Source organism: Rhizobium sp. CC-YZS058, assembly GCF_034720595.1.
In the GTDB taxonomy this organism is placed as follows: Bacteria; Pseudomonadota; Alphaproteobacteria; order Rhizobiales; family Rhizobiaceae; genus Ferranicluibacter.
This window is the reverse complement of sequence record NZ_JAYESJ010000001.1, coordinates 1108342-1164525: the sequence shown is the minus strand read 5'-3', so window position 1 is coordinate 1164525 and position 56184 is coordinate 1108342. Positions and strand designations below refer to the sequence as shown.

General features: G+C 65.9%; 50 protein-coding genes (2 of these 50 cut by a window edge). 25 read left to right on the top strand and 25 right to left on the bottom strand.

Annotated features, from left to right (window positions below; translation table 11 throughout):
• Together U8330_RS05620 and U8330_RS05615 are read left to right on the top strand one after the other, a co-directional pair.
• A protein-coding gene (locus tag U8330_RS05620) for a pyridoxal phosphate-dependent aminotransferase (protein WP_323104155.1) crosses the window boundary here: on the top strand, nt 1–1096 show its 3' portion. 107 nt of this gene lie to the left of the window's left edge; the window shows 1096 of its 1203 coding nt (coding positions 108–1203); its start codon lies beyond the left edge, outside the window; it ends in the stop codon at nt 1094–1096.
• 109 nt (nt 1097–1205) lie between these two features.
• Nucleotides 1206–2363, top strand: a complete 1158-nt coding sequence (locus U8330_RS05615) for an MFS transporter (protein WP_323104153.1) — start codon at nt 1206–1208, stop codon at nt 2361–2363.
• Here the strand turns inward: U8330_RS05615 and U8330_RS05610 are convergent.
• Nucleotides 2348–3241: a LysR family transcriptional regulator gene (locus tag U8330_RS05610; protein WP_323104152.1), complete on the bottom strand. Its 894-nt coding sequence runs from the start codon at nt 3239–3241 to the stop codon at nt 2348–2350. The two genes, U8330_RS05615 and U8330_RS05610, sit on opposite strands and share 16 nt — an antisense overlap.
• A gap of 95 nt (nt 3242–3336) precedes the next feature.
• On the opposite strand from U8330_RS05610, the gene U8330_RS05605 reads away from it, so the two are divergent.
• Nucleotides 3337–4353 carry an NAD(P)H-binding protein gene (locus U8330_RS05605; RefSeq protein ID WP_323104151.1) on the top strand — a complete coding sequence of 339 codons (1017 nt, stop codon included), beginning with the start codon at nt 3337–3339 and terminating at the stop codon, nt 4351–4353.
• A 76-nt stretch (nt 4354–4429) separates the two neighbouring features.
• Here the strand turns inward: U8330_RS05605 and U8330_RS05600 are convergent, their stop codons facing one another.
• The 4 genes from U8330_RS05600 to trxB all read right to left on the bottom strand — a co-directional run bounded on the left by U8330_RS05600 (nt 4430) and on the right by trxB (nt 8573).
• Nucleotides 4430–5557 carry an alkene reductase gene (locus U8330_RS05600; RefSeq protein WP_323104150.1) on the bottom strand — a complete coding sequence of 376 codons (1128 nt, stop codon included), beginning with the start codon at nt 5555–5557 and terminating at the stop codon, nt 4430–4432.
• Nucleotides 5558–5595: 38 nt separating this feature from the next.
• Nucleotides 5596–5904: an ArsR/SmtB family transcription factor gene (locus U8330_RS05595; RefSeq protein WP_416236821.1), complete on the bottom strand. Its 309-nt coding sequence runs from the start codon at nt 5902–5904 to the stop codon at nt 5596–5598.
• Nucleotides 5905–6562: 658 nt separating this feature from the next.
• On the bottom strand, nt 6563–7459 hold the full coding sequence (locus U8330_RS05590; protein WP_323104148.1) for a LysR family transcriptional regulator VtlR: 897 nt from the start codon (nt 7457–7459) through the stop codon (nt 6563–6565).
• Nucleotides 7460–7598: 139 nt separating this feature from the next.
• Complete coding sequence (gene trxB, locus U8330_RS05585) at nt 7599–8573, bottom strand: thioredoxin-disulfide reductase (protein ID WP_323104147.1); 975 nt, start codon at nt 8571–8573, stop codon at nt 7599–7601.
• Nucleotides 8574–8834: 261 nt separating this feature from the next.
• Between trxB and U8330_RS05580 the strand changes: the two genes are divergently transcribed.
• Together U8330_RS05580 and U8330_RS05575 are read left to right on the top strand one after the other, a co-directional pair.
• Complete coding sequence (locus tag U8330_RS05580) at nt 8835–9764, top strand: glycosyl transferase (RefSeq protein WP_323104146.1); 930 nt, start codon at nt 8835–8837, stop codon at nt 9762–9764.
• A gap of 88 nt (nt 9765–9852) precedes the next feature.
• Nucleotides 9853–10320 carry an Lrp/AsnC family transcriptional regulator gene (locus U8330_RS05575; protein WP_323104145.1) on the top strand — a complete coding sequence of 156 codons (468 nt, stop codon included), beginning with the start codon at nt 9853–9855 and terminating at the stop codon, nt 10318–10320.
• A 68-nt stretch (nt 10321–10388) separates the two neighbouring features.
• On the opposite strand, the gene U8330_RS05570 is transcribed toward U8330_RS05575, so the two are convergent.
• On the bottom strand, nt 10389–10667 hold the full coding sequence (locus tag U8330_RS05570) for an accessory factor UbiK family protein (protein WP_323104143.1): 279 nt from the start codon (nt 10665–10667) through the stop codon (nt 10389–10391).
• Between the two features lie 254 nt (nt 10668–10921).
• Between U8330_RS05570 and lgt the strand changes: the two genes are divergently transcribed.
• The 7 genes from lgt (at nt 10922) to U8330_RS05535 (ending at nt 17864) form a co-directional block, all read left to right on the top strand.
• Nucleotides 10922–11776: a prolipoprotein diacylglyceryl transferase gene (lgt, locus tag U8330_RS05565; protein ID WP_323104142.1), complete on the top strand. Its 855-nt coding sequence runs from the start codon at nt 10922–10924 to the stop codon at nt 11774–11776.
• Complete coding sequence (locus U8330_RS05560; RefSeq protein ID WP_323104141.1) at nt 11773–12867, top strand: class I SAM-dependent methyltransferase; 1095 nt, start codon at nt 11773–11775, stop codon at nt 12865–12867. The genes lgt and U8330_RS05560 overlap by 4 nt, the downstream gene beginning before the upstream one ends.
• A gap of 150 nt (nt 12868–13017) precedes the next feature.
• Nucleotides 13018–13812 carry a peptidoglycan editing factor PgeF gene (gene pgeF / locus U8330_RS05555; RefSeq protein WP_323104140.1) on the top strand — a complete coding sequence of 265 codons (795 nt, stop codon included), beginning with the start codon at nt 13018–13020 and terminating at the stop codon, nt 13810–13812.
• A 1-nt stretch (nt 13813) separates the two neighbouring features.
• A complete protein-coding gene (locus U8330_RS05550) occupies nt 13814–14965 on the top strand; it encodes a Xaa-Pro peptidase family protein (protein ID WP_323104139.1) in 1152 nt (383 codons plus the stop codon).
• A gap of 86 nt (nt 14966–15051) precedes the next feature.
• Nucleotides 15052–15618 carry a hypothetical protein gene (locus U8330_RS05545; RefSeq protein ID WP_323104138.1) on the top strand — a complete coding sequence of 189 codons (567 nt, stop codon included), beginning with the start codon at nt 15052–15054 and terminating at the stop codon, nt 15616–15618.
• 110 nt (nt 15619–15728) lie between these two features.
• Complete coding sequence (locus U8330_RS05540; protein ID WP_323104137.1) at nt 15729–16706, top strand: hypothetical protein; 978 nt, start codon at nt 15729–15731, stop codon at nt 16704–16706.
• 225 nt (nt 16707–16931) lie between these two features.
• Nucleotides 16932–17864 (top strand): ribose-phosphate pyrophosphokinase, encoded by a 933-nt coding sequence (locus tag U8330_RS05535; RefSeq protein ID WP_323104136.1) that lies wholly within the window; start codon nt 16932–16934, stop codon nt 17862–17864.
• Between the two features lie 69 nt (nt 17865–17933).
• Here the strand turns inward: U8330_RS05535 and U8330_RS05530 are convergent, their stop codons facing one another.
• Both U8330_RS05530 and U8330_RS05525 read right to left on the bottom strand, forming a co-directional pair.
• Complete coding sequence (locus U8330_RS05530) at nt 17934–18305, bottom strand: GtrA family protein (protein ID WP_323104134.1); 372 nt, start codon at nt 18303–18305, stop codon at nt 17934–17936.
• Complete coding sequence (locus U8330_RS05525; RefSeq protein ID WP_323104132.1) at nt 18302–19312, bottom strand: glycosyltransferase; 1011 nt, start codon at nt 19310–19312, stop codon at nt 18302–18304. The genes U8330_RS05530 and U8330_RS05525 overlap by 4 nt, the downstream gene beginning before the upstream one ends.
• Before the next feature lie 188 nt (nt 19313–19500).
• Between U8330_RS05525 and U8330_RS05520 the strand changes: the two genes are divergently transcribed.
• Nucleotides 19501–21315 carry a hypothetical protein gene (locus U8330_RS05520; RefSeq protein ID WP_323104131.1) on the top strand — a complete coding sequence of 605 codons (1815 nt, stop codon included), beginning with the start codon at nt 19501–19503 and terminating at the stop codon, nt 21313–21315.
• Here the strand turns inward: U8330_RS05520 and U8330_RS05515 are convergent.
• The 3 genes from U8330_RS05515 to U8330_RS05505 form a co-directional block, all read right to left on the bottom strand.
• Nucleotides 21312–21704, bottom strand: a complete 393-nt coding sequence (locus U8330_RS05515; protein ID WP_323104130.1) for a DUF779 domain-containing protein — start codon at nt 21702–21704, stop codon at nt 21312–21314. The genes U8330_RS05520 and U8330_RS05515 overlap by 4 nt on opposite strands.
• Nucleotides 21705–22028: 324 nt before the next feature.
• Entirely contained in the window at nt 22029–23537 is a 1509-nt protein-coding gene (gene adh, locus U8330_RS05510) for an aldehyde dehydrogenase (RefSeq protein ID WP_323104129.1), read from the bottom strand.
• A gap of 184 nt (nt 23538–23721) precedes the next feature.
• On the bottom strand, nt 23722–24669 hold the full coding sequence (locus U8330_RS05505; RefSeq protein WP_323104127.1) for a helix-turn-helix domain-containing protein: 948 nt from the start codon (nt 24667–24669) through the stop codon (nt 23722–23724).
• A 230-nt stretch (nt 24670–24899) separates the two neighbouring features.
• Here U8330_RS05505 and U8330_RS05500 point away from each other — a divergent pair, with 230 nt between their 5' ends.
• Nucleotides 24900–26075 carry a benzoate/H(+) symporter BenE family transporter gene (locus U8330_RS05500; protein ID WP_323104126.1) on the top strand — a complete coding sequence of 392 codons (1176 nt, stop codon included), beginning with the start codon at nt 24900–24902 and terminating at the stop codon, nt 26073–26075.
• 3 nt (nt 26076–26078) lie between these two features.
• Here U8330_RS05500 and U8330_RS05495 read toward each other — a convergent pair whose 3' ends face one another.
• Complete coding sequence (locus U8330_RS05495; protein WP_323104124.1) at nt 26079–28154, bottom strand: putative bifunctional diguanylate cyclase/phosphodiesterase; 2076 nt, start codon at nt 28152–28154, stop codon at nt 26079–26081.
• 279 nt (nt 28155–28433) lie between these two features.
• Here U8330_RS05495 and U8330_RS05490 point away from each other — a divergent pair, with 279 nt between their 5' ends.
• The 3 genes from U8330_RS05490 to pth all read left to right on the top strand — a co-directional run bounded on the left by U8330_RS05490 (nt 28434) and on the right by pth (nt 32529).
• A complete protein-coding gene (locus U8330_RS05490) occupies nt 28434–29057 on the top strand; it encodes a 50S ribosomal protein L25/general stress protein Ctc (protein WP_323104123.1) in 624 nt (207 codons plus the stop codon).
• Between the two features lie 194 nt (nt 29058–29251).
• The gene (locus U8330_RS05485; RefSeq protein ID WP_323104121.1) at nt 29252–31645 is read left to right on the top strand and encodes a putative bifunctional diguanylate cyclase/phosphodiesterase; all 2394 of its coding nucleotides are present in this window, start codon (nt 29252–29254) and stop codon (nt 31643–31645) included.
• Nucleotides 31646–31797: 152 nt separating this feature from the next.
• Nucleotides 31798–32529 carry an aminoacyl-tRNA hydrolase gene (gene pth, locus U8330_RS05480; protein WP_323104119.1) on the top strand — a complete coding sequence of 244 codons (732 nt, stop codon included), beginning with the start codon at nt 31798–31800 and terminating at the stop codon, nt 32527–32529.
• Nucleotides 32530–32540: 11 nt separating this feature from the next.
• On the opposite strand, the gene clpS is transcribed toward pth, so the two are convergent.
• On the bottom strand, nt 32541–32846 hold the full coding sequence (gene clpS, locus U8330_RS05475) for an ATP-dependent Clp protease adapter ClpS (RefSeq protein ID WP_323104118.1): 306 nt from the start codon (nt 32844–32846) through the stop codon (nt 32541–32543).
• Between the two features lie 200 nt (nt 32847–33046).
• On the opposite strand from clpS, the gene ychF reads away from it, so the two are divergent.
• Nucleotides 33047–34150 (top strand): redox-regulated ATPase YchF, encoded by a 1104-nt coding sequence (gene ychF / locus U8330_RS05470; protein ID WP_323104117.1) that lies wholly within the window; start codon nt 33047–33049, stop codon nt 34148–34150.
• Between the two features lie 20 nt (nt 34151–34170).
• On the opposite strand, the gene U8330_RS05465 is transcribed toward ychF, so the two are convergent.
• The 3 genes from U8330_RS05465 to U8330_RS05455 all read right to left on the bottom strand — a co-directional run bounded on the left by U8330_RS05465 (nt 34171) and on the right by U8330_RS05455 (nt 36474).
• The gene (locus U8330_RS05465) at nt 34171–35229 is read right to left on the bottom strand and encodes a hypothetical protein (RefSeq protein WP_323104116.1); all 1059 of its coding nucleotides are present in this window, start codon (nt 35227–35229) and stop codon (nt 34171–34173) included.
• Nucleotides 35230–35374: 145 nt separating this feature from the next.
• Entirely contained in the window at nt 35375–35920 is a 546-nt protein-coding gene (locus tag U8330_RS05460) for an adenine phosphoribosyltransferase (protein ID WP_323104115.1), read from the bottom strand.
• Nucleotides 35921–36057: 137 nt separating this feature from the next.
• A complete protein-coding gene (locus tag U8330_RS05455; RefSeq protein WP_323104113.1) occupies nt 36058–36474 on the bottom strand; it encodes a DUF4168 domain-containing protein in 417 nt (138 codons plus the stop codon).
• Between the two features lie 198 nt (nt 36475–36672).
• Between U8330_RS05455 and U8330_RS05450 the strand changes: the two genes are divergently transcribed.
• Nucleotides 36673–36864 carry a DUF1059 domain-containing protein gene (locus tag U8330_RS05450; protein WP_323104111.1) on the top strand — a complete coding sequence of 64 codons (192 nt, stop codon included), beginning with the start codon at nt 36673–36675 and terminating at the stop codon, nt 36862–36864.
• Between the two features lie 61 nt (nt 36865–36925).
• Here the strand turns inward: U8330_RS05450 and U8330_RS05445 are convergent, their stop codons facing one another.
• The 3 genes from U8330_RS05445 to U8330_RS05435 are packed head-to-tail and all read right to left on the bottom strand — an operon-like array spanning nt 36926 to nt 39467.
• Entirely contained in the window at nt 36926–38182 is a 1257-nt protein-coding gene (locus U8330_RS05445; protein ID WP_323104109.1) for a CCA tRNA nucleotidyltransferase, read from the bottom strand.
• A complete protein-coding gene (locus U8330_RS05440; RefSeq protein ID WP_323104108.1) occupies nt 38179–38835 on the bottom strand; it encodes a CoA pyrophosphatase in 657 nt (218 codons plus the stop codon). Before U8330_RS05440 ends, U8330_RS05445 begins: the two co-directional genes overlap by 4 nt.
• On the bottom strand, nt 38832–39467 hold the full coding sequence (locus tag U8330_RS05435; RefSeq protein ID WP_416236901.1) for a DUF1285 domain-containing protein: 636 nt from the start codon (nt 39465–39467) through the stop codon (nt 38832–38834). The genes U8330_RS05440 and U8330_RS05435 overlap by 4 nt, the downstream gene beginning before the upstream one ends.
• Nucleotides 39468–39678: 211 nt before the next feature.
• On the opposite strand from U8330_RS05435, the gene U8330_RS05430 reads away from it, so the two are divergent.
• The 6 genes from U8330_RS05430 to leuA all read left to right on the top strand — a co-directional run bounded on the left by U8330_RS05430 (nt 39679) and on the right by leuA (nt 48938).
• A complete protein-coding gene (locus U8330_RS05430; protein ID WP_323104106.1) occupies nt 39679–40692 on the top strand; it encodes a MoxR family ATPase in 1014 nt (337 codons plus the stop codon).
• A gap of 5 nt (nt 40693–40697) precedes the next feature.
• Nucleotides 40698–41618 (top strand): DUF58 domain-containing protein, encoded by a 921-nt coding sequence (locus U8330_RS05425; RefSeq protein ID WP_323104105.1) that lies wholly within the window; start codon nt 40698–40700, stop codon nt 41616–41618.
• A 2-nt stretch (nt 41619–41620) separates the two neighbouring features.
• On the top strand, nt 41621–44425 hold the full coding sequence (locus U8330_RS05420; protein WP_323107186.1) for a DUF4159 domain-containing protein: 2805 nt from the start codon (nt 41621–41623) through the stop codon (nt 44423–44425).
• Between the two features lie 43 nt (nt 44426–44468).
• On the top strand, nt 44469–46535 hold the full coding sequence (locus tag U8330_RS05415) for a hypothetical protein (protein ID WP_323104104.1): 2067 nt from the start codon (nt 44469–44471) through the stop codon (nt 46533–46535).
• A 59-nt stretch (nt 46536–46594) separates the two neighbouring features.
• Nucleotides 46595–46843, top strand: a complete 249-nt coding sequence (locus U8330_RS05410; RefSeq protein WP_323104103.1) for a hypothetical protein — start codon at nt 46595–46597, stop codon at nt 46841–46843.
• A gap of 385 nt (nt 46844–47228) precedes the next feature.
• The gene (gene leuA, locus U8330_RS05405; RefSeq protein WP_323104102.1) at nt 47229–48938 is read left to right on the top strand and encodes a 2-isopropylmalate synthase; all 1710 of its coding nucleotides are present in this window, start codon (nt 47229–47231) and stop codon (nt 48936–48938) included.
• Between the two features lie 166 nt (nt 48939–49104).
• Here the strand turns inward: leuA and U8330_RS05400 are convergent, their stop codons facing one another.
• The 6 genes from U8330_RS05400 to U8330_RS05375 all read right to left on the bottom strand — a co-directional run.
• Nucleotides 49105–49596 (bottom strand): hypothetical protein, encoded by a 492-nt coding sequence (locus U8330_RS05400; protein ID WP_323107185.1) that lies wholly within the window; start codon nt 49594–49596, stop codon nt 49105–49107.
• 233 nt (nt 49597–49829) lie between these two features.
• Nucleotides 49830–50330: a bacterioferritin gene (gene bfr, locus U8330_RS05395; RefSeq protein ID WP_323104101.1), complete on the bottom strand. Its 501-nt coding sequence runs from the start codon at nt 50328–50330 to the stop codon at nt 49830–49832.
• Entirely contained in the window at nt 50296–50607 is a 312-nt protein-coding gene (locus U8330_RS05390; protein ID WP_323107183.1) for a (2Fe-2S)-binding protein, read from the bottom strand. The genes bfr and U8330_RS05390 overlap by 35 nt, the downstream gene beginning before the upstream one ends.
• A gap of 171 nt (nt 50608–50778) precedes the next feature.
• Nucleotides 50779–54282 (bottom strand): error-prone DNA polymerase, encoded by a 3504-nt coding sequence (locus tag U8330_RS05385; protein WP_416236820.1) that lies wholly within the window; start codon nt 54280–54282, stop codon nt 50779–50781.
• A complete protein-coding gene (locus U8330_RS05380; protein WP_323107182.1) occupies nt 54279–55877 on the bottom strand; it encodes a DNA polymerase Y family protein in 1599 nt (532 codons plus the stop codon). Before U8330_RS05380 ends, U8330_RS05385 begins: the two co-directional genes overlap by 4 nt.
• On the bottom strand, nt 55828–56184 hold the 3' end of the coding sequence (locus U8330_RS05375; protein ID WP_323104100.1) for a hypothetical protein. Its footprint extends 642 nt past the window's final position; 357 of the gene's 999 nt are visible here — the last part of the coding sequence; its start codon lies beyond the right edge, outside the window — the gene reads right to left on this strand; its stop codon occupies nt 55828–55830. Before U8330_RS05375 ends, U8330_RS05380 begins: the two co-directional genes overlap by 50 nt.

Here is a 56184-nt window from a genome sequence, read left to right as displayed (position 1 = left end):
CGGCGCCGGCGAGCCGGATTTCGATACGCCGGACAATATCAAGCAGGCCGCCATCGACGCCATCAACCGCGGCGAAACGAAATACACGCCGGTGGCCGGCATTCCGGAGCTGCGCGAGGCGATCGTGCGCAAGTACAAGCGCGAGAACAATCTCGACTACACCGCTGCGCAGACCATTGTCGGCACCGGCGGCAAGCAGATCCTGTTCAACGCCTTCATGGCAACGATGAACCCCGGCGACGAGGTCGTCATTCCGGCGCCCTACTGGGTCTCCTACCCGGAAATGGTGGCGCTGTGCGGCGGCACGCCGGTTTTCGTCGAAACCACCCAGGCCAACAATTTCAAGCTGACGGCCGAGGATCTCGACAAGGCGATCACGCCGAAGACCAAGTGGTTCATCTTCAACTCGCCGTCGAACCCCTCCGGCGCGGCCTACAGCCATACTGAGCTGAAGGCGCTGACGGATGTGCTGATGAAGCACAGCCATGTCTGGGTGCTGACCGACGACATGTACGAGCACCTGACCTATGGCGACTTCAAATTCGCGACCCCCGCCGAGGTCGAGCCGGCGCTCTACGATCGCACGCTGACCATGAACGGCGTCTCCAAGGCCTATGCGATGACCGGCTGGCGCATCGGCTATGCCGCCGGCCCGCTGGCGCTCATCAAGGCCATGGACATGATCCAGGGCCAGCAGACCTCCGGCGCCTGCTCGATCGCCCAGTGGGCAGCCGTCGAGGCTCTGAACGGCACGCAGGACTTCATTCCGGAAAACAAGAAGATCTTCGAAGGTCGGCGCGACCTCGTCGTCTCCATGCTGAACCAGGCGACCGGTATCGAATGCCCCTCCCCCGAGGGAGCCTTCTACGTCTATCCGTCCTGCAAGGGGCTGATCGGCAAGACCGCGCCGTCCGGCAAGGTCATCGAGACGGATGAGGACTTCGTTTCCGAGCTGCTCGAAGCCGAAGGCGTTGCCGTGGTCCATGGCTCGGCCTTCGGTCTCGGCCCCAATTTCCGCATCTCCTACGCAACCTCGGAAGAGCTGCTCGAAGAAGCGTGCAAGCGCATCCAGCGCTTCTGCGCCGCCTGCAAGTAAGACCGCGGCGCGCCGGACCCGGCCAGGGTCGGCCTTCGCGCGGAGAGCATCGGCTCCCCGCGTGTCGGACCGGACCGGACCGGGCGGCACCCGCATGAAATGAGAGCGCATGAGACTGGCCCAGCATCAGAGAACCTATCTCTGCTTCTTCCTGTTCGCAGTCAGCCTCGGCGCCCTTTTGGCCCGCATGCCGGATCTGCAGACGGCGCTCGGCGTCACCAAGTCCGAGCTGGGGCTGACCCTGATCGGCATGGCGATCGGCGCCCTCGTCGCGCTCACCTTCTCCTCGCCGCTGATCGAGCGGCTGGGGCTGAGGCTCACGGCCTTCATCACCATCCTCGGCACCGCCGCCTGCTATGCGCTGGTTCCCTGGATGCCGAATGCGCTTCTGGTCTTCGCGGTGCTCTTCGTCGCCGGCCTCCTCGCCGGTGCGCTGGAGATCAACCTCAACGTCGAACTCGGACGGATCGAGACCCAGACCGGGCGGGCCGTGATGAACCGCGCGCATGGGTTCTGGAGCATGGGCTTCTTCGTCACCGCCCTGCTCGCCTCCTTCGTCCGCCAAGCGGGCGTCTCCATCGAGGCCCATACCGGTGGCGCCCTCGCCATCGTTCTGCTTGTCGGACTGATCGTCATCTCCGGCATGCGGCCGACCCCAATGCCGGCAGAGGCGTCGGCGGCGAAGAGCGGCGCCTTCGCCTTTCCGACCCTCGGCCTGCTGCCACTCTGCCTGATCGGCATCGCCGCATTCCTGATCGAGGGCGCGGGCATCGACTGGTCGGCGATCTACATGCGCGATGTCTATCAGTCGGAGCCCTTCATCGGCGGCCTCGGGCTGACCCTATTCACCTTCTTCATGGCGCTGGTCCGGCTCGTCGCCGATCCGATCGTCGATCGCTATGGCAGCCGGGCGGTGGCGTTCAGCCTGCTCCTGCTCTCGGCCGCCGGCATCGCCGCGGTCTGGCTGTCGCTCCACCCGGCCATGGCGCTTTTGGGCTTCGCCATGATGGGAGCCGGCTGCAGCGCCGTCTATCCGCTCGCCGTCTCGGCCGCCGCGCAGCGCAGCGACAGGGCGGCCCACGTCAATGTCGCGGCTCTCGGCCAGGTCACCTTCATCATCTTCTTCCTGGCGCCGCCCCTGCTCGGTTTCGTGGCGGAGCACGCGGGCATCCGCATGGCCTATTTCACCTGCCTGCCGCTGGTCATCGCCGCCCTCTTCTGCGTGCCGGCCTTGAGCGGGCGTGTCGAGCGTCAGCCACGCGCATAGGCAAGCAGCCCCTCCGCCAGAGCGTCGAAAACCGCCCGGCAGCGCGGATTGGTCCGCAGCGTCTCGTGCAGAACGACGAACAGCGGCAACGGCAGTGCCATGTGCTCCGTCAGCACCCGCACCAGCCCAGGATCTCGCTCGGCCAGGCGCACCTGGCACCCTCCAATGCCGAAGCCGGCGCGCACGGCAGCAAGCTGCGCCAGATTACTGTCGGTTCTCAGCGCGAAGGATAACCGGGTCAGCGCGGGAACACGCCGACGCATCGCCTGGATGAAGGCGGTCTCGCGATCGAAGCCGATAACCCGATGCGCGGCAAGGTCTGCCTCCGTCAGGGGGACGCCGTGCCGCTCGAGATAGCGGCGATGGGCGAAGAGGCCAATCTCCAGCGTGCCCAGCGCCCGGGACACAAGCGCCTCCTGCTGCGGCGCTACCATCCGCACCGCGATATCAGCCTCATGGCGCAACAGATCCTCAACCCGATCGGAAACGGAGAGCTCGATCACCAGCTGCGGATGGCGCTCCGCCAGGTCGGCAAGGATCGGCGGCAGAACTTCGATCGCGATGATTTCGCTGGCCGTGACCCGAACGCGACCGGCCATCTCGCCCACGGCACCGCCCGCCTGGCGCACAAAGGCGGCAGCGCGGGCGGCGATGTCCTCGGCCAGCGGCGCGAGCGAGAGTGCGGCGGGCGTCGGCGTCAGCCCGGACGCCGAGCGCAGGAAAAGCGGTGCGCCGATGGCGCCCTCCAGTGCATCGATCTGCCGACCAACGGTCGGCTGCGTGAGGCCGAGGGACCGTGCGGCCCCCGAAAGAGATCCCTCCCGCAGGACATGGAGGAAGATGCGATAGTAATCCCAATTCGGTTCGTGGTCGCTCATACAAATTCGTATAGCATCTCTACAGCTATGCGCAATTTCCTTTACCGCGTCCTGCGCGCATTCTCTTCGTATTGAAACGCGAAGGAGACGTTCCCATGACCCGTATCGGACCCACCACCCATGTGCTGCTGCTCGGCGCCACCGGCGGCATCGGGAGCAGCGTGATGGAGGCACTGCTTGTACGGGGCGCGCGGGTGCGCGCGCTGTCCCGCAATGCTGCGCAAGCTGCTGCACGCAACCGGCTCGTCGACTGGCGGCAGGGAGATGCGATGGAGGTACAGGATGTTCGCGCCGCCGCCGAGGGCGTGGATATCATCGTTCATGCCGTCAACCCGCCGCGCTACCGCCATTGGGACAGGCTCGTGCTGCCGATGTTGGAGAATACGATCGCCGCCGCGCGCGCGACCGGTGCAACCATTCTCTTGCCCGGGACCGTCTATAACTTCGGGCCGGACGTCTTCCCACTGATTCCAGACGATGCGCCGCAGAACCCGGTGACAGGCAAGGGCGAAATCCGCAAGGCGATGGAAATTCGCCTCCAGGATGCGGCCAAAGCAGGCGTACGCAGCATCGTGCTGCGCGCCGGAGACTTCTTCGGCCCCAGCGTCGGCAACAGCTGGTTCGCACAGGTGCTGGTCTCGCCCGGCCGACCGGTCGGCACCATCACCCTGCCCGGCGATTCCGGCATCGGCCATCAGTGGGCCTATCTGCCGGATGTCGCTGCCGCGATGCTCGCCTTGCTGGACCGGCGCGACACGCTCGCGCCGTTCGAGGCCGCGCAATTCGGCGGCACATGGGATGAAGATGGACTGGTGTTGGCACGCAGCATCCGCCGCGCAGTGGAGCGGCCTGACCTGCCGGTCCGCAGCTTCCCCTGGTGGACCCTGCCCTTGGCAGCGCCCTTCTCCGAAACCGTGCGCGAGATCCGGGCCATGCGCTATCTCTGGCGTCGTCCGGTGCGAATGGACAATGCCAAGCTCGTGGGCTTGATCGGCGAGGAACCACACACGCCGCTGGACGGGGCGATCGCGACCACCCTGCGCGGGCTCGGCTGCCTGTCTGCGGACCAGAGGGACAGGGCAGCCGGCTTCCCACAGGCGCTGCTCCGTTAGGAGCAGCCCGACAGGCACGCAAGAACCCGCGCCAAGGGCTGGCGCGGGTTCGCTGTGGGCGTGGAAGCGGACTGGTTTACTCGGCAGCGACCTGGGTCAGCGTCGGGTAGTCCGTATAGCCCTTGGCGCCACCCCCGTAGAAGGTGTTGCTGTCCGGCGTGTTCAGCGGCGCATCCTGCTTCAGCCGCTCGACCAGGTCCGGATTGGCGATGAAAGGCTTGCCGAAGGCGACGAGGTCGACGCGGCCGCTCTCGACGGCCTCGATGGCGAGCGCGCGGTCATAGCCGTTGTTGCCCATCCAGGCAGCCTTGCCGCCGGCCTGGTGGTATGCGCTGCGCAGGGCTTCGAAGCTGAAGGACGACCCCTCCTGCTGGAAGTTGCGGTCGCCGCCCGTCGCGCCCTCGATCACATGGATATAGGAGAGCGGATAGCGCGCGAGGCCCTTCACCACGTCATCGAACAGCGGCTGCGGATCCGGATCGGAGGCATCGTTGGCGGGGGTGACGGGCGAGAGGCGGATGCCGGTGCGTCCGGCGCCGATTTCCGCCGTCACGGCGTCCATCACCTCGAAGAGGAAGCGGGTGCGGTTTTCGATCGAACCGCCATAGGCGTCCGTCCGCTGGTTGGAGCCGGAACGCAGGAACTGGTCGATCAGATAGCCATTGGCGGCATGGATCTCGACACCATCGAAGCCGGCATCGACCGCAGCCCGCGCGGCGCGGCGATAATCCTCGACGATGCCGGCGATCTCGCCGGTCTCCAGCGCCCGCGGTTCGGACGTGTCGGTAAACTCGCCCGTGCCGTCCTCATGAAGAATATAGGTCTTGGCCTTGGCGCGGATGGCCGAGGGCGCGACCGGCTGGCCGCCATTCGGCTGCAGCGACGTGTGCGAGATCCGACCGACATGCCACATCTGCACCACGATCTTGCCGCCGGCCTTGTGCACGCCGTCGGTGACCTTGCGCCAGCCATCCAGCGCTTCCTTCGTGTAGAGACCCGGTACATCGGCGTAGCCCTGGCCCTGATGGCTGACCGGCGTCGCCTCGGTGATGATCAGGCCGGCGCCGGCGCGCTGCTCGTAATAAGTGGCGTTCAGCGTGTTCGGCACGGCGCCCGGAGAGCGGTTGCGGGTCAGCGGCGCCATGACGACGCGGCTGGAGAGCGCGATATCGCCAATGGTGATCGGATCGAAAAGGCTTGGCATGAGCAAAGGTCCTGTGGTGGGAAGGAAATTCGGGAGCGTCAGAGCGCGGATTTCAACTCGTCGAGAAAGCGGCCGATGATGGCCTCGTTCCGCTTGTAGAGAATCCACTGGCCGACGCGTTGCGTGGTCACGAGACCTGCGCGCTGCAGGCTCGCCAGATGGGCCGAGACGGTGGATTGCGACAGGCCACAGCGTTCGAACTGACTGGCGCAGACACCGAGATCGAGCGGCAGATGCTGGTCGGTGAAATGCGCCTCCGGCTCCTTGAGCCAGCCCAGCATCTCCACCCTCTTCGGATGCGAGAGCGCTTTCAGAATCTCGTTCCTGTTCGTGGCTGTGTCGGTCATGTCCATCGTCTCCGAACGATTTAGGTATCGTTCATTCCCGATACGTGGTTCGCGGCTAACGGAAGATCAAGGGGCAGGCGGGCAAAAAAAAGGACCGTCGGAAATCCGCGGTCCTTGAGATGTGAAGGTTTCCAAACCTCCAGAGGGGAACAGCTGCAGCGCGGCGTGGGAGGGATCAAGTCGCCAACGCAACAGCTGGCTTTGAAATGGGCCTTCAGAAAATCCTTTCAAGGCCGCCGGCAGAAAATCGATTGAAGAAGAAGACTATTCCGCTTTTGATCCGCGTCACGCACTCTTTGTGCAAGCGGGCGCCTCTTCAGAGAATGATCTGCCCCGTCGCGCGGACAAAAAAAAGGGCCAGCGCAAAAGCGCGGCCCATAAGGTGTGAAGGTATCCAACCTCCAGAGGGGAACAGCTGCTGCGGTGGCACTGGGAGGAAAAGCCACCAAAGATGCATCAGCTGGGTGCGGTATGCTGGTTTCTTGGGCGGGCCACAATCAATTCTTGTGCATGACAGCCATGTCTTGTGCGCATCGCTGCTTAGAAACTATGCAGCCGGGCGAAAAGCACCTCAGCGTGAGAATTGACACGACAAAGAGAGCAGCCGGAACAAGGAGTTCGGCCTCTGCATCGTTTTCAGGCAGAACGGGCGGAGAGGCTAGAAATTCCAGTTTCGCGCCTTGGCGACGATGAAATCGCGGAAGACCTTCAGCTTGGCCGCGTTCTTCATCTCGTCCGGATAGCAGAAATAGGTGTCGAAGGAGGGAATGTCGGCGCCGATCGGCAGCTGGATGAGGCCCGGATCGCGACCGACGATATAGTCCGGCATCATCGCAATGCCGATGCCGAGCAGACAGGCGCGCTTGATCGAGGTCTGGCTGTTGATCTGCAGGTGGGAGACACGCGGATTGTCGCTGTCGCGGCCGGCAATCTCCAGCCAATTCACATCGAGCAGATAGTTGGGGGCCGGCTCGCCGAAGGTGATGATCCGGTGGTTGTCGAGATCCTCGATCGATTGCGGCTCGCCGTGCTTGTTGATGTAGGACGGCGCGGCATAGAGATGCATATGCACCGTGAACAGCTTGCGCTGGATCAGGTCCGACTGCTGCGGCTGGCGCAGGCGGATGGCGCAATCGGCATGGCGCATGTTCACGTCCAGCTCCTCGTTGTCGAGGATCAGCTGCACCTGCATGTCGGGGTAAAGCGCCAGGAATTCCTGGACCTTGTCGGTCAGCCAGCCCTGCCCGAGGCCGACGGTGGTGGTGATGCGCAGCTTGCCGGAGGGCTTGTCGGTCGTCTCGGTCAGCTGGACCTTGACGCTTTCGAGCTTCATCAGAACCTCATGCGCGGTGCGGTAGAGGATCTCGCCCTGTTCGGTGAGGATCAGTCCGCGGGCATGGCGGTGGAACAGCTTGATGCCGACATCCTGCTCCAGCGAGGAGACCTGCCGGCTGATCGCCGATTGCGAAAGGTGCAGCTTGTCGGCGGCATGGGTAAAGGAGCCGGCTTCCGCGGCTGCGTGGAAGATCCGCAATTTGTCCCAGTCCAGCGGCATGCCATCCCCCCTTTTGCCAGCGCCGCGCGCTTCGCACACGCGTCTTGGACGCTGCCTCTTTCCGTCGCGCCGGCCGCTTGGCCCACGCGCGCTTCTTGATCCGTAGCCTGCCCCGCATCAGGCAAGGCCGGCCAGATGCCTATTCGGCTGCGATTGCGACCGGCATGTGACCCGCCAGATATTTCTCGGCCTCGAGTGCGGCCATGCAGCCCATGCCAGCCGCGGTGATCGCCTGGCGGTAGACATCGTCGGTGACGTCGCCGGCGGCATAGATGCCGGGCACGTCGGTCGCCGTCGAATCCGCCGCGGTCCACAGATAGCCGTTGGACTTCAGGCGAAGCTTGTCCTTGAAGAGCTCGGTCGCCGGCGCATGGCCGATGGCCACGAAGACGCCGTCCGTCGCCATGTCGCGCGTGGCGCCCGTCAGCGTGTTGCGCAGAATGACGCCGGTGAGCGAAGCGGGGAACGGCGGCTTGGCCGGCGTGCCAGTATAGGCAAGCACCTCGTGATCCCAGAGAACCTTGACGTTCTCCTTGGCGAACAGCCGCTCCTGCAGGATCCGCTCGGCCCGGAAGGACGCGCGGCGGTGAATGACCGTGACGCTTTTGGCGATGTTGGAAAGATAGAGCGCCTCCTCGACGGCGGAATTGCCGCCGCCGACCACCAACACATCCTTGTTGCGATAGAAGAAGCCATCGCAGGTGGCGCAGGCCGACACGCCGAAACCCTTGAAGGTTTCCTCCGTCTCGATCCCCAGCCACTTGGCCTTGGCGCCGGTGCAGATGATCACCGTGTCGGCCGTCCAGTCCGTGCCGCTGTCCGTGGTCAGGCGGAAGGGTCGGACGGTGACGTCGATCGAGGTCACGAGATCGTTGACGATCTCCGTGCCGACATGGATCGCCTGCTTGAGCATCTGCTCCATCAGCCAGGGCCCCTGCACCGGATCGCCGAAGCCCGGATAGTTTTCCACATCGGTGGTGATCATCAGCTGCCCGCCCTGCTCCATGCCGGCAATCAGCACCGGCTGCAGCATGGCGCGCGCCGCGTAGATCGCAGCCGTGTAGCCGGCCGGGCCGGAACCGATGATGAGCACCTTGGTATGGCGGGAGGTCATGGTGTCTGATCCTGGAAACTGGTCGCGTCGCCGCGCATTGCGGGCAGTCTGGCCCGATCTGTCCCCCTCATTTATGAGGACAGCCCCGTGGAGTTCAAGCCCATGGCGGCTTTTACCACAGCCCCACCCCTTCCCTGCCGGCAGAATTCGGCGCAAACCGGGCGGAAAGGTCGCAGCGCCGCGCAAGACGGTGGGGACGAGCGAGCCCGCGACGCGGACCATTCGGCGCAGCGGCAACGCAATTTCGGCATGGGAGACAGGATGGGTTCGGACAGACCGCTTCGCCGCAAGGCTATCAAGCTGGCGGCAACCCTGCTGCTCGGCAGCAGGCGCGCCCACGCCTATGACCGGTTTCCCGGCCTCACGCTCCGGCGCGCTGTCGATGGCAGCGGTGAGATCCTCTATCGTGGCAAACCGGCCGGACACCTTCTGCCAAGCGATGCGCTCGCCAGCCGGTCCGGTCGTGTCATCACGCTCGTCGGTTCGGGCCCGTCCGCCGGGCAGGCGGATTTCAGTGCTCTTCCACCGCACAGCGCGCTGCTTCTCAACGGCGCCCTTGCCCTGATGCCGGACCGGATCGCCGCACCGCTCGCCGTCGCCATCGAGGACGACCGCTTCGTCTATCGACATTTCGATCAGTTTCTCAAAACGCTCGATCCGAACCTGCCCTGCCTTCTTTCCGTTTCGGTCCTCCGCGCGCTCCTCGAACAGGACCGCGGCTGGCTCATCAACCGGCCGGTGCTCCTCATCGACAATCTCCTGAAGCCCTATGGTGCAGGCCGCATTCGGATCGACGCGCTCGCCGATCGATCCGACGTCCTCGTCAATCAGGCACGAACCGCAGCCTTGTCGCGCGATCCGGTGAAGGGCGTTGTCCAGGCCGGCAGCGTTGCTATTTCCGCTCTGCAATTTGCGCTGGCCTGCCGTCCCCGGCAGATCGGCTTCATCGGCATCGATATCAGCAATGCCGGTGAACCGCGCTTCTACGAGCGCGGCGGCAACAGCGCCTTTTCGGGCATCGCCGGTGCCGAGGCGCGCATTCTCGACCATATCCGCCTCGCCAGGCTGCTGGCGGACGAACGGGGGGTCGCGCTCGTCAACCACTCGCCCGTCTCGGCGCTTGCGAAATGCGGCTTGCCCTTCGACGATGCGCTGATCAAGAGCCCGCCCCGGCCTCAGGATCTTTCGTAATCTGTCGCGCACGCGGAATTTTGTTGCGCGCTGGAGGGCCTTGAGGCAGAAGCGAACCCGTCCGAAACGAACAAGGGGCGCACCCTCCGTGCTACGCGCCGATCTCGACCAGATCGACATCAAGATCCTCCGCGAGCTGCAGGCGGATGGGCGGATCACCAATGTGGAGCTGGCTGCCCGCGTCGGCATTTCGGCACCGCCCTGCCTGCGCCGCGTGCGACGGCTCGAGGAATCCGGCATCATCGAAGGCTATCGCACGGTGCTGAACGGCCCGATGCTGGGCCTCGATCTCGTCGCCTTCTGCATGGTGGGGCTCAAGCACCAGTCGGAGGCCAACCTCAAGGCCTTTTCCGCGGCCACCTCTTCCTGGCCGCTGGTGCGCCAGGCCTGGCTGGTCAATGGCGACAGCGATTTCCTGCTGCATTGCGTTGCGGAAAATCTGACCAGCTTCCAGGACTTCGTGATCGAGGTGCTGACGGCCAACGAGCATGTCGATACGGTGCGCACCATGCTGACCATCCGCCAGGTCAAGAAGGTCGGCCTGATCGAAATCTGATCCCGTCATGAAAAAGGGCCCGCCGCGGCCGGCGAGCCCTTCGATCGGTGTCCAGCGGACCGGCAGGGTCAGAAGGAGGACGCGCTGCCTTCGCTGCCGGCAAGCTTGGCTTCCAGCGCGGCGATGCGGGCGAGAAGCGCATCGTTTTCCTCGCGCGCCTTGATCGCCATCTCGCGCACGGCCTCGAATTCCTCGCGCTTGACCACATCCATCGTGTTGAGCAGCCGCTCGGCCTGGGCGCGGGCGGCGGTTTCCATCTCGCGGCGCACGCCCTGTGCGGCGCCGGCGGCATCGGTCATCAGCTTGGCCAGATCGTCGAAAATGCGGTTGGCACCCGTCGTGGTCATGGTCTGTCTCCGGCGTTTGGTCCGCGATCGTCACGGCTCCTGATCCTGAGGTAGGGGCCAAGCACCGGTCTTGCAAGCAGAAATCGGTGAATCATCGCCGGCGCCCGCGCCGCACGGCTTGACCCTTCGGACCGCCCGGAGGATGGTCGGGCCGGGTGTGGGCTCTTTGCTCGGCCCGGCAGGACCATCACGGCCATCCGGTCCCACGGCGCGCCCGCGCCTCGGTCGGTGGGCCCTCAAGAGACGTGGCGCAGTTGGAACCCTTTGTAAGTCTCCTCTCGATCCTGCCCTTCCCTGAGATCGATCCGGTGCTGATCTCGGTCGGCCCGCTGCAGATCCACTGGTATGGCCTCGCCTATGTCGCCGGCATCGTGCTCGGCTGGCTCTATGCCAAGGCGATCGTTCGCAACAGCGCGCTCTGGCCGCGCGGCGAAGCGGCGATGAGCGAGCAGGATCTCGACGATTTCCTCCTCTGGGTCGCCATCGGCATCGTCGGCGGCGGGCGCATCGGCTATATTCTTTTCTATGACCTCGCCTCCGTCATCGCCAATCCGCTGCGCGCGATCGAGATCTGGAATGGCGGCATGTCCTTCCATGGCGGCCTGATCGGCACCATTCTCGCCATGACGCTCTTTGCCCGCCGCCGCTCGATCCGCCTCTGGAGCCTGTTCGACGTGGTTGCGGCCGTCGTGCCGATCGGCCTGTTCTTTGGCCGGATCGCCAATTTCATCAATGGCGAGCTCTGGGGCCGGCTGTCGTCCGCGCCCTGGGCGATCGTCTTTCCGACCGGCGGGCCCTTCCCCCGCCATCCGAGCCAGATCTACGAGGCGCTGCTCGAAGGGGTCGTCCTCCTTTCGGTGCTGGCGCTTCTCATCTATCGGGGCCGGGCGCTCGCCAGGCCGGGGCTCGTCGCCGGCGTCTTCGTCACCGGCTACGGCCTTGCCCGCATCACGGTCGAGTTCTTCCGCGAGCCCGATGCGCAGCTCGGCTATCTCTTCGGCGGCTGGCTGACCATGGGCATGCTGCTCTCCCTGCCGATGGTCCTGATCGGTCTCTGGGCGATCTGGCGCGCGCGCCGCGCGGGCTCGAGAGCGGAGGCCGTGCGATGACCACGCCGCTTGCCGAGAAAATCAAGGCGATCATCCGCGCCACCGGCCCGATCAGCGTCACCGACTATTTTGCGCTGTGCCTCGCCGATCCCGAACACGGCTATTACAAGACGCGCGACCCCTTCGGCCGCGATGGCGACTTCATCACCGCGCCGGAGATCAGCCAGCTGTTCGGCGAGATCGTCGGCATCTTCCTTGTCGAGGCCTGGCGGCGCCATGGCGAACCGAGCCCGGTGGTGATCGCCGAGATCGGCCCCGGCCGCGGCACGATGATGGCGGACATCCTGCGGGTGGTGGAGCGGCTGGCTCCGGCGCTGTACGAGGCGGCGAGCGTGCATCTGGTGGAAACCAGCGAGCGGTTGCAGAAGGTGCAGAGCCAGACGCTGGTCGCCCACAAGTTCAAGATCGCATGGCACGAAAGCTTCGACACGCTGCCGGACGGCCTGCTGCTGCTGGTCGCCAACGAGCTGTTCGATGCGATCCCGATCCGCCAGTTCGTCAAAACGCCGCAGGGATTTCGCGAACGGCTGGTGGGGCTCGACGCCGATGACGCACTGACCTTCGCAGCCGGCGTGGCAACCATCGATCCGGGCCTGCTCCCCCCTTCGGCCGCAGAGGTGCCGGTCGGCACGATCTTCGAGATCGCGCCTGCCCGCGATGCAGTGATGGCAACGCTGTGCGCGCGGCTGAAAGCCGGTGGCGGCTCGGCGCTGATCATCGACTACGGCCATATGGCCACCAATTTCGGCGAAACGCTGCAGGCGGTGCGCGACCATCAGTTCGACCCGCCGCTGCGCCACCCGGGCGAGGCGGACCTGACGAGCCATGTGGATTTCGAGCAGCTGGCGCGCCGCGCCGTTGCCGAGGGTTTGCGGATCAACGGACTGACCTATCAGGGCGATTTCCTGCTCGCCATGGGCATCCAGGAGCGGGCGGATGCGCTCGGCCGCGGCAAGGATGCCGCCGTGATCGACAGTCTCCGGCAGGATGTCGAACGGCTCTCGGGCAGCGGCGACGGGCGGATGGGCGAGCTCTTCAAGGTGCTGGCCGTCAGCCACCCCGACGTGGCGCTGGTGCCGTTCCAGCGATAGGTCCGCGTGACGCTTGGTGCGTTGCCGCCGATTGACAAGCGACGGCGCGCGGGGTCAACATCCCGCCCGAATGATCACGAGGCAAATCACCTCCGTCCGCTTCGCGCGACCCACCCTTCCCCTTTCAAGACAGGCTCAGACGCGGACCCCATGACCGACGACGCCCTTCCTTTCCCCATCGAAAGCCCGTTGTTGAGCGACAGTGCGGCAGGCATCATCGCCCACGGCTTCTTCACGCGGCAGGGGGGCGTGTCGCAAGGGATCTATCAGAGCCTCAATGTCGGCCTCGGCTCGCAGGACGAGCGTGCGGCGATTGCCGAAAACCGGCGCCGCGTCGCAGCCTGGTTCGGCCAGCCTTCGGAGAGGCTCGCCACCGTCAACCAGGTTCATTCCCCCCGCGCTGTCCGCGTGGACGACTCCTATCGCGGCGAGCGGCCGGAAGCGGACGCTCTGGTTACCGCCACGCCCGGCCTGGTGCTCGGCGTCCTGTCGGCCGATTGCGGCCCCATTCTCTTTGCGGATGCGCAGGCCCGCGTAATCGGCGCTGCGCATGCAGGCTGGAAGGGGGCGCTGACCGGCGTGCTGGAGGCGACCATCGAAGCGATGATCGATCTCGGTGCAACCCGCGACGGCATCTACGCCTGTCTCGGTCCATCGATCACGGCACGGCATTACGAGGTCGGTCCGGAGTTCGTCGCCCGCTTTCTGGAGGCCGATGCGGACTCTGCGCGTTTCTTCACGCCGTCCGACCGGCTCGATCATTCCATGTTCGATCTGCCAGGCTTCACGCTGAAGCGGCTGACGGCAGCGGGCGTACGCGCGGAAACGCTCGGCCTCTGCACCTATGAAGACGAGCCGCGTTTCTTCTCATACCGGCGCAAGACCCATCGCAACGAGCCGGATTACGGCCGGCAGATCTCGGCCATCAGCATCAGGGAGGCATGACATGGCGCTGCATTTCTCGGACGACGAATTCGCCGACCGCCTTGCGCGCCTGACGGCCGCGATGAAGGAGGAGAAGCTCGACGCGCTGCTGCTGTTCGCGCAGGAAAGCATGTACTGGCTGACGGGATACGACACCTTCGGCTACTGCTTCTTCCAGACCCTCGTCGTGAAAGCAGACGGCTCGATGGTGTTGCTGACCCGCTCGGCCGATCTCCGGCAGGCCCGCCACACCTCCAATATCGAGCGGATCGAGATCTGGGTGGATCGGGTCAATGCCGATCCGACCATGGATCTGAAGACCCTGCTCAGCGAGATGGATCTTCTCGGCTGCCGCATTGGCGTCGAATATGACACCCATGGCATGACCGGGCGCACGGCGCGACTGCTCGACAGCCAGCTGTCGAGCTTCGGCAAGCTCGTCGACGCATCCATGCTCGTCGGCCGGCTGCGGCTGATCAAGAGCCCGGCGGAGATCGCCCATGTCGAGCGCGCGGCCGCCCTTGCCGACGACGCGCTGGACGCCGCCATCCCGCTGATCGGACCCGGCGCCGGCGAGGCCGCCATTCTCGCCGCTATGCAGGGCGCGATCTTCGCCGGTGGTGGCGATTATCCGGCCAATGAGTTCATCATCGGCTCCGGCGCCGATGCGCTTCTTTGCCGTTACAAGGCCGGCCGGCGCAGCCTCGATGCCGAGGATCAGCTGACGCTGGAATGGGCTGGCGTCAGCGCCCATTACCATGCCGCCATGATGCGCACCGTCGTGATCGGCCCGCCGACCAACCGCCACCGCGAACTTTATTCGGCCTGCAGGGAAACGATCCAGGCGGTCGAGAAGGTGCTGCGGCCCGGAAATACCTTCGGCACCGTCTTCGATGTCCATGCGCGGATCATGGATGATCGCGGTCTTGCCCGCCACCGGCTGAATGCCTGCGGCTACTCGCTCGGCGCCCGCTTCTCGCCCTCCTGGATGGAGCAGCAGATGTTCCACCTCGGCAATCCTCAGGAGATCCTGCCCGACATGTCGCTGTTCGTGCACATGATCATCATGGACAGCGACACGGGCACGGCCATGTCCCTCGGCCAGACCTATCTGACCACCGAGAGCGCGCCTCGCCCCCTCTCCCGCTACGGGCTGGACTTCATCGAGATCTAGATCTTCATATTAGACTTCACGAATGCATTGAGACCCGCTAAGGTCAGGGCGTCGTCCTCTTGACCTTCCGGCGGTTCCGTTCTTCCATGTCCAAGATTTTCGATCCGGAAAACAGGTTCCCCGCCGCGCTGAGCGACGGCGACCGGCCGAGCGGTGGCCATGCACCCGACAGCCTTCGCACAGGACAGGATCCCGGCATGCCGACCAGGGATGAAATCGAGGCGAAAAGCGCGGCGATAGACGCCAAGCTGAGCGCCACGGAAGCGCGCATCGAGGCGTCGATGAGCAGCATGCGCACGTCCTTTGCCGAGCATACCGCTGCCATCAATCACGCCCTGACTAAAATGCAGGGAGACGTCTCGGCCATCCAGGTCGAACTCAAACACATGCCGACGACCTGGACGATGATCACCACGATGGGCGGTTTTTCGGCGGCCGTCGTCGGGGTTATTCTCGGCGTCATGTCCTTTGCCGCCGACCGGTTCGATGGCGGCTTTGCCATGGGCTCGGGCCTGTCCGCGCCTTTCGAGGCGATCCGCGCGGAGAACCGGCAACTGGTGGCCGAACAGGCCGCGCGGATCGACGCGCTCGACCGCAAGCTCGACGTGCTGCTTGACGCCGTTCGGCACAATCAGGCCTCGCAGCACCCCTGATCTCTCGCCATAAACGATTCACTGCCAGGTAAGACTCTCTGCGTATCGTCGCCCTCTGGTCCGGCGGTCGACCGGTTCGGCCGCCCCGTCCATGGAGGGATTCCGGCACGATGCGCACCCTGATCACGCTCACCGCGGGCCTTGGCCTGGCGACAGCGCTCACCGGCTGCAACAGTCTGGATGCCCTCACCCCGCCAGCCGATGTCGGCGAGGGAATGAGCCAGTCCTCGCCGCTCACCGACACCGATCTCACCCGCATGGCGAGCCAGCAGCCGGTCGTCAGCGCCGCGCCCTCCGGCGATATTGCCCGAGCGCCCCTGCAGTCAAGCGCGCCATACCGTTCCGACGCGGCACCGGCCCGAGATACCGGCTTCGCCGATGCCGGCGCAGCGGACACGACGGGCGCCGTTGCCTATGCCACGGCCTCCACGCCCTATCGCGACCCCGCCGGATCGCTGGATGCGCAGGCGAGCCAATTGGCGCGCGGTCCCGCCCCGTCGCTTGGAGCCGCCGACCACACGCGCGAAACGATGAGCGCCTTTCCCGCCCATCAGGATCCTGTCAGGACCAGTGAGGCGCGGCTGGAAACGCGACGCATGCCGAAGCTTGCGGACGAGGAGTCAGCGGCCCCTGCCCGCGCGCAGGAAAGCGAAGAGGCGACGGCCGCCAGCGACGCGTCGACGCAAACGGCCGCGCGAACCCCGGAGGCCAGCGCCGCACCCGCCAATACGATCCGCTTCCTGCCGATCATCGGCGCGCCCGTCGCGGCGGTGAAACCGCTGTCGGAGGAACTGGGAGCGGACGCCCGCGCCAGCGGCCTGACGATCAAGACCGCCGCCGACCCGGTCAGTCGCCACATGCTGAAGGGCTATTTCTCCGCCTTCAAGGACGGCCGCAAGACGGTGATCGTCTATGTCTGGGATGTGCTCGACGGCGCCGGCAACCGGTTGCATCGAATCCAGGGGCAGGACAGTGTCGAGGCGCCGGGCAAGGATGTCTGGTCGGGCGTGCCGGCCGAAACGATGCGCGACATCGGTCGCAAGAGCATCGCCGCCTATCTCGACTGGCGTGACGGCAAGGCCGGTTGATGGGCGTGCATCAGCGCCGCCACCGGCCCATCCCGGCAGGCGGGCCGCAATCTTTTTCGGATAAAGCCATGCCATGGGCGGCATAGCGCTTGCATTCGAGGTCAGTGGCGTTATGAAGCCGCAAAGGCCAGCCGGCACGAGCGGGCGGGCAGAAGGCAGACGGAATCTAGCCGGACGGGCATGCGCTCTCAAGCGCCCTTCCGGGCGGGGACAGGCGGACCATCGATGAAGGTTTTCGCAGGCAATTCGAACCGGCTTCTGGCCGAAGCGATCTGCACCTATCTCAAACTCCCGCTCGGGCGCGCCACGGTCCGGCGGTTTGCCGACCAGGAAATTTTCGTCGAGATCCAGGAAAATGTGCGTGGCGAAGACGTCTTCGTCGTCCAGTCCACCTCGTTTCCGACCAATGACCACCTGATGGAACTGCTGATCATGATCGATGCCATGCGTCGGTCCTCGGCCCGGCGGATCACCGCGGTCATCCCCTATTTCGGCTATGCCCGCCAGGACCGCAAACCGGGGCCGCGCACGCCGATTTCGGCCAAGCTGGTTGCCAACCTGATCACCGAGGCCGGCGCAGACCGCGTGCTGACGCTCGATCTGCATGCCGGCCAGATCCAGGGCTTCTTCGATATTCCGACCGACAATCTCTATTCGGTGCCGATCCTGACGCGTGACATCAAGGATCACTATGCGCTGAGCAATGTGATGGTCGTCTCGCCCGATGTGGGCGGCGTCGTACGCGCCCGTGCGCTTGCCAAGCGCCTCGATTGCCAGCTCGCCATCGTCGACAAGCGCCGCGAGCGCGCCGGCGAGTCCGAGGTCATGAACGTCATCGGCGACGTGACCGGCAAGGACTGTCTCCTGATCGACGACATCGTCGATTCCGGCGGCACGCTCTGCAATGCCGCGGAAGCTCTGCTGAAGAACGGCGCGACCAGCGTCACCGCCTATATCACGCATGGCGTGCTGTCCGGCGGCGCCGTGGCCCGGGTCACCTCGTCCAAGCTCAAGGAACTGGTGATCACGGACTCGATCCAGCCGACCACCGCTGTCCAGTCCGCCCACAATATCCGCGTGATCTCGACCGCCAGCCTCATCGGCGAAGCGATCAATCGCACGAGCCTCGAAGAATCCGTGTCCAGCCTCTTCGACTAGGACCGCGCCACCGCATCCCCTCCCCGCACGCTTTGCAACGCTGGCCGGATCTCGTGCCGTCGAGGCGGTCTAGCGCCCGAAGACCAGCTTGGAATAGCCGAAATAGGACAGGAGCGTCGCGGTTGCGGATCCGGCGGCGAGCGCCAGGATCGGCGGCAGCCAGGGCAGGGCCAGGATCAGCAGCGAATAGACGGCGAAATTGACGAGACTCGTTGCCAGTCCAACCCCGCCATAGCGCCCACCCTCGGCCACCAGCGAGCGTCCGCTCGGCGAAAATGTCATGCTGCGGTTCATGAGCCAGGTCACCGTCAGTGCCAAAGCGATCGCCACCATGCGCGCCGGCAGCGGCCCGAGGCTGAGCGCCAGCAAGCCAAGCAGCACGCCGGCATCCACCAGGAAGCCGACGGCCCCGACCAGCAGGAAGCGGATGAAGCGTTTCATGCCGCGTCGGCACTGGGAACCGGTTCCGGCGCAGCAGACAGCGCGGTCACGCGGCGGGTGGGCGCGCGGGCATGCAGGCAGGGCAGCGCCAGATAATGCATGCGCAGCTGCTCCGCCCGGGCGCGCGCCAGCGAATCGAGAATGAGCCCGGCGGTGAAGAGCATGAAGGCGATCATGGTCAGCGCCACGGACAACACCCAGGTCGGCAGGCGCGGCACCAGTCCGGTCTCGAAGAACTCGATGAGGACCGGGATCATGAAGGTAAGGCTCGCCAGCATGAACAGCCCGCTCAGTGTGCCGAAAAAGGCAAAGGGCCGGGTTTCCTTCAACAGAACGGCGAACATGCGCAGGATGCGGGCGCCATCGCGCACGGTGGACAGCTTGGAATGCGAGCCTTCCGGGCGTCGACCGTAATCGAGCGCCAGCTCGGCGACGGTCAGGCGCAGCCGCATGGCATGGACCGACATTTCCGTTTCCGTTTCGAACCCGGGCGAAACGGCCGGGAAGCTCTTGGCGAAACGGCGGGAAAAGGCGCGGTAGCCGGAAAAGATATCGGTGAAATCGCTGCCGAACAGCGCCGTGTAGAGCCTGTTGAACAAGCGGTTGCCGAAGGCATGACCCTGGCGGCCCGCATCGGCCGTGACGCCCCGGCGCGTGCCGACCACCATGTCGGCGCGCTCGGTCAGGAGCGTGCGGATCAGCTCCGGCGCGTCCTCCGGACGGTAGGTGCCGTCGCCATCCGCCATCACATAGATATCGGCCTCGATGTCGGAGAACATGCGGCGGACCACATTGCCCTTGCCCTGCCGGGTCTCCTTGACCACGGTGGCGCCGGCGAGCGCAGCCTTCAGCGCCGTCTCGTCGGTGGAATTGTTGTCGTAGACATAGATGCGCGCCTGCGGCAGCGCCGCCCGAAAGCCCAGCACGACCGGCATGATGGTCGCCGATTCATTGTAGCAGGGAAGCAGGACGGCGATCTCGAGATCGGAGGGCAGGCTGTCGCTCATCGGCAGGATCCATGGCCCGAAAGGGGCCGTATCACCGAGAATGGCCGACCAAGCGTTAAGGTCCGGTTGAAGGGCGCACCGGACCGATGGCCCGTCCTCCAAGCACGAACCGTTTCTTCACCATCCGGCCCTAATGTTTCGGCCGCTGACGGAGCGTTGAGTATTTCCGAAGGACGAGGCGACGACCGATGACGACCTATGAGCCCGATCTCGCCGCCGCGCCCCTGCGGCCCGCCCTCTTCCGCGGTTTGAGCGGTCTCTGGCCGCTTGCCCTGATCGGCACGGCGATTGTGGTCCTGGCCGCGCTCCGCGCCACGATGGGACTGCCCGACTATGTCGGCGCCGACAACGACGACGTGATGCGGCTTGTCGAGGTGCGCGACTGGCTTTCCGGCCAGAGCTGGTTCGATACGGTGCAGCCGCGGCTCGGTCCCGAGGGTGGAACGCTGATGCACTGGTCGCGCCTCGTCGACCTGCCGATCGGCGCGCTGATCCGCCTCTTCTCCCTCGTCCTGTCTCCCGAGGCGGCGGAAGCCGCGGCGCTCGGCCTGTGGCCGATGCTGCTGATCCTGCCCGTGCTGCTTGCCATCGGTCGCGCTTGCCGGTCGATCGGCGGTGCCCCTGTCATGATCATCGGCCTCGTGCTCGGCACGCTGTTGCTCCTCACCAATATCCGCTTCCGGCCCGGCAATATCGACCACCACAATGTGCAGTTCCTGCTGGTGGCGCTGATGGTGATGGGACTGGTCGAAACGGCACGGCCGCGGCTCGGCCACGCCATTTGTGGGCTTGCGGCGGGGCTGGCGATTGCCGTCGGCGCGGAAACGACGCCGCTGGTGGCGATGGTGGGCGCCATCGTGGCCTGCCGGTGGGCCGTTCATGGCGTCGCGATGCGCGACGAGGCCACCGCATTCGGCCTGAGCCTGTCGCTGACCGTCACCGCCGCCTTTTTCGCCACGACGCCGCCCCGCCTCTATTCCGCGGTCACCTGCGACAGTCTCTCGCTCGGCTTTTTCGCGCTTGCCACGGCCGGCGGCAGCCTTCTGGCGCTCTCGGCGCTGACGGCGAGCGCGCGCGCGACCGGATGGCGGCTGGCGACACTAACGGGCGTTGGCGGAGCCCTCGTCGCGCTGGCGCTGCAGATCGCACCGCAGTGTCTGCAGAGCCCCCTGGCCTCGCTCGACCCTCTCCTGAAATCGCTCTGGCTCGCCAATGTCGAGGAGGCCCAGTCGATCGTCGCGATCGCTGAAAAACGGCCCTCCTTCCTCGGCTTCGGCTATGGTGTCGGGCTGCTCGGAACGCTGGTCTGCCTCTGGCGCGCTTGGCACGGCACCCGGCGCGAACTGCATCTGGTGTGTCTGGCACTAGTGCTTCCGGCACTGCTGATCGGCACGGTTCAGGCGCGCGGAACGGTCTTTGCCAGCCTGCTTGCGCTCTATCCGCTTTCGCTCGCCATCATCGACCTGCGTCGCCACGCCCATGGCCCGCCGCGCCGCACCGCCGCCGAGCTCGGTTTCGCGCTGCTCTGCCTCCTGTCCATCCCAAGCGTCTGGGCGCTTGCCACGGCCCTTGTGATGCAGCTTGCCGGCACAGCCGAAGCGGAGGCCGAGACGACGCCCTCCTGCACGACACGCCAAGCCATGGCAGCCCTGGCCGCCGAGCCCGCAGGCGTCGTGGCCGGTGCCTCCAATCTCGGCGCCAGCATCCTGCGCTTCACGCCGCATCGGGCTCTGTCCGCGCCATATCACCGCAACCAGCAAGGCCTGCTGGCCGGCCTGCGCGCCGGAATGGAGCCGCCGGATGCGGCGCGGATCGTTCTGAGGGAAAGCGGCGCGACCCTGCTGGCCTATTGCCCCGGCGATGGCGAGGTCGCCATGCTCTCGTCGCGCTATCCGGCCGGGCTCTATGCCGCGCTGGCGCGTGGGCAGGTGCCCGATTATCTGGAGCCGGTTGCTGGCACGCGCGATGCGCCGCTTCAGCTCTACCGGGTCGTCCGCCCTTAAGCGCGGACCGGGAGGGCGCAGGCCTCGCCGCCGGAAAACAGGCGGGAGCGGGTAAGGAACCGCCGCTCCCGGCCATTGTCGAGCGAAAACATGCCGCCGCGGCCGGGCACCACATCGATGATCAGCTGCGTATGCTTCCAGACCTCGAACTGGCTCGCGCTGATATAGACCGGCGCGCCGCCGATCTCGCCCAGCTTCACGTCATGATCGCCGACAATGTAGTCATCCGCCGGGTAGCACATGGGGGACGAGCCGTCGCAGCATCCGCCGGACTGGTGGAACAGGACCTGCGGATGGTCCGCCTGGATCTCCTTGAGGAAGGCAAGAGCCGCCGGCGTGGCGACCACGCGCGGCAATCCGCCCAGCTCGTCTGCACCCATCTCCGTCATCTCAACCCAATCCCTGACATAAAACCGTTGCAATCCGGCCACGCTGACCGTGAAACCGTTGGCTCAAAGGGCACATTCCCCCCGTTTGATGCAAAGACCCCTAAAATTAGCGATGGCGCGCGCAGGAAAGATCGCGCATGCAGGTCCATCGGTTCTGGAGGATCAGGGGGGATCTGCATGACCTATCGCGCCGAATGCTATATGCTGTGCCTCGCCATGTCGCTCCTTCTCTGGAACGTTCTGGCCTATGGTCTGCTGCGCGGTCTCTGACAGCGCCTTGGCCCCTCCCGCATGGGGCGGGAAGGGCCCACTCTCCACAGCCGCTCAGAAGAAGCCGAGCGCCTTCGGGCTGTAGCTGACCAGCATGTTCTTGGTCTGCTGGTAATGATCAAGCATCATCTTGTGCGTTTCGCGGCCGATGCCCGACTGCTTGTACCCGCCGAAAGCGGCATGGGCCGGATAGGCGTGGTAGCAATTGGTCCAGACGCGGCCGGCCTGGATATTGCGGCCGAACTGGTAGCAGCGGTTCGCATCGCGGCTCCAGACACCGGCACCCAGCCCATAGAGCGTATCGTTGGCGATCGACAGCGCCTCGTCATCATCCTTGAAGGTGGTGACGGACACGACCGGGCCGAAGATTTCCTCCTGAAACACCCGCATGCGGTTGTGCCCCTTGAAGACGGTCGGCTTGACGTAGTAGCCGCCGGAAAGCTCCCCTTCCAGCATGTTGCGCTCGCCGCCGATCAGCACTTCGGCGCCCTCCTGCCGGCCGATATCCAGGTAAGAGAGGATTTTTTCGAGCTGCTCCGATGAAGCCTGGGCGCCGATCATCGTCGACATGTCGAGCGGGTTGCCCTGCTTGATCGCCGCGACGCGCTTGATCGCGCGCTCCATGAAGCGGTCGTAGATCTTCTCATGCACAAGCGCGCGGCTGGGGCAGGTGCAGACCTCGCCCTGGTTGAGCGCGAACATGGCGAAGCCTTCGAGCGCCTTGTCGAAATAGTCGTCATCCTCGTTCATCACATCGGCGAAGAAGATGTTGGGCGACTTGCCGCCGAGCTCCAGCGTGACGGGGATCAGGTTCTGGCTGGCATATTGCATGATCAGCCGGCCGGTCGAGGTTTCGCCGGTGAAGGCCACCTTGTTGATGCGCGGATTGGTGGCGAGCGGCTTGCCGGCCTCCAGCCCGAAGCCGTTGACGATGTTGAGAACGCCAGGTGGCAGCAGATCGCCCACGAGATCGGCCCAGAGCAGGATCGAGGCCGGCGTCTGTTCGGCAGGCTTCAGCACCACGCAGTTCCCCGCGGCCAGCGCCGGCGCCAGCTTCCAGGCGGCCATCAGAAGCGGGAAGTTCCAGGGAATGATCTGACCGACGACGCCGAGCGGCTCGTGGAAATGATAGGCGATCGTGTCGTGGTCGATCTCGCCGATCGAGCCTTCCTGGGCGCGGACGCAGGAGGCGAAATAGCGGAAATGGTCGATGGCGAGCGGCAGGTCGGCGGCCATGGTCTCGCGCAGCGGCTTGCCGTTGTCGAAGGTTTCGGCCCGCGCCAGGAGCTCGATACTGTCCTCCATGCGCTGTGCGATCTTCATGAGGATGTTGGCGCGCTCGGTGGTCGAGGTGCGGCCCCATTTGTCCTTGGCGGCATGGGCGGCATCGAGAGCGGCTTCGACATCGGCGGCTTCCGAACGGGCGATCTGGCAGAGGACGCCGCCGGTGACGGGCGTGGTGTTGTCGAAGGTGCGGCCGCTCAAGGCCTCGCGCCATTCGCCCCCGATATAGTTGCCGTATTTCTGCTTGAACGGGTTCTCGACGATCTTCTGGTGCAACATGATTGGTTTCCTCCTCGAACAGATGGGTTGATCTGTCGAGGGCCATGCTGCGCTGAAACGCGGAAGGGCGACAGGGGATGAGGGGCGCCCGGCGGCCCGACTGTCTCACTTCTGCGACAGCCGCAACGCCCATTCCATGCTGCAGCGCGGCAGTGCGGGCAGGACCGACCAGCCGTTCCCAGGCTCAGTTGATCGAGAGCTTCTTCATCTTGCGGTAGAGCGTGGCGCGGCTGATGCCGAGGCTGTCGGCAGCGGCGGAGACATTGCCTTGCGCACGCGAGAGCACCCGGCGCAGCGCCGCGCGCTCGGCGTCGTGGAGGCTGTCTTCAGCCGCTGCGGCATCCTCCTGCAGAAGATCGGAGGCCGGGATGCCGGCGGCGATGCGTCCGTCATCGAGTCCGAGCACCAGGCGGGCCGTGCGCGTGGCGCCGAGCACGAGGTCGTCGCGGTCGATCGCCAGCAAGGCGGGCGTCGTCTTGCCCTCGGCGGGCACCAGCAGGATGCGATGGCCGGCAAAGGCGCGGCGGAAGAGATTGGCCTCGATCCGCGAGGCCGCGTCCCGCACGGCCTGCGACAGGATGGTCATCGCCATTTCGCCCGCATCCTCGCGGCAGGTGGAAATATCGATCGCCGCCGCGATCCGGCCGCGATGGTCGCGGATCGGCGCGGTGGCGCAGGAAAGCCGGGTATTCTGGCTCAGAAAATGCTGGTCGCGATAGATGACCACAGGGCGTTCATCGGCGATCGCCGTGCCGATGCCGTTGGTGCCGACGGAAGCTTCGCTCCAGACTGTGCCCGACCACAGGCCGACGCCGCGGAAATCCTTGTCGTCGCCCGCCGCCCCGCGCCGTTCCAAGGCAACGCCATTGCCATCGGTCAGCAGCAGGCAGCAGCCGGCACGGCCGAGCGTGGAAAACAGCCGGTCGATCTCGCCGGTCGCCTCTTCGATCAGCGTGCCGCTCGCCTCGCGCGCCAGGCGCAGCTCCGCCTCGCTGAGGCGGATCGGCGAGCGCGCCTCCTCGGGCGAAAGCCCATGGACGGTCAGGCATCGCCGCCACGACGCAGCCACAGGCGAACTGGCAGCGGCCGAGGCATGCAGCGCCACGGCCTGGACATGGTCGGAATGGTTCATCGGCTCTCCTCCCCGAAAGCTGACGGTGACGGGAGTATAAGCGGAAATCGAAAAAGGTCCACTGCGACCTTGGTGCCCCCTCCCCCAAGAGTTCGTGAGGCGCGCGTGAGACGCGTCAGGTTCAAAAAGCGCAAGCGGGGCATGCCGCCTCCCTTCCAGCGGCTGCGGGGCTGGTCTACACCGCGTGCCAGACCATCGTCCCGCCCGCTGACCTGCCTCGTCGAGACCCCATGCTGCGCACTCTCTCCTTCCAAAGCTCCTTCATGGGGCTTCTCGCTGCCTTCGTCGGCTTCGCCAGTTCCTTCGCCGTCGTGCTGCATGGCCTGCGTTCGGTAGGGGCGACGCAGGAACAGGCCGCCTCGGGGCTGATGGCGCTTTCTCTCAGCATGGGCCTTTGTGCGATCGTGCTGACGCTCAGGTTCCGGATGCCGATCAGCATCGCCTGGTCGACGCCGGGCGCGGCGCTGCTGGCGGGCACGGGAGCGATCGAGGGCGGCTTTCCGGCAGCGGTCGGCGGCTTCCTCATGGGCGGGCTTCTGCTGGTCGCGGCCGGGCTGCTGCGCCCCTTTGGCCGGCTTGTCGCGCGTATTCCGGCGCCGCTCGCCAATGCCATGCTGGCCGGCGTGCTGGTCAATCTCTGCTTTGCGCCGGTGCGCGCCGTCGGCCTGGACTGGCGGCTCGGCCTGCCGATCGTGCTCGTCTGGGCGCTGGTCGGGCGGGTCAATCGGCTCCTGGCGGTGCCGGCGGCGCTTATCACCTTCGGGCTGGTCGTGGTCTTCGGCGTCGGCATTCCCGCCGATGCCGGCACCCGACTGATGGCGACCTTGGCGCCCCAGCCGCTGCTCATAGAGCCGGTCTTCACGCTGGCCGGATTCCTTTCGATCGCGCTGCCGCTCTTCGTTGTCACCATGGCCTCGCAGAACATTCCGGGCATTGCCGTCCTGAAGGTCAACGGCTTTACGCCGGAGCCGGGGCCGCTTTTCGCCACGACCGGGATCTTCTCCATGCTCGCTGCCCCGTTCGGCGGCCATGCAGTCAATCTGGCCGCCATCACCGCGGCCATGTGCGCGGGCCCCGATGCCCATGCCGATCCGGCCCGGCGCTACCCGTCCGCCATCATTGCCGGTCTCTTCTACCTGCTGTTCGGCATCTTCGCCGCCACGGTCACGACGCTGGTCGGGCTGGCGCCGCCAATCCTCATCGAGGCCGTGGCCGGCCTGGCGCTGATCGGCGCCTTCGCCACCTCCGCGCTGCACGCCTTCGAAGAGCCGAAGGCCCGGGAAGCGGCCGCGATCACCTTCCTGGTCACGGCCTCCGGCATCAGCTTTGCCGGGGTTTCCGGCGCACTCTGGGGGTTGATCGCCGGCGGCCTCGTTCTGGCGCTTGCCCGCACGAAGCGCGCCTGAACCTCAGGCGGCGGCGATCGCGGCCGCTGCCGCGGCATCGTCGAGCGCTGCCGCCGTCTCGTGCAGCAGCGCGCCGGCATAGGCATGCAGCGGCTGTGGCTTGCCGAACAGATAGCCCTGGACCTGGGCGCAGCCCTCGCGCGCCAGGAAGGCCAGTTGCTCCTCCGTCTCCACGCCTTCCGCGAGAACCGGGATGCCGAGGCTTTCGGCGAGGATCAGCGTCGAGCGGACGATGGCCGCCGATTGCGGGCTGTTCGTCACGCCGGTGATGAAGCTGCGGTCGATCTTGATCTTGTCGAAGGGAAAGTTCTGCAGCGTCGAAAGGGACGAATAGCCGGTGCCGTAATCATCCATGGCGATCGAGACGCCAAGCGCCTTCAGCTGGCGCACGGTCTGCAGCGCATGGGCCTGGTCGGCAATGATCCCGCTTTCGGTGATCTCTAGCTCGAGCTGCGCGCCGGACAGCCCGCTCTCCCGAAGGATCTCCGCCACGCGGGCGGGGAAGGCGCTGTTGGAAAGCTGGGCCGGCGCCACGTTGACGGCGATGCGGATCGGCACGGGCCAGGCGGCCGCCTCGCGGCAGGCCTGGGCGAGCACCCAGTCGCCGATCGGACCGATCAGGCCCGTGCGTTCGGCGATCGGAATGAAATCGCCGGGCGAGACCATGCCGCGCTTGGGATGGCGCCAGCGCAGCAGCACCTCATAGCCCGTATCCTCGCGGCTCGCGCAGCAGTTCTGCCGCTGATAATGCAGCTCGAACTCGCCGCGATCCAAAGCATCCCGCAGATCGATCGACAGGAGCGAACGATCGCGCATCCCGTCCATCGAGGGCTCGTAGAAGCAGACGCTCTGCGTGCCCGTTTCCTTGCCATGGGCGAGCGCCTGGGTCGCCTGTGCGATCAGCTCCTCCGGCTCGCGCGCATCGGCCGGAAACAGTGCGACGCCGAGATTGGCCTCGATCGACAGAAGCGTGGACTCCTGCCAGGCGACCGGCCTGCGGATCTCCTTAAGAAGGCGGGCGGTGAAGCTGCGCGCTTCGCTCTTCAGGAAGAAATCGGTGGTCACGGCCACGAACTCGTCGCCGCCGATCCGCGCCAGGAACTCGCCCTCGCGCAGCGCGGCGGAAAGCCGGGCCGTGAGGCTGCGCAGAACATGATCGCCAGCCGCGCGCCCATGCGCATCGTTGATCTCGCGAAAGCGCGACAGATCGATCGCGACGACCGCGATACGCGCCGTTTCATCGCGGCGGCGCCGCAAGGTCCCGCCAAGGCTTTCCAGCAACGCCGCCCGGTTGGGCAGTCCGGTCAAGGCGTCGTGCAAGGAGAGATGGCGAAACCGCTGCGCCGCCTGTTCGCTCGCCTGCAGGTCGATGAGATAGGTGGAGGCGCCCAGCGCCAGCATCAGCAGCACGACGGTGAGCACCATGGCAAAAAGCACGGCATCCGGCATAATTTCGGCAGAGACCGTCTGCGACGTGTCAGGCGTGATCGACATCGCGCCCATGGCCGTGAAGTGCATCGAGGCGATCGCCAGGATGAAACAGGCTGCGCCGCCATATTTGCAGAAACGATTGACCGGCCGCGCGATGCGGCTGGTGGCGAGGGAAGCAAGGCTCATTCCGAGAACCACGGAGGCCACCACCAGTGTCTGGTCCCAGCTCTTGACGCCGGCCACCTCGAAGGCGGCCATGCCCATATAATGCATGGTGGCGATGCCGGCCCCAATCAGCGCGCCCCCCATCTCGACCAGAAGCGTCGCGGGGCGATAGACCGCCACCGTGAAGCCAACGAGATTGAAGGCGATGGCGACGATCAGCGAGACGAGCGTCAGCGTCGGCTGGTAGGCATGCGCGACCCCGGACTGGAAGGAGAGCATGGCCAGGAAATGAGTGGTCCATACGCTCGACCCGCCGATCAGCGCGGTCAGGAACAGCCAGTTCAGCTGCTGCCCGCCATGAGTGCGCCGGGCGCGGGCGAAGAGCCGCATGGTCAGCACAGCCCCCAGCACGCAGACCGACACTGAAAGCGCGAGCATGAAGGGATTGTGGTCGAAGGCGAGGCAGGACAGAACTGTAAACATGAGACACCTGATGCTGGCGTTCGTCACGCTAGAGGCCAATCGGCACCGATCGGTTAATGCTGCCGGACCGGTGATGCGAAGGGTTAGCAGACGCTGAACATTGTCAGCCAAGTTCGACCGGGCTCCGCAGCTTGCCAAACCGGGCATTCTGCTCTAAGGAGCGCGCGTCCGCACAGACACCCTTGGAGGCGCTGCGGATGGGGCTTTTCCGCCCCTCGTCTTGCATCATTCGGCATGAATGGCGCACGACTGCTTCACAACGAAACGAAAGGCAATGCCATGAGCCAAGCAACGTACGAGCTCAAGGCCGAAACGCGCGAACGGGTTGGTAAGGGGTCCTCCCGTGAACTCCGTCGCAACGGCCTCATTCCTGCTGTCATCTATGGTGACAAGCAGCCCCCGATTTCCATCGCTCTTCCGGTGAAGGAAGTCACGCTGAAGATCCACGCCGGCGGTTTCATGACCACCGTCGCGACGATCGACGTGAACGGCGAGAAGATCCGCGTCCTCCCCAAGGACTACCAGCTGGATCCGGTCCGCGACTTCACCATGCATGTCGACTTCCTGCGCGTGACGAAGAACAGCGTCGTCGACGTCGAAGTCCCGGTTCACTTCATCAATGAAGACCAGGCTCCCGGCATCAAGGAAGGCGGCGTTCTCAACATCGTTCGCCACACGGTCGAACTGACCGTTCCGGCCGACGAGATCCCGGATTCGCTGACGGCCGACCTGGCCGGCCTGAAGGTTGGTGACGGCATCCATATCTCCGACATCACCCTGCCGAAGAACGCCGCCCCGACGATCACCGACCGCGATTTCACCATCGCCACGATCGCCGCTCCGGACGTTCTGACGGAAGAGGAAGACGGCACGGACACGGCTGAAGCCGGCGGCGACGAATAAGTCCTCGCATTCCAGTCCTGCAAGACAAGGCCCGTTCCGCACCCGCGGAGCGGGCCTTTTCATTTGCAACCGTTGTGCCGCCCTGAGGCAGAACGTCAGGAGCCTTTTAAGAAATTCGTGATTTAATATGCAATGAAACACTGTGGTCGCAGCGTTCACTCCTCATGCCGTTTAAATCACGGGAACCGCCCTCCATGCATTCCGTCGAAAATCGCTTCATCGCCATCGTCTGCTGCGCTCTGCTGGTGTTCGTCACCCCGCTCATCACCCTGTTCCTTCTGCTTTCGGCAGAACGGATCTGGCGCGAGCGGGTGCAGAGTGCGGAGGCCCTGATCGAAGCGGGCGCCAAGATGCTGGGCAAGCCGCTCTGGTACCATGACACTGAATCGCTGGGGGACAATGCGCGGGCGCTGGCCGCCGATCGCAATGTGCTGGCAGTGCGGGTCTATGACTGGAATGGAACCCTACGCTTCCAGTTTCCCACCAACCAGCCGGAGATCCAGACCGGCTCCTTCACCCTGCAGAAGCAGATTGTGGCCAATTGGGAACGCAGTGCTGCCGTCGTCGGCCGTATCGAATTGCTGATCAAGCAGCCGGGACTCGTCAGCCGCTTCAGCCGCGATGAATTCAGCATCATCGCCATCCTGCTCCTCGCCGTCGCGATCGTCGTCGCCGCCGCGCTAATCGGCAATCGCATCACCGTGACACGGCCGCTGATGCGGCTGATGGACGCCATCGACGCCACGCGGCTGAAGGGCGACCGCCAGCAGGTGGATTGGGATTCCGGCGACGAGATGGGCGTGCTCGTGCGCAAGTTCAACGAGATGCAGCGGCAGCTGGAGGCGGAGGAGACCGCGCTGCTGCGCGCCCATGAGCGCATCAACGCGATCTACAACACAACCCCCGCCATGCTTTTCTCCGTCGACCGCAACGATCATATCGTTGCGGTATCGGATTACTGGCTGATGGCGACCGGCTTTGCCCGCGCCGACGTGGTCGGCCGTCCCTTCATCGATTTCATCGAGAGCGCTGGCGTCAAGGACTACCTCGACCGGCACGAGCGGCGGCGTGCCGCCGGGATCTGTGCCGTCACCGTTCCCTTCATCCGTGCCGACGGCTCGGTGATGATCGTGCTGATCATGGAAACCGCCGGCGAACAGACCTCGTCCGAAACCGAAACGGCCCTTGCGGTCATGACCGACGTGACAGCCTTGAAGCAGGCGGAAATCGACCGTCATCAGCAGGCGATCACCGACCACCTGACCGGTCTCCTCAACCGCCAGGGTTTCGAAGCCGCGCTCGATCAGTCGATCCTCGATGCCACGGCGCGGTCGGCGGAACTCGCCTGCTTGTTCATCGATCTCGACCGGTTCAAATGGATCAACGACAATTTCGGCCATGCCACCGGCGATGCCGTGCTGCGCAGCGTCGTCGACCGTATCCGCGCGGCGCTGGGCGTGCAGGACCGGGTGGCGCGGCTCGGCGGCGACGAGTTCGCGATCCTGATCGATGCCGCCCGCGTCGAGGAGGCGGCCGGCCGCGCGGCCGCGCGCATTCTCGAAGCCATGGAGCGGCCGTTGCTCATCAATGGTCTCGAACTGACCGTCAGCTGCTCGATCGGCATCGCGCTTTACCCCGCCCATGCCCACAGCGCCTCCGACCTGCTGCTCAAGGCCGACATGGCGATGTATGCCCGCAAGCGCGACGGCAAGAGCGGCTCCCGGCTCTTCGACGTGGCGATGATGGACGCTGCGAGGCAGCGCCGCGACATCGAAGACTGCATCAAGGAGGGCCTGAAGGAGGATTGGTTCGAGGTCTATCTTCAGCCGATCGTCGCCATGGTGGACGGACGGATCGTCGGATTCGAGGCCTTGTTGCGGCTCAATCACCCGCAGAAGGGTCTGCTGGGCCCCGCGGAGATCGTGCGGGTCGCGGAGGAAAACGGGTCGATCCCCGCCATCGGCAATTGCGTGCTGGAAAAGGCCGTTCGGCATCTGGCGCGGATCTCCGCACTCGAAGGGGCGAGCGACACCTATATGGCGCTCAACCTCTCGCCCCTGCAGTTCGAACCCACCTTCCCGCACCGTCTGGCCGTGCTGCTGCTGGAGCACCACATCACGCCGAAGCGCATCGTCATCGAGATCACCGAGGCCGTGCTGATGCTCGACAATCCGGAGGTCCACGGCGTGCTGCGCCAGCTGCACGAATTCGGTTGCCGCATCGCGCTCGACGATTTCGGAACCGGCTATTCCTCGCTCAGCTATCTCAATCGTTTCCCCGTCGATATCGTCAAGATCGACCAGTCCTTCATCCGTTCGCTCAACAGCGAGGCCCCGGAGGGGCGGCGCAAGAGCCGGATGCTGATCAAGGGCATTCGCACCATCGCCAGCCAGATGGGCTGCAGCACCGTGGCGGAAGGCGTGGAAACGGCGCAGGACTGGCACGCCTTGAAGAAGCTCGGCATCCACCATGGCCAGGGCTATCTCTTCAGCCAGCCGCTGGCGATCGAGAACATGATCGAGCTTCTCGAACAGAATACCGAAGCCAAGGAAACGGCCTCGCGCGGCAAGCGGGCGTCGACTGCCTGACGGCGCGCGCACCGGGAAGCATCCGTCCCCCGACACGGCATGCCCGGCACGGCATGCTTGACACGGCATGCTTGACACGGCGGCGCGAACGGGGTCGAAGAGCCCGCCGCCGCGGCACGGGGCTGCGGCCTGGACGATGCGGGAGCGCAACCATGCAGATCTTCGCCGGGCTCGGCAATCCGGGATCATCCTATGCCCGCAACCGCCACAATATCGGCTTCATGGCGCTCGACGCACTCGCCCGTCGCCACAGCTTCTCGCCCTGGTCGAAGAAGTTCAAGGCCGAGATCGCGGAGGGGGATATTGCCGGCGAGCGGGTCCTGCTTCTCAAGCCGCAGACCTTCATGAATCTCTCCGGCGAATCGGTCGGCGAGGCCATGCGTTTCTACAAGGTCCCCGTGGGCGCCGTGCTGGCGATCCATGACGAGCTCGATCTCGCGCCGGGGCGGGCGCGCCTGAAGATCGGCGGCGGAAATGGCGGCCACAACGGGCTGAAATCGATGGACGCCCATTGCGGCAAGGACTATCGCCGACTGCGTCTCGGCATCGGTCACCCGGGCTCCAAGGAGCGCGTCAACGGTCACGTGCTGGGCGATTTCGCAAAAGCCGATCAGTCCTGGCTGGAACCGCTGCTCGACGCCATCGCCGATCATGCCGACATGCTGGTGCGCGGCGAGGACTCGCAGTTCCTGAACAAGCTGGCACTGGCCACCGGCGCCCCGCCGGAACCGGAAACGCCCGCCAAGCTGGCGAAGCCCGCCAAACCGGCTGGCCAGTCGCATATCCGCCAGGCGCGCGGAGCCGGCCCGAAACCCCTGCCCGCCACCGGCCCCATGGCCGACATGCTGAAGAAACTGTTCGGCGCCAAGGACGGCGAGTCGTAAGCGAGGCCGCGCTATTCCTCGGGCTCGGTGGTGAACATCAGCGGAAAGCCGGCCTCCTTGGCGAGATCGATCGCCTCGGCCGCCTTGGTCTCGGCAATGTCGCGCGCGCAGACGACGATGACGCAGGTGCCGAGCTTGTGCGCGGTCATCATCAGCCGATAGCCGGTCTCCTCGGAAAGCGAGAAGACGGCTTTGAGCACGAAGATCACGAAGTCGCGCGGGGTATAATCGTCGTTGACGAGGATGACCTTGTAGAGCTTCGGCCGCTCGAGCTTCGGCTTGGTCACAGTCTTGCGGATGACGTCGAGTTCACTCATCGGATCCTCCCGGTCCCGGGGCCCGTTTCATTCGGCCTTCTTCTAGCCGAAGAGTGCGGGAAGGGAAATGCGCGAAAAGCGTCGTGCGGCGGAGCCGCTGCCGGATGAAGGGCGCCAAGGCTTGACCGGCCGGGGCGTTTCGCCCATAGCGACCGCAACGGCCTTCCGGCCTCCTTGAAAGAACACGACGGAACAGTCTCATGGGCTTCAAATGCGGTATCGTCGGGCTGCCGAATGTCGGCAAGTCCACGCTCTTCAACGCGCTGACGAAGACGGCGGCGGCGCAGGCGGCGAACTACCCCTTCTGCACGATCGAGCCGAACACGGGCGAAGTGGCGGTTCCCGATCCGCGCATGCGCAAGCTGGCAGATATCGCCAAGTCGAAGGAAATCATCCCGACGCGCATCGCCTTCGTCGATATCGCCGGCCTCGTGCGCGGCGCCTCCAAGGGCGAAGGGCTCGGCAACCAGTTCCTCGCCAATATCCGCGAAGTCGATGCGGTGGTGCATGTTCTGCGCTGCTTCGAGGATGACGACATCACCCATGTCGAGGGCAAGATCGACCCGGTCGCCGATGCCGAGACGATCGAGACCGAGCTGATGCTGGCCGATCTGGAAAGCCTGGAGCGCCGCACCGAACAGACCCGCAAGCGCGCGACCGGCAAAGACAAGGATTCGCTGGCCGCCCTGCCGATCATGGATGCCTCGCTGGCGCTGCTCAACGAAGGCAAGCCGGTGCGCACCCTGCTGTCGACGCTCGATGCGGACGGGCTGCGGGTGCTGAAAAGCCTCAACCTGCTCACCTCCCACCCGGTTCTCTATGTCTGCAACGTCGCCGAAGGCGATGCGGTCGAGGGCAACGAACACACCCGCGCCGTCGAGGCCATGGCCAAGGCGCAAGGGGCGGAAACCGTCGTGATTTCCGCCGCCATCGAGGCGGAAGTCGCGCAGCTTCCAGAGGAGGAATCGCGCGAGTTTCTCGAGGCGCTGGGCTTGAGCGAAGCAGGCCTCGACCGCCTGATCCGCGCCGGCTACAAGCTGCTCGACCTCATCACCTATTTCACCGTCGGCCCGAAGGAAACGCGCGCCTGGACGATCGAACGCGGCACCAAGGCGCCGCAGGCGGCCGGCGTCATCCACTCGGATTTCGAGCGCGGCTTCATCCGCGCCAACACCATCGCCTATGACGACTATATCCGCCTCGGCGGCGAAAACGGCGCCAAGGAAGCCGGCAAGGCGCGCGACGAAGGCAAGGAGTACGTCGTCCAGGACGGCGACGTAATCCACTTCCGCTTCAACACCTGAGGAGCGGCCACAACCGGTCCTCACCGCGCCGGCGGCAGCCGCCGGCGCAGCGTCTCCGGCAGAAGATCGAGCAGGAAGCCGCGAAGCCGCGCCCAGAAAAGACCGATCGACAGCACGATCAGCCCGATGGCGATCGCCACCACCCAGAAGCTGGAATAGGGCGTCGTGATCGCGCTCTCGTTCATCAGCACGGCCAGAGCCGCGCCGAGCGAAATCAGGCCGGCGGTGACGAAGGCGCGGCGATCGATCACCAGGCCGATCGCCATGACGAGCAGCACGGCGGTAATGACGAGCGCCGCCGTTTGCGGGTCGTCATCGCTCCACAGGACGCCGAGCGGTCCGGCGACGAGTCCGGTCACGCCATTCAGAAGCACCGGCGCGGCACCCAGATGCAGCCAGAAGGCAGTATCCGACCGACGGGTCCGCCGCTGCGGATCGGACAGGTCGAAGAACAGGGCAACCGCAAAGAGCGCGAGCCCGAGAAGAGTGACCAGCGAGGCAAGCCTCCGGTCGACAAGCAGGGCGAGATCGACCGTCTCCCGCCCGAGCAGCAGCCAGTGACAGGCGATGAAGATCAGCAGGGCGATGCCGTAGAACACGCCGGCGAGGCTGATCGGCGTCTGGTAGCGCCAGTGATAGAGCCCGGCGGCGGCGGTCAGCAGGGCTCCGAAGCCGAGCGTGGGCCAGATCCATTCGTCAAGCGGCAGGAGGGTGATCAGCAGGGCCACGCTCGCCAGCGTGATGACGCTGAGCACGACGGAGGGCAAGGCCAGCCGCTGGCGCTTGACGAAGATCTCCGACAGGAGAATGGCGATCGGCGGAATGGCGAGACTGCTCAAGGCGCCGGCCGCGCCCGCGACGAGGACCAGGATGCCGATCGTGATCAAGATATCGTGGAAGCCACGGACGAAGCGCGGCTGTTCGCTGTCTTCAAGGCGCGCCGCGCCAGCTTCCGGCTCGTCCGCGCCAGGCATGTAGCCGCGCCTCTCCAGGAAGCGCGCGAGTTCGCCGCCCCTGCCCGGCATGACGAGCCCTGCCCGCTCCGCCTCGATCACCAGCTGTCCGAGCCTGCTCTCCATAAGCTCTCCCTTGACGCCGCCATGCCGGAAGCGTTGCGCCCGAACGCGAACATGCCGACCATCTAAAGCATTGGACGCGCCTCGATCAACACCCTCTCGGTGACCTTGACTTGAAGCGGCGGCTCCTCGAGCCGCGGGGAAGGGCTCAGTGCCCGGAAAACTCCACGAGCGTGCGGACCTCGACGCCCAGCGCCTCGATCTTCTTGCGGCCGCCGAGATCGGGCAGGTCGATGACGAAACAGGCGGCGACGATATCGGCGCCCATGCGCTGCAGGAGGCGGCAGGCCGCTTCCGCCGTGCCGCCGGTGGCAATCAGGTCGTCGGAGAGGATGACCTTGTCGCCGGGGACGATCGCATCGCGATGCATCTCCATCTCGTCGACGCCATATTCCAGCGAATAGGCGATGCGCACCGTCTCGTGCGGCAGCTTGCCCTTCTTGCGGATCGGCACGAAGCCGGCGGAAAGCTGGTGGGCCATGGCGCCGCCGAGGATGAAGCCGCGCGCCTCGATGCCGGCGACCTTCTCGATCTTCAGGCCGGCATAGGGGTGGACGAGCTCGTCGATCGTGCGGCGGAAGGCGCGCGGATTGCCGAGCAGCGTCGTGATGTCACGGAAGAGGATTCCCGGTTTCGGATAGTCGGGAATGGTGCGGATGGCGGCGGTGAGGTCCTGCTCAAGCGTCGGTCTCATGAATCGGGCGTGTCCTGATTGCGTCGTCGCCGTTCCATAGCACCGCCGGGGCCCGCCCCCTAGCTCAATCATGCCCGATCCATGAGCGGCGCGCACGAGAGGAGCGGCCGCGCGGGCCGCCCCTCTCCGCCGTCAGACTATTGCGCGGCCGGCGCAGCGCCGCGCAGGTTGTTCTGCACCTTCTGCGCCACGGCCGGATCGGCCTGCGCGGCGGTGATGATCGTCTTGTACTCTTCGAGCGACATGTCCGGCGCCGTCTCCACCGCCTCGATCATCTTCTTGTTCGCCTCGTTCTTCAGCGTCTGGCGCGCGCCCTGGTCCTGCGTCTGGCCGATCCGCGCGCTGTAATCCTGCCGCACCCGATCGACCTTGAGATAGGCGACCGCGAAGGCCTTCAGCTTTTCATCGCTGAGTTTGGACGATGGCTGGGCCGGCGCGGCCGGTGCGCTTCTTTCCGGGATGGCCGCCCCTTGCGCGAAAGCCTGGCCGGCGAGCGGGGTCAGGAGAAGAGCGGCGAAAACCGCGCTGCGGCGGCGTGTGGGTCGGAGGGTCATGGCAGTCCTTTCCGTGTTTCGGGGCGACCGTGTGGCGGCCGCCTTTGCGTTTCTCAGCCCACAGAGACCATGCCGGACGGATCGGGCGAGACTGTGGCCGATGCCTAACCAGAGGCTAGGCCGAGGAACCAAGCCGGGCCGCGCGAGTTACCCAAGACGCCCGCAAAGAGGCGGATCAGGGACAATCAGGAGGAAATCATGCGCTTGTTCGAATGTGGAACGCTGGTGCCCGGCTGCGAGTGGCACAGCCGTGCCGAAACCGATGGTGAGGTGGTGCGCCGAACGGTAGAGCACATGCGCCAGGCCCATGGCGAAACGCAGATCCGCGAAACCATGATCGAGAACATCAAGGCCAGGATCGTTGAGGACAAACAGGCTGCGACAGCCTGACCTTCCCTAGGGGCGGAAGCCGGGGCGGACCCGCCTCGGCTTGACAGACTTCGGCCTCGCCTCAGTTCAGGCTGGCCTTCAGCCTCTCGAGCAGCGCCTCTCGCCCCTCCTGGAAGTTGCCGGCCACCCAATGGGCCTCCAGCATGGCAAGCTTGACGCCGACCTGCGGACCGGAGGGGACACCGGCAAGCACGACATCCGCCCCGGACAACGGAAAGCGCGGACGGGTCCAGGCCTTGGCCCGCGTCAGCAGGCGTTGCAGATGGCCGAGACGTTCCAGCCCATCGCTCTCGCCTTCCACCTTGGGCAGCAGTGTGGCGATCGCCAGTTTCAGCCGTGCCATCGTGCCGGTGGCGCCTTCCATGTAAAGCTGACGGTCAAGCGCGGTTTCCGCCATTCGGTCGGCGATCGGTTTGGCGGCGGCCCAGCTCTGGAAAAACGCCGCCTCGGCCTTGGAGAGGCGCAGCCGGGCGGCCATGGCCGCCAGCCGTTCGGGATCGGGCGGCACCATCGCCGCGAGCCGCAGCAGGGGATCAGGGGCGAAGCCGGAGGCACGCTCGGCGGAAACGAGGCCCGGAATGGTGTCGATGCCCCATTTCTCGCTCTCCGGCAGAACGGCGGTCAGCACGCCGGCCTGCCGCATCCAGAGCAGCGCCCGCGTCGGATCCTCCGCCGACAGGAGCTTCTTCAACTCCGACCAGATCCGCTCGGCCGAGAGCGTCGAAAGCTTGTCCTTGGCGCGTGCCGACGCGCGCAGCCCATCCGCATCCGGCCGACCGCGACCGTACCAGGCGAAGAAGCGGAAGAAGCGCAGCACGCGCAGATAATCCTCCCTCACCCGCTCCGAGGCCTCACCGATAAAGCGGATCAGTTGCTTCTCGAGATCCTCGATGCCGCCGACGAGATCGATGACCCGTCCTTGAGCATCGGCATACAGAGCGTTGATCGTCAGGTCGCGGCGGTGCGCGTCCACCGTCCAGTCGGTCCCGAAGGCAACCTCGGCATGGCGGCCGTCCGTGGTAACGTCGCGGCGCAGCGTCGTGACCTCGAAGGGCTCGCCGTCGATCACCAGCGTAACGGTGCCATGGGCGATCCCGGTTGGCACCGTCTTGATGCCGGCCGCCTCTGCGCGCGCCACCACCTCTTCGGGCCTGAGCGTCGTGGCGAGGTCGACCTCGGTCACGGCATGGCCCATCAACGCATTGCGCACGGCGCCGCCGACCACGCGCACTTCTCCCCCCTCGGCATTCAGCAGCGCGAAAATGCGCCGCAGCGCCGGCGCTTCGAACCAGGGCTGGCCGGACACGGAGGGGGTCATGCGTAAAGCCTTTCATAAAGCATGCGGACGATGCCGGCGGTGATGCCCCAGATCCGCCGGCCTTCATAGGGCATGGCATAATAATGGCGCTCCGCGCCCTTCCACATGCCGCTGCCGCGGCCATGGTTGGCGGGATCCATCAGGAAGGAGAGCGGCACCTCGAAGACCTCATCCACTTCCGCTGGATTGAGCGAGAGTGAGAATCCGGGCTGCACGATGCCGAGCACGGGCGTGATGCGGAAGCCGGACAGCGCCATGTAATGCGGCAGACGGCCGACCGTGCGCACGAAGCCGGCGGGAAGCCCGATCTCCTCCTCCGTCTCGCGCAGCGCCGCCTGCTCGGGCGTGACATCGCCGGGGTCGACCGCCCCGCCGGGAAAGGCCACCTGGCCGGAATGCTTGCGCAGGGTCGTGGTGCGACGCGTGAAGATGACGCGGGCGTCCGGGCCCTCGTCGATCACGGGCACGAGCACCGCTGCATCGCGCAGCGCCAGCCGCTCCAGATCCTCTGCCATGCTGGGATTGAGCAGGAAGTCGCCATGGTCGCGCCAAGCTTCCGCGCTCGGATTGCCGGACTGGTTGGCCGCCCGGCGCGCAAACTCCTCGGCGGTGAAGGCGAAACTGCGCCGCTCCGGCGCGGCATGGCCGCTCATCCGCCGTCCGCCGCAAGGTCCGAGGCCGGCATGACCGGGAAGACGGCACCGGCCGAACGGAGCGCAATCATCGCCCGCCCGTCGATCTCCACCGTCTCGAACCATTCGGCCAGGTCGTAGGCGACAGCCCGGGAGACGAGCGCCTCCAGCCGGCCTCGCACGAGGAGATAGGGCTTGAGCTGCGCCTGCGGGCCCTCGACCGTGAAGCGCAGCGGATGGTCAGGCCCGGCTTCCACCACATCGCCGAGCTGGGTCCGGAAGGTCAGCACCGGCTCTCCCGCCCGCCCGGTCCGCGTCACCTCGACGGCGATGAAATGTGCGTCCGCGACGCGGATCCCCACCTTCTCGGCCGGTGTGACGAGGTAGGTCCGACCATCCTCGTCGCGGCGAAGCACGGTCGAGAACAGGCGCACCAGCGGCTGGCGGTCGATCGGCGTGCCGAGATAGGTCCAGGTGCCGTCGGCCCGGATTTCCATGTCGAGATCGCCGCAGAAGGGCGGATTCCAGCGCTCCACCGGCGGGAGTGCGCGCGGCGACCCGTCCCCAGCGCGGCCAAGATCGCCGGCGGCGCGGGCAATCAGCGCCGCGAGCCCCGCGACATCGCCCGTCTCGCCGGCGGCCCCCGAGGCCACGTTTTGCGATCCTGCCATCGTTCCGTCCCGTTTGCCCCTGATCCTGACCGACAGAACCAGGCAAGCTAGGCTTGTGATTCTCACGAGATAGTGCGCCTTCCGCGTCTTGTCAGCCGGGAAGCGCCGGCTAGTTTGAAAAACGCGTCCTGCTTGCGCCGCGCCGACGATTCGCGGAGAAAGCCAGAGCCGGCACGGTCGAGGGAGACAGACGATGGGCATAGTCAATTCCACCGAGGGTGCGCTGGACGAGAAGGAGATCGTCGCCGCCGCCGAACGGGCGCTGGCCGAGATCGCGCTGATTCGCACCGAAGTGGGCAAGGTGATCTTCGGCCAGGAAAGCGTGGTCGAGCGCACGCTGCTTGCCGTCCTGTCCGGTGGTCACGCGCTCCTGGTCGGCGTGCCGGGCCTCGCCAAGACCAAGCTCGTCACCACGCTCGGCACGGTGCTCGGCCTCGCCTCCAGCCGTGTGCAGTTCACGCCCGACCTGATGCCGTCCGATATTCTCGGCACGGAGGTGATGGACCAGGACGAGAACGGCCGCCGCTCCTTCCGCTTCGTGCCCGGCCCGATCTTCACCCAGCTGCTGATGGCCGACGAAATCAACCGCGCCAGCCCACGCACCCAGTCCGCCCTGCTGCAGGCCATGCAGGAATATCACGTGACGGTGGCCGGCCAGCGCAACGACCTGCCGCAGCCCTTCCACGTGCTGGCGACCCAGAACCCGCTGGAGCAGGAGGGCACCTACCCGCTGCCCGAAGCCCAGCTTGACCGCTTTCTCATGCAGGTCGATGTCGACTATCCCGAACTGGCGGCCGAGCGCCGCATCCTGCTCGAGACCACCGGCCTGAACGAGAGCGAGGCGCGCGCGGTGATCGATGCGGCCAAGCTGCAGCAGATCCAGCACCTGATCCGGCTGATGCCGGTCAGCGAGACCGTGGTGGAGGCGATCCTCTCCCTCGTTCGCTCCGCGCGTCCCGGCCATGGCAATGCGGCCACCGACAAGAACGTCGCCTGGGGCCCCGGCCCGCGCGCCGGCCAGGCGATGATGCTCTGCGCCCGCGCCCGTGCGCTCTATGACGGCCGGCTCGCGCCCTCGATCGACGATGTCGTGGCGCTGGCCGAGCCGGTTCTGCAGCACCGCATGGCGCTGACCTTCGCCGCCCGCGCCGAGGGCATGTCGGTGCGCGATGTGATCGCCGGCCTCGTCAAGAGCCTCAAGGCCTGATCGGAATGTCATCGATCGGCCAGACCGTCGAGCCGACCCCTTCCGGAGATATCCTCGCCCGGGCGCAGGCCCGCGCGGCGCTGATCCCCGACTGCATGGTGGAGGCAAAGCGCATCGCCAACACCGTGATCTCCGGCTGGCATGGCCGCCGCCGGCGCGGCATCGGCGAAAACTTCTGGCAGTTCCGCCCCTATTCCGATGGCGAAAGCCTGTCGCGGATCGACTGGCGCCGCTCGGCGCGCGACGACCATACCTATGTGCGCGACCGGGAATGGGAGGCGGCGCATACGATCTGGCTCTGGGCCGATCTGTCGCCCTCGATGATGTACAAGTCCCGCTTCGGCACCGTGTCCAAGGAAAGCCGGGCGCTGGTGCTGATGCTGGCGCTGGCCGAGATCCTGGCGCGCTCGGGCGAGCGGATCGGCTGTCCCGGCGTCATGGAACCGGTCTCGGCCCGCAATGCCGCCGAGCAGCTGGCGACCGCGCTGATCCACAGCCCGCTCAAGACCGGCCTGCCGGACACGGGCATGGTGCGCGGCTGGAGCGACCTGGTGCTGATCGGCGATTTTCTCGACCCCGCCGCGCGCATCATGGGTCGGCTGGGCCCGCTCGCGCGCCGCGGCCTGCGCGGCCATGTGGTGGAGATCGCCGATCCGGCGGAGGAAAACTTCCCCTTCGCCGGCCGCACCGAATTCACCGATCCAGAGACAGGGGAAAAGCTGACGGCGGGACGGGCGGAGATCCTGCGCGAGGCCTATCGCCAGGCCTATTTCGCCCGCCGTGACGGGCTCGGCCAGAGCCTGCGGCACATGGGCTGGACCTTCACCCCGCATCGCACCGACCATCTCGCCTCCGAGGCGCTCGTTGCCGTGCATATGTACCTGTCCGGCATGCCCGGCCGCGCGACGCATGGAGGGCAGCTGTGAGCATGCTCGCCTTTGCCTTTTCCAATCCGCTGGTGCTGGCCGCCCTCGTGGCGCTGCCCGCCATCTGGTGGCTGCTGCGGCTGACGCCGCCGAAGCCGGTGACCGAGGTGTTTCCGCCGCTCGCCATTCTCGCCGGCGTGCTGAAGCGCGAGGAAACGCCCTCCAAGAGCCCCTGGTGGCTGACGCTGTTGCGCATGCTGATGGCAGCCGCCATCATTCTCGCGATTGCCGATCCGGTCTTCAACCCGCGCACCCGCACCCTGTCCGCCGAGGGTCCGCTGGCTCTGCTCGTCGACAATGGATGGGCGACGGCCAAGGACTGGGAGCGCCGCCGGCAGACGGCGGATGCGCTGATCGACGAGGCGGAGGCCCGCGATCTGCCGGTTTCGCTGGCCTTGACCGTCGCGCGTCAGCAGGATGCCACCCTTTCCACGGCTGCCGCGGCACGTGCCCGGCTGGCGGCCGCCCGTCCGCAGCCGCTGATGCCCGATCGCGCCCGCGCGGTGGATGCGCTGCGCGCTGGGCTGGATGGCACCCGCCCCGGTACGCTCGCCTTCGTTTCCGACGGGATCGCCACACAGGACGATCGGGTGATGCGCGATCTTGCCGCCCTCAACCCTGCTTCGCTGCGCCTGATCGAGGGCGACGGCAGCGACGCCGTCGCGCTGACCGGCGCGGTGAACGAGGCGGACGCCATGCGCGTCACCGCGACCCGGCTCGACGCGGCCCTGCCCCGCGCCCTGGCTGTCACCGCCTATGACACGCGCGGCCGCTCGATCGCCAATGGCACCTTGACCTTCGGCCCCGGGGAAAAGACGGCAAGCGGCCTGCTGCCGGCCCCGTTCGAGCTGCGCAACGATTTTGCCCGCATCGGCATCGACGGACTCTCGACCGCGGGCAGCACCTATCTGCTCGATGATGGGTTTCGCCGCCGCCGCGTCGCGCTCTTGTCCGGTGAAGCGCGCGACCAGTCGCAGCCGCTCCTCTCGCCGCTCTACTACATCAACCGGGCTCTGGCGCCCTATGCCGATCTGATCCAGCCGAACGAGGCGGATCTGGCAGTCGCGATCCCGCAGTTGCTCGAACAGAAGCCCTCCATGCTGATCATGGCGGATATCGGCCGCCTGCCGGAACAGACCTATCCGGCCGTGACCCAATGGCTGCAGAACGGCGGAACGCTGATCCGCTTCGCCGGCCCGCGGCTGGCCGCCGCGCCGGCCGACGATCCGCTGGTTCCGGTGCGTCTGCGCCAGGGCGAGCGGGCGCTCGGCGGCGCGCTCTCCTGGTCGGAGCCGCAGCCGCTTGCCGATTATCCACCGGCGAGCCCCTTTGCCGGCATGCCGCGCCCCGAGGGCATCACCGTCAATCGCCAGGTTCTGGCAGAACCGACCGCCGATCTTTCCGAACGGACCTGGGCGAGCCTTGCCGACGGCACACCGCTGGTGACCACCCGCACGCTCGGCGCGGGGCGCATCGTGCTGTTCCATGTCAGCGGCGAAGCGACCTGGTCGAACCTGCCCATTTCCGGCGATTTCGTCGAGATGCTGCGCCGGACCGTGCAACTGTCGCGCAGCGGCGGGGTTGACGGCGGTGCCGGCGCGCGCCAGTCGGCAGCGCTGCCGCCCTACAGGCTGATGAATGCCGAGGGCGTGCTGACCGGGGAAACGGCCGGGGCGCGACCGCTGGAGCTTGGCCCCGGCGCCGTTCCGCCCGCAAGCGCCGACCATCCGCCGGGCCTCTACGGCTCGGAAGAGGGTTTTACTGCCGTGAACCTGATGGCAAAGGATGCGACGTTGACGCCAATCGGCCGCACGGATCTCGGCATGGCCTATGAGAGCGAGCGCCTGATCGGCGCGGAGGCGATGAGCCTCAGGCCCTCGCTCTTCACGCTCGCCATGCTGCTCCTGCTCGTCGATACGCTGGTGGTGCTGTTCATGGCCGGCGCCTTCTCGCGCCTTCGGGCCGGCCGGGCGACAGCGGCGATCCTCTTGACAATGCTGGGGCTCGCCGCCCTGCACCCCGACGCGGTGCGGGCCGACGATTCCCGGCCGGGCGATGCGGCGATCTTCGACAAGCTCGACAACACCCACCTCGCCTATGTGGTGACCGGCGAGAACGAGGTGGACCGGATCTCCGAGCGCGGCCTGACGGGGCTGACCGAATTCCTCACCTATCGCACGACGCTGGAGCCCGGCGCGCCTGTCGGGCTCGATATCGCCAAGGACGAGCTCTCCTTCTACTCGATCATCTATTGGCCGATCTCCGCCAGTGCCCCCATGCCGAGCGCGGACGCGATCAACCGGATTGACGCCTATATGCGCGCCGGCGGCACCGTGCTGTTCGATACCCGCGACCAGATGTCCGCACTGGGCAGCGGCGGCGGCGCGAGCCCCAACACCGAGCGCCTGCAGGCGATCCTCGCTGATCTCGACATTCCGCCGCTGGAACCGGTTCCGACCGACAATGTGCTGACCAAGTCCTTCTACCTGCTGACGAGCTTTCCCGGCCGCTATGCCGGCAGCCCGCTGTGGATCGAGGCGCAGCCGCAGGCGAGTGCCGACGAGCCGAGCCGTCCCGCGCGCTCCGGCGACGGCGTGACGCCGATCATGATCACCGGCAATGATTTCGCCGGCGCCTGGGCGGTGGACAGCAACGGCGCCGCTCTTCTGCCGACCGTGCCGCCGGACGAGATGCAGCGCGAATACGCCTTCCGCGCCGGGGTCAACATCATGATGTACATGCTGACCGGCAACTACAAGGCCGACCAGGTGCATATTCCCGCCCTGCTCGAGCGGCTGGGCCAATGACCGCCGCGCCGACACGCCCGATCCGCGACGCGAGACGAACAGAATGACGATCGATTTCTCTCCGCTCATTCCCCTGTCCGCGCTCGCCGTTCTGGCGGCGCTCGCGCTGTTGCTCGCCGGGCTTTCGCTCGTCCGCGGGACGCGTGGCGCTTTGCTTCGGACGCTGGCGCTCGCCGCGCTCTGCCTGGCGCTCGCCAATCCGGTCCTCAACCAGGAAGAGCGCGAGCCACTGTCCACCATCGTCGCCGTGGTCGTCGATCGCAGCCAGAGCCAGGACGCAGCCGGCCGGCGCGAGGCGACGGACCGGGCGCTGGCGACACTCAAGGACCGCTTTGCCCGTTTCCCCGCAATCGAGCCGCGGATCGTCGAGGCCGCCGATGGCGCCGAGACCGAAACGCCGTCGACCCGGCTGTTTGCCGCCCTTTCCACCGCGCTGTCCGACGTTCCCCCCGGCCGCGTCGGCGGCGCGATCTTCATCACCGACGGGCAGATCCATGATGTGCCCGACATCAACCGGCCGCTCGGCTTCGATGCGCCGGTGCACGGGCTGATCACCGGCCAGCCGAATGAAATCGATCGCCGCATCGAGATCGTCAGCGGCCCGCGCTTCGGGATCGTCGGAGAGGATCAGGAGGTCGCCTTCCGCGTCATCAACGACGGACCGGTGCCTGCCGGCCCGGCGCAAGTGCGCATCAGCCTCAACGGCAACGAGATCGCCACCGAGCAGGCGGAGCCCGGCACCGACCTGCCCTTCCGCTTCACCGTGCCGCGCGGCGGCAACAATATCCTGGAATTCGCGGTCGCGCCCGTGCCGGGCGAGGTGACGGAGGCGAACAACCGCGCGGTCCATGTCCTCGACGGCATCCGCGAGAATCTGCGCGTGCTGCTGGTCTCCGGCGAGCCGCATTCCGGCGAGCGGGCCTGGCGCAATCTGTTGAAGTCCGATGCTTCCGTCGACCTCGTGCATTTCACCATTCTGCGGCCGCCGGAGAAGCAGGATGGCACGCCGATCAACGAACTCTCCCTGATCGCCTTCCCGACCCGGGAACTCTTCGTCGAGAAGATCAAAGAGTTCGACCTGATCATCTTCGACCGCTACCAGCATCGCGGCGTGCTGCCGATCATCTACTACGACAACATCGCCCAATATGTGGAAAACGGCGGTGCGCTGCTGATCGCGGCCGGACCGGAGCATGCCGGGCCGGATTCGATCGCCTCGACGCCGCTCTCGGCGGTCCTGCCGGCCAATCCGACCGGGACGATGGATGAGAAGGCCTTCTATCCGCGGCTGACGGATGAGGGGAAGAAGCATCCGGTGACGCGCGGCCTTGCCGGGGCCGACAGCGAGCCGCCGCAATGGGGCCGCTGGTTCCGCACCGTCGATGTCGACCGGCCGCAGGGCCAGACGGTGATGCAGGCCGCCGACGGCAAGCCGCTTCTGGTGCTCAACCGCGTCGGACAGGGTCGCGTGGCCATGTTGCTCTCCGATCAGGGCTGGCTCTGGTCGCGCGGGTTCGAAGGCGGCGGCCCCAGCGTCTCGCTCTATCGCCGCATGGCCCATTGGCTGATGCAGGAGCCGGCGCTGGAGGAAGAAGCGCTGACCGCGCGCGCCTCCGGCCGCAGCCTCGAAATCTCGCGTCAAACGCTCAAGGGCGACCCTGGCCCCGCCACGCTGACCCTTCCCTCCGGGCAGACGCAGGCCGTGACCCTGAGCGAGGCCGAGCCCGGCCTCTGGAGAGCCTCGCTCAGCACGGCCGAGACCGGCCTCTTCGAAATCGCCAATGGCGAGCTGACGACGCTTGTCCATGTCGGCACGGTGGATGCGCCGGAGTTCAAGGCGACCGTTTCCACCGAAGAGACGCTGCGGCCGCTCGCCGAGAAGACCAAAGGCCTCGTTCACCGCGTGGCCGCGGCCGGTGGCATCGATGTGCCCGCCTTGCTGCCGGTGCGCGGCCCCGTGCGCGTTGCCGATGCCGACCGCCTGTCGCTGCGCATGACGGACGAAACGGTGCTGAAGGGCGTCAATTCGCTCTCGCTCTTCACCGGCCTCCTCGGCCTCGCCGCCCTCCTCCTGATCCTTTCGGCGACCTGGGCGCGGGAGGGGCGGTGACGTGGCGGGCGGCACTCGGATTTGTTCCAATAGAGGTGGGTGAAGACAGGAGGGCGACTATGAGCAAGCCCCTGAGGACGGTCCAGCTGGATTGTGAACTTGTTGTCGAGGCGGAGAAGGTCGCGAAGCGCGAAGGCCTCGATCTCGACATCTGGCTTGACCGCGTCGTCAGCGAGAGACTGACGACCATCCGGAGCGAGACCTATCTGGCTGCTCGTCGCAGCCGCGCCGATCTCGCAGCCGCTCGAAAGATCCTTTCAAAAGCCGGTTCTGACACTGCTCTGAGCGATGGCGACGAGATCGTGTAAGTCTCTGCCGGCGGCGCAGTCCGCTGTCAAATGGGGATCTATTCAGTGCAACCCGCCTTTTTCCGCGCCAGCGCTTGCCCTTTTCGGGATCATCTTGTAGGAAGGCGGCCATGACGAAGTCTGGCGCAAAAGTTCTGGCAACGATTTCCCGCGGTCGCGAAGCCGCACGGGAGCGTTCGCGCGCCTTCACCACGCTTCTTCTTCTCGGCCTTACGCGCGGTTGCCGGGTTCTTTAAGGAGCGCCCGGCGGCCGAAAAGCCTGCCGGCACCAGCTCCTTGACCTTCCGAACCGACCCTTGAACCTTCCCCGCGAGCAGGATAAGCCGACGGCCCTATGGCATCGATCGGCGTGAGCCAGCGGGCCGCGAAGACGAAGAGAAGCGCGATGATCCTGAAATCCCACACCGTCAAGCACGGCATGCCGCAGGCCGCCGAAAAGTACCAGCCCTACCCGCAGATCGACCTGCCGAACCGCACCTGGCCATCCAAGACGATTACCGCGCCGCCGATCTGGTGTTCGGTGGATCTGCGGGACGGCAACCAGTCGCTGGTCGACCCGATGGGCCATGACCGCAAGGCGCGCATGTTCCAGCTGCTGCTCGACATGGGTTTCAAGGACATCGAGATCGGCTTTCCCTCCGCCTCGCAGACGGATTTCGACTTCGCGCGCTGGTGCGTGGAAGAAGGAAACGTTCCGGCGGACGTGTCCCTGCAGGTTCTGGTGCAGTGCCGACCGGAGCTGATCACCCGCACCTTCGAAGCGCTGGAAGGGGCCAAGCGGCCGATCATCCATTTCTACAATTCGACCAGCGAGCTGCAGCGCCGCGTCGTCTTCGCCAAGGATGTGGCCGGTATCAAGCAGATCGCCACCGACGCCGCCAAGATGATCACCGACATGGCCGCCAAGGCAGGCGGCGATTTCCGCTTCGAATATTCGCCGGAGAGTTTCACCGGCACCGAGCTCGAGGTGGCGCTGGAAATCTGCAATGCGGTGAGCGAGATCATTGGCCCGACGCCCGAAAACAAGCTGATCCTCAACCTGCCCTCGACCGTGGAAATGGCGACGCCCAACATCTATGCCGACCAGATAGAGTGGATGTGCCGCAATCTCGACAATCGCGAGAACCTGATCATCTCCCTGCACCCGCACAACGACCGGGGCACGGGCATCGCTGCGACTGAACTCGGCCTGATGGCCGGTGCGGATCGTGTCGAAGGCACGCTGTTCGGCAATGGCGAGCGCACCGGCAATGTCGACGTCGTCACCCTGGCGCTCAACATGTTCACGCAGGGTGTCGACCCCGGTCTCGACTGCTCGGATATCGAGCGGATCAAGGATGTCTACGAATATTCCAACCAGATGGCCGTGTCCGAGCGCCATCCTTATGTCGGCGAACTGGTCTACACGGCCTTTTCCGGCTCGCATCAGGATGCGATCAACAAGGGCATGAAGGCGATCAAGGTCGCCAACAAGCCGCTGTGGGAAGTGCCCTATCTGCCGATCGACCCGCGCGATGTCGGCCGGTCCTACGAGGCGATCATCCGCATCAATTCGCAATCCGGCAAGGGCGGCATCGCCTATATCCTGCAGGAGGATTACGGCATCAACCTGCCGCGCGCCCTGCAGGTGGAGTTCCGCGAGGATATCCAGCGCATCACCGACGAAGGCGGCAAGGAAGTGCCGTCGAAGGCGATCTACCAGCGCTTCCTGGAACGCTATATCGAGCAGCCGAATGCGCGCCTGCGCTATGTGGACCACACCACCCTGCCGCTTGGCGAGCATCGCGGCGCCCGCATCGTCACGGCGGAGATCATCGACAAGGGTGAGCAGAAGACCATCGAAGGCCGCGGAACGGGGCCGATCGACGGGTTCATCAACGCCCTCTCGCTCTATCTTGGCGTCGACATGTCGGTGGCCGATTATTCGGAGCATTCACTCCAGCACGGCTCCAACGCCGCCGCCATCGCCTATGTCGAGGTGGAGCACGCGGGCGGCAAGCTGTTCGGCGCCGGCATCAACACCAATATCGTGACCGCCTCGCTCGAAGCCATCGTCTCGGCCGCCAATCGGGTGCTGGAGCAGCAGGACGTCTGACAGCGGAAGAGAAGGGTCGGCCAAGGTCGACCCTTCATTCGCGCAATCGTAGCGGGCGAAAATCGCGCGGCAACCTGCATGAGCCCGGCGCCGCTGCGCGTAAGGGACCCAGCGGTCTTTTCACATTGTCCGGCGCCAAGACGAGCAAGCCTCGGCTGGACACGCTCTAGCTGATGATGAAATCACCCACCGACAGTTTGGCGTGGTTGTCGAGAATAGCCACCAGCTTCTGGGCATGGGCGCCGGTTCCGTCGTCGTCGAAATAGAGCCTGCCGGTCTTCTGATCATACACAAAACGGTCCTCGGCATCGCGCGCTTTCGTGCCGGCGAAAAAGGCGTCGGGGTCCAGCTTGCCGATCTCAAGCTTGAAGATCAGAGAGTCGAACTGCAGCTTGTCCGTTTTGGCTGTGAAGTCGGTGACATGGTCGCTGTCCTTCGATGCAAAGCTGCGGAAGACGAAGATGTCCTTACCGGCTCCGCCCGTCAAAATGTCATGGCCCTGACCGCCGCCGATGCGATCATTGCCGGCGTCGCCTCCGATGACATCGTCGCCCTGATGGCCGGAGATCCTGTCATTGCCCCCGCCGCCGGAAATCAGGTCGTTGTTCTTCGATCCCTCGAGTCTATTGTCCTTCGCTGTCCCTGTAATCTTGGCCATGACCACCCTCCTCTAAGATAGTAATAGCTTACCATCTTAAGGATACTGGCGCCAGATCGATGCATGCTTGAAATGTCAGAAACTGACAGAGGGTCGACTGTATCTCGTGTCGTCCGAACGGATCCGCTCGGCGTCGTGCCGACGAGATCTTGCGACAAACCACTTAAATCCCGTCTATCAGCGCGGTACGACGTTCGGAGAGACAGGGGCGCTGCCTCTCCGATTGCCCGTGCTCAATCCTTCGACGGCGCTTCGGCCTTGTCGGCGGAGGCGGCGTTGAGTTGGCCGTATTTTTCGGCGCCGATCGAATTGAAGAGCTGCAGCTGGGTTTCCAGGAAGTCGATATGGCCTTCCTCGTCGGTCAGCAGATCCTCGAACAGCTTCATCGACACATAGTCGCCGGCCGCGTGACAGACGTCGCGGGAGATCTTGTAGGAACTGCGGGCGTCATATTCGCCGGCCAGGTCGGCCTCTAGCACTTCCTTGACATTCTGCCCGATGCGCAGCGGACCGACGGTCTGCAGGTTCGGATGTCCGTCCAGGAAGATGATGCGGGCGATGATGCGGTCCGCATGATGCATCTCTTCGATCGACTCGGCCCGTTCCTTGTTGGCAAGCAACGTGTAACCCCAGTCTTCCAAAAGACGGTAGTGCAGCCAGTATTGGTTGACCGCTCCAAGCTCCAGATACAGAGCTTCGTTAAGCCGCTCGATGACCTTGATGTCGCCTTTCAAGTTCCGCTCTCCTGTTTTCCTCGTGGAATTCTTTCAGGCGGCTAATATAGGCAACAATCTTGTCATCCGTCGAGTGCGTCGCGGCATGATATTTTTCGGTGGTGCGGATGATGATGTCGACGACATTCGGGAAGCAACCGCAGCAGCGGCCGCGCTTCTGCATGGCGTGATAGACCTTGGCCGGCACGATCAGTTGCCAACAGTCCTCGTCCAGGAGGGCCGTGATCGTGTCCACGATCTCTTTTTCCGAAATGAAGTTGCAGCTGCAAACCAGCATGGCCGTCGAGCCCGTATGCGATGAAGGATATGCAGGGATTAAACCAAAAGCGGACATTCCTTGTCAAGAAACAAAAGCGGAGCGATCCGTTCAACTATTCGCCAGGTTTTTGAGGTTCCAGCCTCCCCGGCCGGCAGATGGCGGCGGCGGCGTTGCCGGCGTCCTCTCGCCTCAGTGGAAATTGCGCCCCTTGGGCATGACGCGGGCGGTTTCCGCCTGATCGAAGAGCGAGGGTTCCGGCAGCGCCCGGTCGCTCTGGCGCGGCGTGCCGAAGCTGGAGGCGGCAGCCTTGCGGGCCAGCGCCTCGCTCGCCCCCACCTCGCTCGATTTCGCCTCGTTCGATTTCGCCTGGTCCCGATCCGGCTCCGTCTGCCCGGCTCCGGCGGCGGAGACCTCGCGCGCAGCCTGGCGCGCAGCCTGCGCCTGTTTCTGGCGCTGGTCGATCATCGGCCGCAGCACCTCGTCGGCCCGCTCGTTGACCGCAAAGCGCCGTTCCTCGCCCTTCAGCAGGCCGAGCGCCGCGGTCATGTCCTCGATCCGCTCGGCGATCACATGGATGACGCCGCTCTGGCTCTGCAGGCGGCCGGTGACCTTGACCAGACGCGCGCCCATGACCACCGGCCGGTATTGCGCGAAGACGGTTTTCCAGACGATGACATTGGCGACACCGGTTTCGTCCTCGAGCGTCATGAAGATCACGCCCTGCGCCGTGCCCGGCCGCTGGCGCACCAGCACGAGGCCGGCAACGGTGACGCGCCGGCCCGGCCGGGTTTCCAAAAGGGCCCGGGTGGTGACGACGCCGGCACGGGCGAAGACCTCGCGCATGAAGGACACCGGATGGGCTTTCAGCGACAGGGTCAGCGCCCGGTAATCATGCACCACCTGCTCGCCGGGCGGCATTTCCGGCAGGGCCACGGCGGGATCGGCGATCAGATCCTCCTCGACCCCGGCAAAGAGCGGCAGCCGCTCGGCCGCCCCTTTCTCGTCCAGCGCCTTGACCGCCCAGAGCGCCCGGCGCCGGTCGAGCCCGATCGAGCGGAAGGCATCGGCATCGGCCAGCCGCTCCAGCACCGCGCGGCTGAGGCCGGAGCGGACCCAGAGATCATGCACCGAGCGATAGCCGGCCCCGCGGCGGGCGGTCAGCACCGCCATGTCGGTTTCCCGCAGGCCCTTGACGATTCGAAAGCCGAGCCGGACGCTGCGCTCGGTCAGGATCACATCCTGCATGGCGCGGTGACGCGGGTCGATCCGCCTCCTGTCGAAGGCCTGCCCGGCTTCCAGCAGCGTTTCCCAATCGGAATGATTGATATCGACGGGCAGCACCTCGACCCCGTGCTCGCGCGCATCGCGCACCAGCTGGGCCGGCGCATAGAAGCCCATCGGCTGGGCATTGAGGAGCGCTGCGCAGAAGATATCGGGATAGAAGGTCTTGAACCAGGAGGAGGCATAGACGAGCAGCGCGAAGGAAGCGGCATGGCTTTCGGGAAAGCCATATTCGCCGAACCCCTTGATCTGGTTGAAGCAGCGCTGGGCGAACTCCCGCTCATAGCCGTTCTCCACCATGCCCTCGATCATCCGCAGCTCAAAATTGGCCACCTGCCCCGTGCGCCGGAAGGTTGCCATGGCGCGGCGCAGCTTGTCGGCCTCGGCGGGGGTGAAATGGGCGGCGGTGATGGCGATCTGCATGGCCTGTTCCTGGAACAGCGGCACGCCGAGCGTGCGCTCCAGCACGCTTTTCAGCTCCGGCTTTGCGTAATCCGGCTCGACCCCATGGCGCAGGAACGCCTCGCGGCGCTTGAGATAGGGGTGGACCATGTCGCCCTGGATCGGTCCCGGCCGCACGATCGCCACCTCGATGACGAGGTCGTAGAATTTTCGCGGCCGGAGACGCGGCAACATGCTCATCTGCGCCCGGCTCTCGATCTGGAAGACGCCGATCGTATCGGCGCGGCAGATCATGTCGTAGACCTTCGGATCCTCGGTTTCGAAGATCTCCCGCAGCACCTTCTGCTTGCCGTAATGGGTCTCGAGCAGGGTGAAGGCCTTGGCGAGCGCCGTCAGCATGCCGAGCGCCAGCACGTCGACCTTCAGGATGTTGAGGACGTCGAGATCGTCCTTGTTCCATTCGATCATGTAGCGATCGGGCATGGCGGTCGGCATGATCGGCACGATCTCGTCCAGCCGGTCGCGGGTGATGACGAAGCCGCCGACATGCTGGGACAGATGGCGCGGATAATCCATCAGCATGCCGGCATAGGTGAAGAGGCGCGAGACGGTGGGATCGGCAAGGTCGAGCCCGGCGGCCTTGGCCTGGTCCTCCGTGAACCCTGAAGTCCACCAGCCCCAGATCGAGCCGGCAAGGGCTGCCTGCACGTCCTCGGAAAAGCCGAAGGCCTTGGCCACCTCGCGGCCCGCCGAGCGGGCGCGATAGCTGATGACGGCCGCCGCCAGCCCCGCATGCTCCTTCGTATAGGTGCGGTAGAGGAACTGGATCACCTCCTCGCGCCGGGCATGTTCGAAATCGATGTCGATATCGGGCGGCTCGTCGCGGTCGCGCGAGAGGAAGCGGTCGAAGAGAAGGGTGAACTTGATCGGATCCACCTCGGTGACGCCCAGGCAGAAGCAGACGGAGGAATTGGCGGCCGAGCCGCGCCCCTGGCAGAGAATACCCTTGCTGCGCGCAAAGGCGACCATGCGATCGACGGTGAGGAAATAGGGCTCGTATTGCTTTTCGTGGATCAGCTCCAGCTCGTAGGCGAGCTGCTGCTCCACCTTCTCCGGCACGCCGTCGGGATAGCGCACGGCCGCCCCTTCCCGCACGCGGCGCTTCAGCGCCTCGGCCGGGGTTTCGCCGGGGCCGGTCTCGTCGGGATAATTGTGCTTGAGCTCGTCGAGCGAGAAGCGCAGCCCCTTGAAGAACAGGCGGGTATTGGCGAGCGCCTCGGGACAATCGCGAAAGAGCCGCGCCATTTCCGCCGGGCTCTTCAGGAAACGCTCGGCATTGGCGGCAAGCCGCAGGCCCGCTTGCGCCACCGTCACATGCTCGCGAATGGCGGTGACCACATCGGCCAGCGGCCGGCGGCCGGGCTCATGATAGAGCACGTCATTGGTGGCGATGGGGCGCAGGCCGAAGTCGCGCGCAAGCGTCATCAGGCTTTCCAGATGCAGCCGGTCGAACCCGTCATAGCGCGGCACGAGCGCGAGATAGAGCCGGTCGCCCGCCGCCGCCTTCAGCCTTGCCAGGCAGGCTTTCAGCGCCGCCCAGTCGATCGGGGCCGGGCCGGGAACCAGGATCAGCTGCAGATCCGCCTGCCACTCCAGAAGATCGTCCAGAAACAGCGTGCAGCTGCCCTTGTCGCTGCGCAGATTGCCGGCGCTGAGCAGGCGGCAGAGATGGGCCCAGCCGGCGCGGTTGCGCGGATAGGCGAGAATATCCGGCGTACCATCGGCAAAGACCAGCCGGGCGCCCGGCTGGTAGCGGCTGCGCTCGAAGCCGGCCTTGGCATGGCCGCGCACGACGCCGGCCAGCGTGTTGCGATCGGCGATGCCGAGCCCGGCAATGCCGAGCATCTTGGCGGAGACCACCAGTTCCTCCGCGCTCGACGCCCCTTCGAGAAAGGAGAAATGCGTGCGCACCCCGACTTCGTAGAAAAGCGGGTCGGGCGCCGGGCTCATGCGAAGATGCCGTGCATGAACCAGCCGGGATGGGCGCATTCGCGCCCGAACAATCCGTTGCGGAACATCCAGAACCGCCGGCCGGCCTCGTCCTCGATGCGGAAATAATCGCGCGTCGGCGCCGCCTCGCCATCGATCCACCATTCGGCGGCGATCCGCTCCGGCCCTTCCGCCCGCGTCACGCGGTAAACGGCGCGCCGCCAGGAAAAGCGCTCCGGCGGCCCATCCGGCACATGGGCCGCATGCACCTCGACCGGTTCTGGATGCTTGAGCAGGCGCAGCGGCCGCACCGGCAGGCTCTCGATCGGCCAGGCCGGACAATCGTCGGACGGCAGGCTGCGCCCGGCCGGCAGGAAGGCGGAGAGATCCCGGCGCGGCGCGGCGGCGCCACCGAGCGCCCGGGCAACCGGCTGGCCCAACTCTGCCAGCCAGTCTCCGAGCGGCCGGATCGGCGCGGCGCGCTCCGGCACATGGCTGGCGACGGGCACGCTGACCAGGAGGCTGTCCGCTCCGAAACGGGCCATGACGCGATCGGCGAAATCGGCAAGCGAGCGCCCCTGGTCCGGCCGGCCGGAAAAATCGTCCTGGACGGCGGCAAAGGCCTCGGCCTTGACCACACAGAGCCGCAGCATCTCGAAGCCGAAACCGGCATCCAGCGCATCATGCACGGCGGCCAGCCGCTCGCGATAGAGCGCGGCGATGCGCGGTGGATCGCGCAGCGGCGTCGAGGTGCCGGCCTTCAGCCGGAAGACCTTGCCATCCACGCGAAAGAGCAGGAGCTCGAACAGGCGCCCCCCCTCGGCCCGCTCCTCGAGCCGCGTCCTCAGCCCTTCGGCGAGCTTCAGCGCCAGGCCCAGAATATCCTCCTCGCTGGAGACCGGCTCGGCCAGCCGCCGCTCCACCGACAGGCTGGCGACCGGCCGGCGCGGCGAGAGCGGCTCCTCGTCGAGCCCCAGCGCCTGGTCGAGCCGGAGAATGGGCACGGGACCGAAGCGGCGGGCAAGCGCGGCGCGCGGCGCCTGCAGGAGATCGGCGGCATGGGTGAGGCCGAGGCGGACGAGAAGATCAACGGTGGGCTGGGGCAGACGAAGGGCCGCAACCGGCAAGGGCGCCAGCGCGGCCTCTTCCTCCCCCGGCGCCACCACCCCCTGCCTCCCCTGGCGGGCCAGGGCGCCGGCGAGCGCCGCGGAAGAGGCGATCGCGCCGCGGGTTTCCACGCCGAGCTCGAAGAGCCGGGCCAGCACATCGTCGATCAGCGCCTGCTCACCGCGGTGGAGATGGGCGCAGCCGGTAATATCGAGATGCAGCCCATCCGTGCCGTCGAGCGCGATCAGCGGCGTATAGCGGTCGCACCAGTCGGCAAGCGCGTTCAGGAAGGCGGCATCGGCAAGCGGATCGGCCGGCAGCACCTCCAGATCGGGATGCATGGCGCGGGCCTCGGCAATGCCTTGGCCGCGGGCAAGCTTCAGGCTTTCGGCGTGGCCATCGAGCGCGACAATGCGCATGGCATTGTTCTCCTTGGCGGAAAAGACGATCGGCGGATGGTCAGGACGCCCGCTTGAAAGCCACGACCGCCCCCAGCGCGCCCGCGCGATCCGATCCGTCGGCAGATGCGGAAAGTGGAGCGACAGGATGCGCTGCGCCGGGCGAAACAGGCTGTGCGTCGACCGGGGCGAGGCTGCCAAGCGGTGCGAGGGGATAGAAGCGGCGCTCATGAGCACTCCATTCCAGATAGGCGTCGACAGGGGCGAAGGCGCGGCTTTTTTCCGCGACAACATGGAAGACCGGGTTGCCGATGCTGCCGGCCAGCGGGCGACCATCGGGCAGAAGGCGGGCAGCGGCCGGCGCGGGCAGAACGGCCAGGCGAAAGAGCGCGCCGCTCGCTTCCTCCTCCCCCGCCTG

Bases quoted from the DNA above. Each gene is read 5' to 3' on its own strand.
- ychF (WP_323104117.1), top strand. From the start codon at position 33,047: ATGGGCTTCAAATGCGGTATCGTCGGGCTGCCGAATGTCGGCAAGTCC.
- U8330_RS05420 (WP_323107186.1), top strand. From the start codon at position 41,621: ATGCTCGCCTTTGCCTTTTCCAATCCGCTGGTGCTGGCCGCCCTCGTG.
- U8330_RS05490 (WP_323104123.1), top strand. From the start codon at position 28,434: ATGAGCCAAGCAACGTACGAGCTCAAGGCCGAAACGCGCGAACGGGTT.
- U8330_RS05415 (WP_323104104.1), top strand. From the start codon at position 44,469: ATGACGATCGATTTCTCTCCGCTCATTCCCCTGTCCGCGCTCGCCGTT.
- leuA (WP_323104102.1), top strand. From the start codon at position 47,229: ATGATCCTGAAATCCCACACCGTCAAGCACGGCATGCCGCAGGCCGCC.
- U8330_RS05605 (WP_323104151.1), top strand. From the start codon at position 3,337: ATGACCCGTATCGGACCCACCACCCATGTGCTGCTGCTCGGCGCCACC.
- U8330_RS05515 (WP_323104130.1), bottom strand. From the start codon at position 21,704: ATGACGGAGATGGGTGCAGACGAGCTGGGCGGATTGCCGCGCGTGGTC.
- U8330_RS05550 (WP_323104139.1), top strand. From the start codon at position 13,814: ATGGCGCTGCATTTCTCGGACGACGAATTCGCCGACCGCCTTGCGCGC.
- U8330_RS05520 (WP_323104131.1), top strand. From the start codon at position 19,501: ATGACGACCTATGAGCCCGATCTCGCCGCCGCGCCCCTGCGGCCCGCC.
- trxB (WP_323104147.1), bottom strand. From the start codon at position 8,573: ATGACCTCCCGCCATACCAAGGTGCTCATCATCGGTTCCGGCCCGGCC.
- U8330_RS05560 (WP_323104141.1), top strand. From the start codon at position 11,773: ATGACCACGCCGCTTGCCGAGAAAATCAAGGCGATCATCCGCGCCACC.
- adh (WP_323104129.1), bottom strand. From the start codon at position 23,537: ATGTTGCACCAGAAGATCGTCGAGAACCCGTTCAAGCAGAAATACGGC.
- U8330_RS05595 (WP_416236821.1), bottom strand. From the start codon at position 5,904: ATGACCGACACAGCCACGAACAGGAACGAGATTCTGAAAGCGCTCTCG.
- U8330_RS05610 (WP_323104152.1), bottom strand. From the start codon at position 3,241: ATGAGCGACCACGAACCGAATTGGGATTACTATCGCATCTTCCTCCAT.
- U8330_RS05485 (WP_323104121.1), top strand. From the start codon at position 29,252: ATGCATTCCGTCGAAAATCGCTTCATCGCCATCGTCTGCTGCGCTCTG.
- U8330_RS05455 (WP_323104113.1), bottom strand. From the start codon at position 36,474: ATGACCCTCCGACCCACACGCCGCCGCAGCGCGGTTTTCGCCGCTCTT.
- U8330_RS05465 (WP_323104116.1), bottom strand. From the start codon at position 35,229: ATGGAGAGCAGGCTCGGACAGCTGGTGATCGAGGCGGAGCGGGCAGGG.
- U8330_RS05525 (WP_323104132.1), bottom strand. From the start codon at position 19,312: ATGAGCGACAGCCTGCCCTCCGATCTCGAGATCGCCGTCCTGCTTCCC.
- U8330_RS05590 (WP_323104148.1), bottom strand. From the start codon at position 7,459: ATGCCGCTGGACTGGGACAAATTGCGGATCTTCCACGCAGCCGCGGAA.
- clpS (WP_323104118.1), bottom strand. From the start codon at position 32,846: ATGAGTGAACTCGACGTCATCCGCAAGACTGTGACCAAGCCGAAGCTC.
- U8330_RS05425 (WP_323104105.1), top strand. From the start codon at position 40,698: ATGTCATCGATCGGCCAGACCGTCGAGCCGACCCCTTCCGGAGATATC.
- U8330_RS05535 (WP_323104136.1), top strand. From the start codon at position 16,932: ATGAAGGTTTTCGCAGGCAATTCGAACCGGCTTCTGGCCGAAGCGATC.
- U8330_RS05500 (WP_323104126.1), top strand. From the start codon at position 24,900: ATGCTGCGCACTCTCTCCTTCCAAAGCTCCTTCATGGGGCTTCTCGCT.
- U8330_RS05545 (WP_323104138.1), top strand. From the start codon at position 15,052: ATGTCCAAGATTTTCGATCCGGAAAACAGGTTCCCCGCCGCGCTGAGC.
- U8330_RS05445 (WP_323104109.1), bottom strand. From the start codon at position 38,182: ATGACCCCCTCCGTGTCCGGCCAGCCCTGGTTCGAAGCGCCGGCGCTG.
- U8330_RS05440 (WP_323104108.1), bottom strand. From the start codon at position 38,835: ATGAGCGGCCATGCCGCGCCGGAGCGGCGCAGTTTCGCCTTCACCGCC.
- U8330_RS05385 (WP_416236820.1), bottom strand. From the start codon at position 54,282: ATGAGCCCGGCGCCCGACCCGCTTTTCTACGAAGTCGGGGTGCGCACG.
- U8330_RS05495 (WP_323104124.1), bottom strand. From the start codon at position 28,154: ATGTTTACAGTTCTGTCCTGCCTCGCCTTCGACCACAATCCCTTCATG.
- U8330_RS05460 (WP_323104115.1), bottom strand. From the start codon at position 35,920: ATGAGACCGACGCTTGAGCAGGACCTCACCGCCGCCATCCGCACCATT.
- U8330_RS05400 (WP_323107185.1), bottom strand. From the start codon at position 49,596: ATGGCCAAGATTACAGGGACAGCGAAGGACAATAGACTCGAGGGATCG.
- U8330_RS05615 (WP_323104153.1), top strand. From the start codon at position 1,206: ATGAGACTGGCCCAGCATCAGAGAACCTATCTCTGCTTCTTCCTGTTC.
- U8330_RS05540 (WP_323104137.1), top strand. From the start codon at position 15,729: ATGCGCACCCTGATCACGCTCACCGCGGGCCTTGGCCTGGCGACAGCG.
- U8330_RS05505 (WP_323104127.1), bottom strand. From the start codon at position 24,669: ATGAACCATTCCGACCATGTCCAGGCCGTGGCGCTGCATGCCTCGGCC.
- U8330_RS05450 (WP_323104111.1), top strand. From the start codon at position 36,673: ATGCGCTTGTTCGAATGTGGAACGCTGGTGCCCGGCTGCGAGTGGCAC.
- U8330_RS05580 (WP_323104146.1), top strand. From the start codon at position 8,835: ATGGGTTCGGACAGACCGCTTCGCCGCAAGGCTATCAAGCTGGCGGCA.
- U8330_RS05390 (WP_323107183.1), bottom strand. From the start codon at position 50,607: ATGCTGGTTTGCAGCTGCAACTTCATTTCGGAAAAAGAGATCGTGGAC.
- pth (WP_323104119.1), top strand. From the start codon at position 31,798: ATGCAGATCTTCGCCGGGCTCGGCAATCCGGGATCATCCTATGCCCGC.
- U8330_RS05410 (WP_323104103.1), top strand. From the start codon at position 46,595: ATGAGCAAGCCCCTGAGGACGGTCCAGCTGGATTGTGAACTTGTTGTC.
- pgeF (WP_323104140.1), top strand. From the start codon at position 13,018: ATGACCGACGACGCCCTTCCTTTCCCCATCGAAAGCCCGTTGTTGAGC.
- U8330_RS05530 (WP_323104134.1), bottom strand. From the start codon at position 18,305: ATGAAACGCTTCATCCGCTTCCTGCTGGTCGGGGCCGTCGGCTTCCTG.
- U8330_RS05570 (WP_323104143.1), bottom strand. From the start codon at position 10,667: ATGACCACGACGGGTGCCAACCGCATTTTCGACGATCTGGCCAAGCTG.
- U8330_RS05600 (WP_323104150.1), bottom strand. From the start codon at position 5,557: ATGCCAAGCCTTTTCGATCCGATCACCATTGGCGATATCGCGCTCTCC.
- U8330_RS05430 (WP_323104106.1), top strand. From the start codon at position 39,679: ATGGGCATAGTCAATTCCACCGAGGGTGCGCTGGACGAGAAGGAGATC.